Here is a 56,624-nt window from a genome sequence, read left to right as displayed (position 1 = left end):
TCCGCGCGGTACGGCGGCACCGTGGCCTGGTAGGCGTGCGTGTCGCCGATCGTCAGGTCACCGCCGGGGAGTTGGGTGAACATCAGGTTCAAACCGGCGTCGACGAGGCGAGGGTGATCACGTTCGAGCCGGGAACGCACGGCGTCGTGACTCCGGCACGCCGCGAAAGCCGCGTAGCGCAGCATCGATAACCCGGTCAGCACGGCGCAGTCGACGTCCCTGCCGTACGGCTCGGCCACCCGCAGCATGTGCAGCGAGCACCGCTGGACGGCACGCTGCGCGGCCAGTCCGGGGAAGTGACGGTCGACGTCGTGGCCGACCGCGACGACGACGTGGCTCGCACGCAGCACGCCTCTGCTGGTGCCGACCTCACCGGTCCCGATCGTGTGGGCGGTCGTGGACCAGTGGAAGGTCACGCCCCGGTCGGCGAGCGAGGCGGCCACGGCATGAACGGCCTCCCGCGGGTCGACTCGGATGTCGAGCGGGAAGTGCGCACCCCCGATCGCTCCGGCCACGGGTACGCGGTCCAGGACTGCGCGCTCGTCGAGCAGATCGACCTGGCCGTCCCGGTACTCGGCGAGCTCGGTGAGCAACTCGAGCTCGTCGGCTGCCCTGGCGACGACGACCGTGCCTGCTTCGCCGATGTGGAATCCGGCTTCCTTGGCCAGCCGCAGCCACGTGTCGCGGGCGGCGAGTGCGTAGTCGAGTGCCTGCCCGTCCTGCGCGGTGATGCAGCCGTGCCCGAAGTTGCGCACCGAAGCGCCGCTCGCTCGTTCGTCCCGTTCGACGACGGCGACCGACAAGCCTCGCTCGGTGGCTTCGTACGCGTGCGCGAGCCCGACGATGCCCGCACCGATCACGACGACGTCGGCCGTGCCGAACTCCGAACAACTTGTCATGACAAGCAGCCTGTTCGAGTCGCTGTAATCGCGTCAACAAACGAGGATGTCTGTATTTAGCCTGTTCATCGGCAGTTAACGAGCATCTCGACATGTATAGTCACCGCCATGGAGACGCCCTTGCACGAGCAGATCGCCGCCGACCTGCGTCGCCTGATCTCCTCGGGAGAGCTGCCCGTGGGCACCCCGGTGCCGTCCGAATCGCAGCTGTGCGCAAAGTGGGACGCCTCGCGTGGACCGGTGCGGCAGGCACTCGCGACGCTGCGCACGGAGGGCATGATCGGCGGTGGCCGCGGCAAGCCACCCGTCGTCCGGCGCCAGGTGCTGAGTCAGCCCTTCGAGACGTTCCTGTCGTTCTCCAGCTGGGTGCACGGACTCGGACGCAACCCCGGCCAGCGCACACTGGAGATCGCACGCAGGCCCGCGACGGCGGAGATCGCCGACGAGCTCCTGCTCGACGAGGGTGAGCCCGTCGTCCAGCTACTGCGACTGCGACTCATCGACGACACCCCGACCATGCTCGAGCGCACGACGTTCGTCGAACCCGTCGGCCGGCTGCTGTTCGATCACGACTGCGATTCGGGGTCGATCTACGCGTTCCTCGGCGGCCAGGGCGTCGACATGAGCCTCGCCCGGCATCTCGTCGACGCCGTGGCCGCCGACGAGGCCGACAGCGAACTGCTGGGCGTCGCACCCGGCGCACCTCTCCTCCGGGAACAGCGCAGGGCCACCGGCGTGGACGGCATGCCCGTGGAGTACTCCGACGACCGCTATCGCCCCGAACTCGTCGGCTTCGCCATCGAGAACTCGCAGCAGGCACAACCCACACTCGCCAGGAACTGGAGGTCGGCGTCGTGACCGCACTCGCCGTACTGGACATCGCAGGCACGACTGTCGACGAGCAGGGTGCCGTCTACACGGCTCTCGAAGGCGCCGTCCGCACCGCCGGTGCATCACCATCCACAACGGACATTCAACGCTGGATGGGCGCCGACAAGAAGGAGGCCATCGCAGGACTCCTGGAGAACGGCACGGGCCAGCCACCCCATCCGTCCGTTGTGGAGTCCGGATTCACGGACTTTCACGCGAGACTCGACGCCGCATACCGATCGCGGCCACCACGTCCACTGCCGGGCGTGCCCGAGGCGATCGCCGCGTTGCGAGCCGCGGACATCAAGGTCGCACTGACCACCGGATTCGACAGGTCCGTCGTGGACGGTCTGCTCGACACGATCGGCTGGACCTCCGGCGTGCTCGACGCAGTCGTGTGCGTCGACGACGTCCCCGCGGGCAGGCCCGCCCCATACATGATCTTCCGTGCGATGGAACGCACCGGCGTGCACGCCGTCGCGGACATCGTCGTCGCCGGCGACACGCGCCGCGATCTCGAGGCGGGCCACAACGCCGGGGCCGGCACGATCGTCGGCGTCCTGACCGGCGGGTACGACGTCACCGACCTCGGTGCGGTGCCGCACACCCACTTGTTGCCGAGTGTCGCGGACCTGCCCGGGCTACTGGGAGTGGCCGTACCGGCTCAGGCCGCGACGCCGAGCGCGTCGAGCGCGGAGTAGAACATGCCGAGACCGTCGTCCGACGGTCCCGTGAGCGCGTCGATGGCGTGCTCGGGGTGCGGCATCAGTCCGACGACCCGGCCCCGCTCGTCGGCGACACCCGCGATGTCGCTGCGCGACCCGTTGGGGTTCTCGCCGACGTACCGGAACACCACGCGCCCGTCGCCTTCGAGACGCTCGAGCGTGGGCTTGTCGGCCATGTAGCTGCCCTCGCCGGACTTGAGCGGGATCAGCACCTCGGCGCCGGAGTCGTAGCGCGTGCTCCACGCCGTCGTGTTGTTCTCGACGCGCAGCCACTGGTCGCGGCACACGAAGTGCAGCTTGTCGTTGCGCACGAGCGCACCCGGCAGCAGACCCGCCTCGCACAGGATCTGGAAGCCGTTGCAGATTCCCAACACCGGCATGCCCTTGGCCGCGGCGTCGATCACGGACGTCATCACGGGCGCGAACCTGGCGATCGCACCGCAGCGGAGGTAATCGCCGTAGGAGAACCCGCCGGGCACGACGACCGCGTCGACCCCGTGGAGGTCGGCGTCGGCGTGCCACAGCGAGACGGCCTCGGCACCGGAGTACCGCACCGCGCGGGCGGCGTCGACGTCGTCGAGCGTGCCGGGGAAGGTGATGACGCCGATGCGAGCGGTCACTGCTCCACCCGCCGGATCGTCCAGTCCTCGATCACGGGGTTGGCGAGGAAGCCCTCGGCGATCTTGGCGAGCGTGTCGTCGTCGACCGAGTCGTCGACTTCGAGCTCGAAATGCTTGCCCTGGCGAACCTCGGTCACCCCGTCGAACCCGAGCCGCGGAAGGGCACCGGCGACGGCCTGCCCCTGTGGGTCGAGAATCTCGGGTTTGGGCATGACGTCGACGACTACTCGGGCCACGACAGGCTGCTCCTTAGCGTCAAGAACCGCGTTGCTGGGCTTTTTTGATGCGTTGCAGTGCGTTTCCGCAGGTCGGATAGCCCGTTCAGCGTAACCCAATGACAGCCGGAGCCGGCCTTCGGGGCCGAGAGACCCCCGACGCCCCTCGGCCCCGCCGGTCGGCACCGGCTTCTACGTCGGGAGACGTATGCCTATTCCGTCGGTTGCGTCGGAAGTGCCGGACTCACCGGTTCGGAGGACAACGACAGTTGTCTTGTAACCGAGAGCTATCGAGTCTCCGCGTTCGGTGGGGGAAGGCGGGTTACGACCGGGCGCGGCCGCAACGCAGGCACGGGTTAGGCGGCGGGTGGGATTGACCCGACGTCGAGCGGACGCGGTCGGGCGGACTCAGAAGCCGGCGCCGTAGCCGGGCGGTCCGTAGCCCGGTGGTCCGTAGCCCGGCGGTCCGTAGCCCGGCGGGGCCTGCGGCTGTTTCGGCTTGCCCCCGCGCATCGCGCGACCGGTCGCCGGCAGCACGGCCATGATCGACGCGGCCAGCAGCACGACCGCAACGATCACCGAGAAGATCATGTACTCGAAGGGCACCTCGGTTTCGTACGTTTGCCCTTCCACCGCGATCTCGTAGCCGATCAGCGTGAACTTGATCGGCGCGAACAGGTAGTAGGCGAAGCCGAGAAACCCCAATCCGGCCGCGATCCACCGTGCGAACCCGAGCCGGGCGAACAGCAGGCCCACGAACAGCAGCAGGGTCGACGCATACGAGAAAGTCACCGCGATGATCGCGTCGACGATGTCGGTCGATATGTCCACGAACGCCAGGCCGGTCAACGTCATGCGCATGTACGCGGCGAATTCGCTGCCGAGCGAGGAGTCGGTCGACACCGTCGCCGAGATGTACAGGATCACGACGGCCGGCAGGAACGCGATCGCCGTGACGTAGGCCATCGCGGTACTCGGCTTCCGCGGGGCGAACCCCGCCTGCGGGTATCCGTACCCCGGAGCCCCCGGAGCACCCGGAGCTCCAGGAGCCCCGTACGGCCCGGGCTGGCCGAACTGGCCGGGACCACCCGGCTGCTGCGGATATCCGCCCGGATACGGCTGGTTCATGCGCCATCCCCCTCGCTGCTGTGGCTGCCACTGGCGGCTGCGACCCGGGACTTCTTAACACACGATCCGCCCGAAAAACGCCGTTCCGGGGATGCGCCGCGGCTACCCGACATCCAGGGCACCTGCGGATGGCGGGCCGCGGAAGCCGCACCACCGAAGCGCGCGCCGCGACCTGGCACACCCGACCGCGGCGAGCGGCCACCGCGATCGCGGGAACAACGGGGACGCATGCCGGACCAGCGGCGACGGCGGCCACCCCGCGCCGGCCGAGGGCGCAGATCAGCCCTTGCCGTGCAGCTTCGCGATGAGCCTGCCGACGATCGCCTCGGTTTTCTTCGACCGCGCGAACGAGGTCAGCGCGATCGGGGCGGTGAACCGCTGCCGGGCGATCGCCTTCGGCCGCGCGAACTCCCGCAGCCCCTCCGGCCCGTGGATACGCCCGAACCCGGACTCGCCACGGCCGCCGAACGGGAGCGATGCGATGCCTGCGAACGACAACGGTGCGTTGATGGCCGTCTGACCGGTGCGCAGCCGCCGCGCCAGCTCCATACCGCGTGCCTTCGAGAACACCGTCGAGCCGAGGCCGTAGGCCGAATCGTTGGCCTTGTCGATCGCCTCGTCCATGTCGGCGACCCTGGCGATGGTCACGGTCGGGCCGAACGTCTCCTCGCGGACGGCGGAGCAGTCCTCGGGCACGTCGACGAGCACGGTCGGCTTCACGTACCGGTCGCCCACCGCACCGGCGCCGCCGACCAGCGCCCTGCCACCCGCGGCCAGCGCGTCCTCGATGTGCCTGCGCACGATGTCCAGCTGTGCCGGCATCGTCATGGGGCCGTACTGCTCACCGGCGTCGACGTCCTCCGCCTTGGCGACGACCTTGGCGACGAACTCGTCATAGACGCGCTCGTGGACGTACACGCGCTCGACACCCGCGCACGTCTGCCCGGCGTTCGAGAACGCGCCCCAGGCGGTGGCGTCGGCGGCGGCGTCGAGGTCCGCGTCGGCGTCGACGAGCAGCGGGTCCTTGCCGCCCGCCTCGATGACGACGGGCGTCAGCGTCTCGGCCGCCGACGCCATGACCTTCTTGCCCGTCGCGGCCGACCCGGTGAACGCGATCTTGTCGACGCCCGCCTTCGTCAGCGCGGCTCCCGTGTCACCGAGGCCCGTCACGAGCTGCAGCACCGGGTGTTCCGGCACCGCTTCGGCGAACGACTCGACGAGCCACTTGCCCACGCCCGGCGTGAACTCGGACGGCTTGAAGACCACGGCGTTGCCCGCGGCGAGTGCGTAACTGACCGAACCGAGCGGCGTGTAGACCGGGTAGTTCCACGGTCCGATGACGCCGACGACGCCGAGTGGCTGGTACTCGACGCTGGCCGCCTGGTTCGACAGCAACAGCCCCGGTGAACGGCGCTGCGGACCGAGGACCTTGCGCGCGTGCTTGGCCGCCCACGCCAGGTGCTCGATGGCGAGGACGAGCTCGAGCTGGGCGTCACCGGCCGGTTTGCCCGTCTCCTCGGTGATGATCCTGCCGAGCTCCGGCATGCGTTTGGCCAGCGCGGAGCGCCACGCGGCCAGGCGTTCTGCGCGGCCCGCGAACCCGAGGGAGTCCCACCAGGCGGCGGCCTCGCGCGCCTTCGCCACGGCGGCCTCGACCTGTTCCGCAGTGTGCACCGGGTAGGTGCCGACGGCCTCGCCGGTGGCCGGGTTGAACGATTCGAACGTCTCGCCGGTGAGCACAGTCGTCATGCCCCGAGAGTACGTCCACGCCGCTTTTACTGGCAATGTGCCAACTAGGGATCGTGTGCGTTCCTGCACCTGCGGACCGGACAGGGGCGGATATCGTGGCGATCGCACCAGCCGCCCCGCGGGAGGAGCCATCGATGCGCGTCACCCACTACGGACACGCCTGCGTCCTGCTCGAGACCGACCGAGCACGGATCCTCATCGATCCCGGCGCGTTCTCCTCCGGGTTCGAGGACCTCACCGATCTCGACGCCGTGCTGATCACCCACCAGCACTACGACCACGTCGACACGGAGAAGCTGCCGAGCCTCCTGTCCGCCAACCCCGGCGCACAGCTCGTCACGGACCCGGGATCGCGCGACACCGTCGCCAAGGTCGACCTCGATTCACACACGGTGCAGCCCGGCGACGCGTTCGACGTGGGCGGCGCGGCGGTGAACGTCGTGGGCGGCCAGCACGCGACGATCCACAAGGACATCCCCGTCATCCCCAACGTCGGATTCCTCGTCGACCACGGCGCCTTCTACCACCCCGGCGACTCGTTCTTCGTGCCCGACCAGGAGGTCGACGTCCTCGGCCTGCCGACCGCGGCACCGTGGCTCAAGGCGGGCGAAGCCGTCGACTACCTCCGCGCCGTGGCGCCGCGGCTGGCGGTGCCGATCCACGAGGCCGTGCTCGCCAACCCGGCGATGCACCACGGGCTGTTCACCAACCTCGCGCCGGACGGCACCGAGGTCAGGGTGTTGCCGAAAGCCGAGCAGACCACGGTGTGACGGAACGGCCGCCTCTGTGTCGTGAGGGGAATTCGGGCCCCTCCCGCCGGCGGTCACCGCCCCTCGACGGCACGCCGGCGCGACAGCGAGGGGAAGATTTGGGGCGCCCGCCCGCGGACCCGACCGCCACCCTCACCGACACGCTGACGCGTGGCTGTGTTCAACGCCCTGAAGATGCACTGGGGCGGCTCCCGGCCACTGGGCGCCCCTCGCCGCGACCCCGAGCGACCGCTCAGGCGCCGGCGGGCGACGGCCGCACGCCGGACGTCGACGTTCCCAGCGAGGCGTAGGTCCGCGGGCGGGCGCCGGCCTCGACGGCCGCGTCGACGGCCTCCAGCACGGCTCGCCTGCCGCGAGCCGTCGCGAGATCGAGTGCGTCGGCGGCGAGCCGCACCAGCCCGCCTCGCCGTGCGGCCCGCACCACCGCGGTGACGTCCCCCGACTCGACGGCGGGCCTCGTCACCGACCGGGACGCCCACGACGGCAGCATCGCCGCACCGCGGCGCACCGCCGTCCTGCGCATCCCCGCGGGTTCGGCTCGGCCGACCCGGTGCACGCGCCCGCGTACGAGACCGTCTCGTTGCAGGTCACGCACCACGGCCTCCTCCGCGCACACGGCGAACCCGTGGCGTCGCAGCGCGTCGCGGGCCTCGGGGGTGATCCGCCAGCGCGGCGGGGCGAATACGTCGGTGCGCAGGCCTTCGGCGTCGAGCGCCGCTGTCGCGGCGATGAGCCGCAGCCCCGCCTCGTGACCGCGCAGCGAGGCGAACTCGGCGGGAACGCGGCGGTCGTAGCCGTGCAGCGCCACCGCGTCGCCCCGCGTGGCACGCGCACGCACCCATTCGGCCGCGCGACGGGAGCCACCCGGCGTGTACAGCAGCGTCAACGGCACGCCGCGCGTATCGAGCTCGTCGGCCAGGGCCGCGCAGCCCTCCAGCGTGCGCGAACCCGGCCCGGACAGGGAGACCAGCAGCGAGGCATCCACGAGACCCACGAAACCGGTCACGAATGACCGCGTGAGGGCGCGCGGGTGAGCCCGCGGTGAAACGCCACCGACGAACGGGCACGCCGGGTCACCGCGACGGGTGACGAGCGCCGGCTACGAACGGTCGGTGGCGGGCTGGTCCTGCCGGCGGCTCGTGACGGGCTCCTCGTCGTCGGAGTCGCCCATGTCCTCCCCCGCGAGCGCGTTGATGCGCTTCTCCTCCCGCATCGAACGGATCGACGTCACCAGCGCGGCCACGATGAGCGCCGCCAGACCGACGTAGCAGACCACGATGGCGGAGTGCGGCAGTCCGAGGTTGCTCAGCAGCATCCACGCGTTGGCCAGGATGATGAGCCCACCTGCGGCGGTGCCGAGGACCCGCGGCGGCATGTGGTGCGCCAGCCACGCCCCGATCGGCGCGGCGACCACCCCGCCGATCAGCAGCCCCAGCACGACCAGCCAGTTCATGCCCTCCTGTTTGAGCGCGATCAGGAACGCCAGGCAGGCGGCGACGGTCACGACGAACTCGGCCGCACTGACCGAGCCGACGACCTTCCGCGGTTCGAGACGTCCCGACGACAGCAGCGTCGTGGTGGCCACCGGGCCCCAGCCGCCACCGCCGCTCGCGTCGACGAAACCGGCCACGAACCCGAGCGGGGCCAGGAACTTCGCACCGGGGCGCTTGTCGGTGATGAGCTTGCCGAGCTTGAGGAACGCGAACCGCACCAGCACGTACAGACCGAGCAGGAACAGGAACGCGCTGATCCACGCACCCGCGACCTCGGTCGACATCGCCACCAGCGCGAACGCGCCGATCGCCGCACCGATCGCACCGGGCACGGCGAGGATGCTCACCGTGCGCCAGTCGATGTTGCGGAACTTCCAGTGCGACACACCGGAGGCCAACGACGTGCCGACCTGGGCGAAATGCGCCGACGCCGACGCGATCGCCGGTGCCGTGCCCGCGGCGATCAGCACCGTCGTGGACGTCATGCCGTAGCCCATGCCGAGCGTGCCGGACACGAGTTGTGCCAGGAACCCGGCGATCCCGAAGAACAGGAGCGCTTGCATGCCGACCTCAGACGTGACTGTTGACGGGCGCGGAACGGCCCGGGGATGGGACAGGGACTGGCGTCAGCGGTGACGGCACAGGGCGGAACTCACCCGGAGCAAGTCGATGTGCCTGCGCTGCACCAGCGGCCGTAGCGACGCCGGCGGTATACACGCGCACCCGAGACTGCCCACTCGCTCGATCGTTGCAGAAGGTCACGATCGGGTCTACCCGCTCCCACATCACAGGATTGGCGCCGGTTCGTATTCGACCGCCTCCGGGAATCGCTTCACCACATCCGCCACCCGCACGGAGACAGCTTCGACCTGCGACGACGCCGTGCCGGTGAACGACAACCGGTCGGCGAGGAGATCGTCGAGACTCGCCCGGTCGAGGGGTAGCCGATCGTCGGCCGCGAGCCGGTCGAGCAGGTCGTTGTCGGCCTGGCCCTCCCGCATCGCCAGCGCCACCGCGACCGCGTTCTCCTTGATCGCCTCGTGCGCCGTCTCCCTGCCGACCCCGCCGCGGACCGCGGCCATCAGCACCTTGGTCGTGGCCAGGAACGGCAGGTAGCGGTTCAGCTCGCGGTCGATCACCGCGGGGAACGCGCCGAACTCGCGCAGCACCGTCAGCAGTGTCTCCAGCAGCCCATCGAGCGCGAAGAAGGCGTCCGGCAACGCGACGCGGCGCACCACGGAGTCGGAGACGTCGCCCTCGTTCCACTGGTCGCCCGCCAGCTCCCCGACCATCGACAGGTGTCCGCGCAGCACCACGGCCAGGCCGTTGACGCGCTCGCACGAACGCGTGTTCATCTTGTGCGGCATCGCCGACGAGCCGACCTGCCCCGGCTGGAAGCCCTCGGTGACCAGCTCGTTGCCTGCCATCAACCGGATCGTCTTGGCCAGGCTCGACGGCGGCGCGGCGAGCTGGGTCAGCGCGGAGACGACGTCGAAGTCCAGCGACCGCGGGTACACCTGGCCGACGCTGTCCAGGACGCGGTCGAACCCGAGGTGCCCCGCGACACGCTGCTCGAGGTCGGCCAGCTCGTCGGCGCCGCCCAGCAGGTCGAGCATGTCCTGCGCCGTGCCGACCGGGCCCTTGATGCCGCGCAGCGGGTAGCGCGCGATGAGGTCGTCGAGCCGGTCGAAGGCGACGAGGAGCTCGTCGGCGGCCGTGGCGAACCGCTTGCCCAGCGTCGTGGCCTGCGCGGCGACGTTGTGCGACCGGCCCGCCATGACCAGCTCGGAGTGCTCGGTCGCCAGTTCGGCGAGCCGGGCGAGGACGGCGGCCGTGCGGGTGCGCAGCAGTTCGAGGGACCGGCGGACCTGCAGCTGCTCGACGTTCTCCGTCAGATCGCGCGAGGTCATGCCCTTGTGGACGTGTTCGTGCCCGGCGAGGGCGTTGAACTCCTCGATCCGCGCCTTGACGTCGTGGCGCGTGACGCGTTCCCGCGCGGCGATCGAGTCCAGGTCCACGTCGGGCAGCACCCGCTCGTAGTCGGCGATCACTCCGTCGGGCACGTCGACACCGAGCTGGGCCTGAGCCTTCAGGACGGCGAGCCAGAGCTCACGCTCGAGCCGGACCTTCTGTTCAGGGGACCACAGTGCGACGAGTTCACGGGACGCATAGCGGCCGGCGAGCACGTTCGGGATGGCGGGCTTGTCGGTCACTCCGCCAGGCTAGCCGGAGTCACAGATCACAACCCAATCACGGTGCCTGAAGGGCCGGCTCCGGCCGCCTGGCCGTGCGGTGTCCGCGGCGGCGCGCGGCGAGATGGCGTCGGGCGACTCCGCCGTGCTCGACCGGCGCCGCGGCCGTCGCGCCCGGGAGCAGGGCCGGTCCGCGCCGGTCAGGCCGTGCCGGTTAGGCCGTGCCGGTTAGGCCGGGCCGGTTAGGCCGGGCCGGTCAGGCCGTGTCGGAGGCCAGTGTGTCGCGCAGCATGCGGGCCGCGGCACCGCGCGGGTCCGGGTCGACGGCGATTAGCGCGTTGACCACGGCCCCGTCGACCACCGCGATGATCCGCTCGATGCGGCGTTCGTCGGCGTCGAGACCGGACTTGACGAGGATCTCAGCCAGCAGTTCGCGCAGCTCGCCGGACAGCGTGCGCATCAGCGGCCGCAGGTAGGGGCGCCTGCCCGTGCCGACGAGACGTTCGTAACGCAGCAGCACGGCCTCGTACGCCGGGTCCTCACCGAGCAGCTGGTCCAGCACGAGGTCGACGACGGTGTCGACGCCGCGGTCAGCGGTCGGCAGGTCGGCGAGCCGGGCGCGGCCAGCGGCCAGTTCGGTCCGCCCGTGGTGTTCGGTCGCGGCGGAGACGAGCTCGTCGAGCGAGTCGAAGTAGTAGGTCGTCGAGGCGAGCGGGAGGCCGGCACGTTCGGCGACGGCGCGGTGGCGGATGGCGTCGAACCCGCCTTCGGACAACAGCTCGGCTGCGGCCCTGACCAGGGCGTTACGACGACGTTCACCCTTCGGCGTGCTCGCGGACGTCATAGCGCGCAAGTGTGCCAGCCGCCGGGCGCGCGAATGGGACGTATCCGCCGGAGTCTCCGACGAACGGCGGGAATCGCGCGGTTCCGGGTTCTCGCCGGCCGTGGTTCGCTACAGCTCGCCCGCGACCCGCTTGGCGATCCGGTCGACGTCGGGACCGTCTGTGTCCGCTCGCGTCAGTGGTTCGTTGAGCAGCAGCAACGTCGACCCGCTCGCGGTGTCCTGCTCGGCCGTCTCCGCGTCCGACAGCTCGCCGGGCAGCTGCACCTGCGTGCCTTCCGGCACGAGGACGGCCGTCAGCGCGGAGCCGTTCACTCGGAACGACGCCGACGTCGTGCCCTCGGGGCAGAAACGTCCGGGCGAGGCGTCCGAGGCGGTGACCGGGAGCTCGCCAGCGAGGGCGGTGGCGAGCTCCCGGTCGACCTGATCGCACCGCTGGGTGCGATCCCCGTCCGCCGTGCCGCCCTGCTTCGGCTCGTCGGACGGGAGTCCCTGGATGCCCGGTTGGTCACTCTGGGGACGCGACCCGCCGTCACCGGGTTGCGCGATGCGCGGCTGTGTCCCTCCTGTGGTGGACCTGTCCGACCCGGCGACCACGTTCCCGCCGCCACCGCCGCCGAGCATCGAACCCGCGACCACACCGCCGCCCCCGAGGAGCACGACGGCCGCCGCGGCACCGCCCGCGATCGCGCGTCTGCGCACGGTGATCCGGTGCGAGGCGTGAGCGACGTCGGACTCGTCGAACGACGGCGGCGGCGGCTGCCCGGGCACTGAACGGAACAGTTCGCCCAGTTCCCGTTCATCCATGCGCGTCCACCTCCGTACCGAGCGCCTTGCGCAACGCAGCCAGTCCACGGGCGGTCTGGCTCTTGACGTTGCCCTCGCTGCAACCGAGGACGCCCGCAACGCCGCTGACGTCCAGACCATCGAAGTACCGCAGGACGAGCACGGCTCGCTGCCTCGACGGCACCTGCCGCAGCCCGGCCAGCAGGTCCTCCCGTGTCGCCACCCGGTCGCCCAGCGGGTCGGTCGTGGCCGACGCGCCGGGCGCCGACGGTTCCGGCAGGTCCGAACCATCCTCGGTCTGCCGTTCCCGCCGCCACGGGCGCCGTGACTCGTCGATCGCCGCCCGAACCAGCGTCTTGCGGACGTAGGCGTCGAGGGCCTCCCTGTCACGGACCTTCCGCCAGCGCCGATGCAGCGCCACGAACGCGGTCTGTGCCAGGTCGTCCGCCCGGTGCCAGTCGCCGCAGAGCATGTACGCGGTTCTGCGCACGGAGTCTCGCTTCGCGGCGAAATACGCCGCGAACTCCTGCTCGTCGCGGGGATCCACGCGGTAGGTCTCCGGTTGCTTCCTCAGTTGTTCGTGCCTCGGTAGACGGCACCTGTTCCCTACACGGTTGCACGCCCGCGCGACATTTTTCGTCACGAATCGGTGAGCCCTGCTTCGGGCCACCCACCGACGTGTGATGTGATCGAAACGTGACCTCCGGATCCCCCGCCCCGATCGATCTCCGTTCCGACACGATCACGACGCCCGACGAGGCCATGCGCACGGCCATGGCTGGCGCCGAGGTCGGTGACAACGTCATCGACACCGATCCCACGATCGTGCGCCTCGAGGAGCGCGCCGCGGACATGCTGGGCATGGAGGCCGCCCTGTGGACCCCGAGCGGCACCATGGCGAACCTCATCGCGCTGTCGCTCCAGCTGCAGCGCGGCGACCGGTTCCTCGCGCCGCGCGGCGCGCACGTGCTGGCCAACGAGCTCGGCTCGGCGGCGTGGCTCGCGGGCGGTATGCCCGACCCGGTCGATCACGACGCCGGCCCCGGCAGGCCGACCCCCGCCACCGTTCGCGCGGCCGTGGGCCCGCCGAACGGCCCGTACTACACGTTGCGCACGACGCTGCTGTCACTGGAGAACACCCACAACGCCGCGGGCGGCGCGGTCACCCCGCCCGAGGAGCACGCGCAGCTGGTCGCCACCGCCCGCGACTGTGGTCTGAACGTCCACCTCGACGGTGCCCGGTTGTGGAACGCGGCCGCGGCGCTCGACCTGCCGCCCGCTGCGCTGACGGTCGGCGTCGACTCGGTGTCGGCGTGCCTGTCGAAGGGCCTCGGTGCACCCGTCGGCTCGGTCGTCGCCGGTACCGCCGAGTTCGTGGAACGGGCGCGGCGGATGCGGCAGATGCTGGGCGGTGGCGTCCGCCAGGGCGGTGTGCTGGCGGCCGCGGGCCTGGTGGCGCTGGACCGGGTCGACGACCTCGAGCGGGACCACGCCAACGCCAGGGCGCTCGCCGCCGGGCTGGCCGAGCTCGGCTGGGACGTCGAGGAGCCGCAGACGAACATCCTGCTCGCCGCGGTGCCGGACGTGGCGCTCGCACTGGAACGGCTTCGCGGTTCGGGAATCCTGGCGCTGCCGATGGCCGGGAAGGTGCGGTTCGTGCTGCACCGCGATGTCAGTGACGACGACGTCGAGGAAGCGCTGCGGCGCATCAGGGAGGAACGCGGATGACCGGCTGGGTGGTGTTCGACTACGGCGAGGTGCTGTGCCGCAGGACGACGGCGCTGCCGGAGCTGGCAGGCAGACTCGACGTGCCGCCCGCGACGTTCGAACCCGCCTACTGGGCACACCGCGATCCGTACGACCGCGGCGCCAGCGACGTCGCCTACTGGCAGGCCGTCGCCGACACCGTGGACACGGCGGTCGACGTCCAGGCGGTACATGAGCTGACCGCGATCGACGCGCGCGGCTGGTCGCAGCTCGACCCGGACGCAGAACGGTTGGTGGAAGCGCTGGCCGAGTCGGGAAGGCGACTGGCGGTGCTGTCGAACGCGCCCGCGTCGTTCGCGCGGCACGCCGAGCAGCAGCCGTGGACGCGGCACTTCGAGCAGCTGATCTTCTCCGGCGACGTCGGCATGGCGAAGCCCGACGCGGAGATCTACCGGCTACTGGTGCAGCGACTGGGCTGCGCGCCGGGGGACTGCCTGTTCTTCGACGACCGCCGGCGCAACGTCGACGCCGCCCGCATGGCAGGTCTGCGCGCCGAGGTCTGGCCCGGCGCGGAAATCGCCAAGTCGATGCTGCTGTAGGCGGGCCTCCGGAAGAATCCTCGTGCGGAACGCCGGACACGGCAGCCGATCCGTGCCGCAGTCCACAGGGGACGGTCACGGACGAAGGCGGGCCTGTTCGAAGGGCGACGACCGGCTCTCACCGGGTGATGTGCCCTGCTAGCCTTCCGCGATGAGTGAGGGTCGACTGACACATCCCCACCACAGCCGGCGAATCTCAGTCGACTCCGGCCACGCGCGGATCGACGAGCTCGACGTCCTCCGCGGATTCGCGTTGTGCGGCATCCTCGTCGTCAACATCTACCAGCAAGTCGTCTTCGGCGGCCCCGGCGGGCAAACAGGACCGGCCGCGATGCCGCCGGTCGTGCAGCTGCTGTTCTACGAACGGTTCCTGCCGATCTTCGCCACTCTGTTCGGTGTCGGGTTCGGCATCTTCCTGTCCAGGGCGGCGACCCGTAGCGAACGGCCGAGGTTGGTACTGGCACGCCGCCTGCTGGTGCTCTTCGCGATCGGCGCGGTGCATTTCGTGTTCCACCCCGGTGAGGTGCTCACCGCCTACGCCGCGCTCGGACTGGTCGTGCTGCTCCCGCTCAGTCTGCTGCGAGGGCGTGCGGCCTTGATCGTCGCGATCGTGCTGCTGTTCCTCGGCTCCCAGTTCATCCTCGGCTACGGGCCAATACCCGGCCTGCTCGCACTGGGTTACGCCCTCGCCGTGCTCGGTGCACCCGAGGCCCTGTCCGCCAGGACCGGAAGGATCGCCACCGGATTCGGGGTCTTCGGATGCCTGGCCGGGCTCTACGCCTACCTCGAGCTGACGGGCGCGGACCTGCCGTACGTCAACGTCATCGGCGGTCCCGGCGGCGGTGTGAACCTGTTGCCGGTCGCGGCGGCGATCGCCACGGCGTTCGCGTACTGCTGCGGTCTCCTGCTGTCGCTGCGCACGCCTGCCGGCACGGTCATCTCCGCGGTCTTCGCCCCGATGGGCCGGATGGCGCTGACCAACTACCTCACCCAGACCGCACTGTTTCTCCTGCTGAGCCCGCTGGTCGGCATCGAGAGCGGCGAGGACTGGGCGCAGATCATCGTTCTCACCGTCGCGATCCTGGCCCTGCAGGCGGTGTGGAGCACACTGTGGCTGCGTTCCTTCCGCTACGGCCCGGCCGAATGGCTCTGGCGGTGTCTGACCTGGTGGCAACGCGCCCCGATGCGCCGCTGAACGCGCGGGCGCTGACCGCAGGCACCGGCTACACCCGGAGCCGAGTACGGGCGGCACCGCCTGCAGCGGGTATCGAGTGCGGACGGCTCCGAGCATGGCGGCGCCTGATCCGGACGGTGCCGATTACGGAGGACGCCGAATGCGGACGGCTCCGCGTACGGAGAGCGCTGCCGGGCGAGGACGGTTCAGTCGCGTCCCAGTTCGGTGCAGACGCAGACCCGGTTGCCGTCCGGGTCGGCCAGCACGACGAACGCGGGGGCGTGACTGTCGTCGACCACGCGACCGCCCGCGTCGAGGGCCGCGGCCACCCGCCGGTCGGCATCCTCGGGAGGAACGGTGACATCGAGGTGGAAGCGCTGCCGGCCGGGCGCGGCGTCAATCCGTGGTCGGCCGCGAGGGCACTGATCCGTTCGGCCAGCCGCACATCACGTTCGGTGACTCCGCCGGCGTCATGACTACGGAGCGCGAATCGGACGTGCCCGCCGCGCAGGTCCGCGGCGGGATGGTGACCGGCCTCCTCGGCGCACCGCCCGACAGCCGCGACGAATGCGGCTGCCGCAGCGAACGACTCCGCGGCGAACCAGGACCGCAACGCGCCCAGGAGCAGGCGCCAATCAGCCAGGTCGACCTGCCGCGCGCCGAGGGTGGTCTGCTCCATCCGGCCAGCGTAGGAGCCCACCCCGACAATGTCCGGTCACCGCCGAACCGCCCCGTCGCGGCCCGCGGACGTGTCCGCCGGCCGCCGGTGATCACGAACGGATCTGCTTCTTGTCGCCGCCCTTGAGCGCGCCGTAGGCCGCCGCGCCGAGGAATCCCGCACCGGCGATCAGCGCGATCCAGAACACCGCCTTGACGAGGAAGCCGACGAGCGAACCGATCACCATGAACGCGACCCACGCCAGAAGCAGGCCGCCGACGATCTTCCAGAACATGTGCTTCCTCCACACTCGTGTACTGCCGTGTATGTCCAGGTTGGCACGGCGCGCACCGGAAGTCCCGGCCTCCCGGAAACGTTCAGGGAAAACTCCGGGTTCCCCCGCAGGCAGCGGTCACGCCCCCGACAGCCGGGCAGCTGCGGGTCAGCTGCCGAGCCACGTCCCCATGCGCTCGACGGCCGTGACGATGTCCGCCCGCGCACCCGCGAACGACAACCGCACGAACGACCCGCCCGCGACCGGATCGAAGTCCACGCCCGGCGTGATCGCCACCCCGGTGTCCTCGAGCAGCCTGCGGCACCACGACAACGAGTCGTCGGTGTACTCGGACACGTCGACGTAGGCGTAGAAGGCACCGTCGATCGGGGCGATGCGGGTCAGGCCGATGCCGCGCAGCCCGTCGAGGAGCAGATCGCGGTTGGCGCGGTAGTGGTCGACGTGGCCGTCCAGCTCGGCGTGCGACTCCGGCGACAGCGCCGCCACCGCCGCGTGCTGCGACAACGCGGGCGGGCAGATGTTGAAGTTGCCGGTCAGCACGTCGACGCTGCGGTGAAGGCTCCGCGGCGCGAGCATCCACCCGAGCCGCCAGCCCGTCATCGCGAAGTACTTCGAGAACGATCCGAGCACCAGGCTCTCGCGAGACGTCTGCCACGCACACGCGACGTCCCGTTCGTAGGAGATGCCGTGGTAGATCTCGTCGCTGATCAGCCGCACGCCCCGCGCCGTGCACCACTCGGTCAGCACGGCCAGCTCGCCGGGTGACACGATCGTGCCCGTCGGGTTGCTCGGGCTCGCCACGATCAGGCCCTTGATGTCGCCGAGGCCGTCGAGGATCTCCGGCGTCGGCTGGAACCGGGTGCTCTCGTCCGTGGAGAACTCGACGACCTCGCAGCCGAGCGCGCTCAGCAGGTTGCGGTAGGCCGGGTAGCCGGGCCGGGCCATCGCGACCCGGTCGCCCGCCTCGAACGCGGAGAGGAACGCCAACAGGAACCCACCCGAGGAGCCGGTGGTGACGATGACGTCCGCCGGGTCGACGTCGAGTCCGTACGCGCGGTCGTAGTGTCCTGCGATCGCCTCGCGGAGCGGCGGAATGCCCAGCTGCGTCGTGTACCCGAGGTCACCGCCGCGCAACGCCTCGTGCGCCGCCGCCAGCACCGGCTCCGGTGCACCCGCCGTCGGCTGGCCCGCGCACAGGAACACCACGTCACCGCGCTCGGCCTGCCGCGCCTTCGCCGCCGACAACACGTCCATCACGTGGAACGGCGGCACGTCGGCACGCTGTGCTGCGGGCGGGAACGGGGAGGTCACGGAGTCCGTCGTCATGCCCAGCAGGGTAAGGGGCCTGCCACGTCGAACCGCGAGGGCGGCGGGTGGGCGGGAGACCGGCTTGGGCGGGTCGGGAGGCCGGCGGACGCCCGCGCCGGGGGTCGGCTGAGACAGCGGCGTTGTCGATGCCGTGGTCTGTGTGGACGACGTCGCGCATGGCCGCCCGCTCCGCACATGATCTTCCGTGCGATGGAGCTGACCGGTGTGTATGACGTACGGCGTGTGCTGGCCGCGGGGACACCGAACGTGACGCACCGGTGCCAACGCACGTGCGGGAATGGTCGTCGGTGTGCTGACAGGTGGGCAACCGCCATCGATCTCGGCGGTGTGCCACACACCCACCTTCTTGCCAGCGTGGCCGAGATTCCCGAGCTGCTACGAACCCGCTGAAATGGCACCGCTCGCGCCTGGCGTGACCGAGCGCGTCCCGTGGGGCGGCCCTGCGCGCGGGCGGGACACCTCGTAGCCTGAGCAGGTGACAGTCGCGCGACGAGGCGTGGGACGGCGGAACGAGTCGTCGTCCCCGGTGATACGCGAACTCGCGACGTCGCTGCTCTCACGGGTCGATGATCTGGCCATCGTGCTGCGGGACAAGCTGCTGGCCAACGACGATGTGTACGCCTCGACCGACATGATCGCGCCCGATGAGCTGCTGCGGTCCTGTCACGACAACATGATGCGGGTCCTCGAGGTGCTGGCCGGCCGATTGCCGCAGCAGGACGAGGGGCTCGACGCGACGCGCCGCACCGCGCAGTACCGGGCCGACGCCGGCTTCCCGCTGGACTCGCTGCTGCACGCTTTCCGCCTCGGCACCGAAGTGGTCTGGGCAGCGCTACTGGAGGAAGCAAGAACGAACTCGCCGCACCGGCTGGGCGAGCTGATGGACAGTGCCGTGCAGGTCATGCAGCTCATCGACCGCATGTCCCTCGAGGTGGCCACCGTCTACCGGTCCAGGGAGGCCGAGGCAGAGCGGCGGATCAGCGAGCGCAGACAAGCGGTGCTCGACAGTCTGCTCGAGGGCAGGGGTGGCGACCCCGAGGTGGCCGCCGAGGCGGCGCGGGTGCTCCAGCTGCCCGATCAGCCCCGGTTCGCCGTCGTCGTGGTCCGGCATGACACGCCTTCGGCATCGCCTGCACACTCGCCGTCGGATGGACTGGCCGCGTACGGGTTCCAGTCCCAGTGGCGGTTGCGTTCCGACCGGGAGATCGGGCTCGTGCTGCTCGGCAAGGCGCCGGTGGAGCGGATGGTGAGCCTGCTGCGTGGCCTCGTGACCAAATCCGCCGGGGTGTCAACGGTGTTCGACGGACTTGGCGACGTGGCAACGGCGTTCCGGCTCGCCGAACTCGCACTGGAAACCGTGCCGCAGAACGAGCCGCTGGTCGCGCACCTCGACGAGCGCCTGCCGGAGGCGTTGCTCACGGCGAGCCCGCTTGTCACACGGCGGCTCCGTCAGCAGACCATCGGTGGGTTGCTCGCGCTGGAGCCCGACAAGCGGCAGACCCTGTTCGACACGCTGAACAGCTGGTTCCGGCACAGCCGCTCGGCCGCCGAAGTCGGCGAGGAGCTGCACTGCCACCGCAACACGGTGCTGCATCGGCTCAGCAGGGTCGAGTCCCTGTGCGGCCTGTCCCTGTCCGACGACAGGGACGTGCTGCTGCTCCGGCTGGCGTTGCTGACCGAGTAGGCGCCGAGGCGTCCCGGCTCACATCTTCGCGGCTGCGGCTTTGATGGCTTGGCGGATGCGCGGATAGGTGCCGCAGCGGCAGATGTTGCGCAGGGTATCGAGGTCGTCCTCGGTGATCGAGCGGCCTTCCGCTCGGACGCGGCGCACGAGGTCGATGGCGGCCATGATCTGGCCGGGTTGGCAGTAGCCGCACTGCGCGACGTCGTGGTCGATCCAGGCTTGTTGCATCGGGTGCAGCTGGTCGCCGTCGGCGAGCCCTTCGATCGTGGTGATCTCGTCGTTCTCGTCGAGCTGGTCGACGGGCACGGCGCAGGGGTTGAATGCCTTACCGTTGACGTGGCTGGTGCAGGCTTTGCAGACGTTGATGCCGCAGCCGTACTTGGGGCCGCGGATGCCGAGGATGTCGCGGAGTACCCACAGCGTCCGTACGTTGTCCTCGACGTCGACGGTGACGGTTTCGCCGTTGACCTTGAAAGTATGTTTCGGCACGGGGAGGCTCCTTACCGGACGTAGTCGAGGCCGTCGGTCGGCGACTGCGGGACGGGTGGGCTGTAGGGGTAGGGCTCGAAGTGCAGATCCCCGTTGTGGTTGATCGGAAACTCGGTCGGCATCGTGCCTGTCGCCGCCCAGTACGCGTTGGCGACGGCGGCGCTGGCCGCGGGCACACCGAACTCGCCCGCGCCGCCCGGGTCCTCGTCGGCTGACTCCACGATGTGGATCTGCACGTCGAACGGGGTGTTCCACTGGCGTGTGTAGGCGTAGTTGTCCCAGCTCGCTTCGAGGAAGTTGCCGTCCTGGAGGTGCACGCTCGAGGTCAACACGATCGCGATCGCGTCCATGATCCCGCCGATCATCTGGGCTTCGAGGCCCTTCGGGTTGAGCACGAGTCCGACGTCGACGGCGAAGACCACCTTGGTCACCCGGGGACCGGTGACCGCCTGACGCACCTTCCGGTCGACCGTCTCCGGGCTGGCGTCGACCTCGACGAGGCAGGCGCTGTAACCGTGGTACTCGTTGTGCACGCCGAGGCCCTGTCCGTGGTTGGCCGGCATCTTCCTGCCCCAGTCGCCGGCCTCGGCCACCTTGTCCAGCACCGCACGCAGGCGGTCCCTGCGTGCGTGGGCACGGCGGAACTGGTAGGGATCCTGCCCCAGTTTCCGCGCGATCTTGTCCACCGTGACTTCGCGCGCCACGGCTACGTTCGGCGAGTAGATGTTGCGCATCGCCCCGGTGTTAAACCGGCGGTCGGTCAGCTCCTGCAGCAGCGACGTCGTTGGCCCGAAGTTGTAGTGAGCGCCCTGGGTGAGCACGTAGACCCACTGCGAAATGCTGTAGTCGGCAACGGGCAGCTTCGATGCGGCAGCGGAGATGATGTCGCCGTAGCCGTGCCCGAAGTCGGTGCGGGCGCTGGTGTGCCGCTGCTCGTAGGTCAGCACCTTGTCGCCAAGCAGCGTCGTCCGTACCCGCGACGTGGCCATCGGGTGCACCCGGCCCTGCCTGCACGCGTCCGCGCGGTGCCACATCAGCCGTACCGGGGCGCCCATCGCCTGCGAGGCCAGCGCGGCGTCCATCGCGCCGTCGTGGAAAAGCCTGCGGCCGAACGAGCCACCGGCCTGCACCACGTTGACGGTGACGGCGTCAAGCGGCAGCCCGAGCGCCTCGGCGATCTGCTGCTGCGCGACGATCGGTGCCTTGAGGCCGCTCCAGATCTCGGCGGAGTCCGCCCGCACGTCCGCGACCGCGCAGTCGGGATCGAGCGGGGCGTTGCTGGCGAACGCGAAGGTGAAGCCGGTGTCGATGGTCTCCGCCAGCGCCGGTACCTCCGGCACCGCCATCGGAAGCTCGGCGCTCTTGAGTTCGGCGAGCACGTCCTCGTCGGAGTCGCTGCCGACGAGGCCGGGCTCCCAGTCGACGTCGAGCGCGACGACCGCGTCGACGCACTGCCCGAAGGTGCGTGCCCGGACCGCGACCCCGGTCTTGATGGTCTCCACGTGGGTGACGCCCGGCATGTCGCGCACCGCTTCGGCGTTGCGCACCACGCGGACCTTCCCGTTGATGGTGGGCGGTTTGCACACCATGCACGGCATGGCCCCTGCGATGTCGAGGTCAGTGGCGAACTGCTTGCGTCCGGTTACGGCGTTGACGGCGTCGGTGCGGTTGCGTGGCTTGCCGATGACCGTGAACTCCGACGAGCCCTTGAGCTCAGCTTCCTTCCGTGTGGTTTTGTCGACGGCTGCGGCACCGGCGAGGTCGCCATACGGGATGCGCTTGCCGTCGGGGGAGACGACCGCGCCGGCTTCGGTCTCGAGGAGGTTGGGTTTCAGGCCGCCGAGCATGTGCGCTGCCGCGTCCAGCAGGGCTCCGCGCGCGATCGCGGCCGCGGTCCTGATCGGATAGTAGGTCGACATGGTGGTGTTCGAGCCGCCAGTGAACTGGTTCATCGCCAGCTCCGGCCGCGCCTTGGACAGGGTCACCTCGACCTTGTCGACGCTGATGTCCATCTCCTCCGCGATAAGCATCGCGGTTGTGGTGACGATGCCCTGACCGACCTCCATCCGCGGCAGCGCGAAGTGCACCGTGCCGTCCTCGCGGACCTCGAGCCAGATCAGGTGCGCGGTCGGCTTCGCGGCGTAGGTCTGGGTGTCTTCGAGATCGAAGACATCGGCGGGTAGGTCGTTGCTGGGGACGGGGGTCGCCGCGGCCGCCCCTGCCTCGCTCGGCGCGTTGGCGTCGACGCCAAGGCGGACGGCAACGGCGAGAGTCGGGGCCGCCATCAGGTACCCGAGGAACCGGCGGCGCCCGAGTGGCTTGCCTGGCTCGCCATCGGGGCGGGGGCCCTCCGCTGGTCGGGTGGTGCGATGAGGCATTCACGAACTCCTTTGGCAGCTCCGAGCATGGCCGTGGACATTGCTGGCCGTCGATTGCGCGCGGGCAGGGATCCGGGCCACGACGCATCGTCGCCGATTGACCGGATGGCTTGTTATGGGCAGCTGCATCGCAAAACACACCGAACTGTTGGGCAGTCCGACAACAAGGACCCTTTCGTGCCGCCGGATGTGCAGATGCCCAACGGATCAGGTCGAAAGTGTGTGCCGGACTCAGATGTGACGTGGCCACCCGCCGGGAGATGGTGATCGGCCCGTCAGGCCGTCATCCCGAACTGGCTCGCTGCGCTCAGAATTCTCGAAACGGAGGCCGCATGAGGAACCCGCCAGAGTCCGACCGCCGTACCTTTTTGGCCCGGCTCGGCCTTCTCGGTGCGGTCGCTGGTATCAGCGTCACGGTGCCCGGCATCGCCCGCTCCGCGTCCGGTCCCTCGCTGGACGTGATCGGGACCGCGCTCGGCGAGGTCGCAAGAGACACCCTGAATGCGCTCGCCGTGTTCGTGGTCCCTGGTCCAGACGCGTATTCGAAGGCGCAAGGCACGCCTCATCCCGAGCCCGGCGCCCTTGAAGCGAAGGCGCCGGACTTTTTGATCGAGTCACTGGACAGCTTCGTGCCGTTTCCGGACCAGCTGGCCAACCCCATCGGCGCCGCCCTTGCCGGTGGCCTTGCCGACGTGCCGCTCGATCTGCCCGGTGACCTGCCGTCGGTACCGGTTGAGCTGGACAGTGCGGTGCGGACCTTACTGAGCAACGATGAGCACCTGCCGTTGTCACTGGTCATCGCGTTGTTGCTGAACAACTTGGCGACGCAGGTAAATCCCGCGGCTGCCAGCGGCGCCTTCCTGTCCCCGTTCGCGCGGCTGACCTTCAATGAGAAAGCCGATGCATTCCGCCAGCTCGAGGAGCCGAACGCCGAGCTCGTCGCTGCCATCGACCAGCAGGTCAACGAGCCGCTGAAGGGCTCGGTCTCCGGGATGCTGAAGTTCGTCGCCGGCGCGTTGCTCGAGTTCTCCGCGTTCGGCACCTACTGCGAGTGGGCGAAGTTCGATCCAGCGACCCGCTACGTCACCGGTACGCCCGTCGGCTGGGACCTGAGCAAGTACGACCCAGGGGTGATGGACGGCTGGGACGAGTTCAAGGGCTACTACCAGGGCCGGACGAAAGTGAGTGCGAAGTAATGCGCGACGTCATCATCATCGGCGCGGGCGCAGGCGGCGCCGTCGTCGCCAAGGAGCTCGCCGCACACGGGCTGGACGTGCTCGTGCTCGAGGGCGGCCCGCGGCACGCCCACCCCGAGCAGCAGTGGAGCAGGCTGGAGAACGACGCGAACAACCCGCTCAGCGGCTATTTCCGCGTCGGGCCGGAGGACCGCACCAAGCCCGCGTTCTACCGGGAGTTCCCGCAGAACGGGTTGCTGTGGCAGGTCTCAGGGGTCGGCGGCACGACGCAGCACTACTTCGGCAACAATCCGCGCGCGTACCCGGGTGTCTTCGCCGGATACAACGGTCCGGACAGGGGCATGTACGACGTCCGGCACCGCTTCCCGTTCTCCTACGACGACTTCGTGCCTTACTACGAGTGGGTCGAGGCGACGCTGCCGGTGCACACCGCGCCGATGGGCACCAAGGAGGAGGTGTACTTCCGCGGCTGCGAGACGCTGGGCATCCCGGTGCAGACCACGAAGACCACGCTGGGGCCCTCGTATCGCCCGCAGGAGAACGCGATCCTGCCGCCGGGTGGGAAGGCGGGGCTGACCACCGATCCCAAGCAGCTGTCCTACCCGACGTCGACCGGCTGCACGTTCTGCGGCCACTGCTTCCAGGGCTGCGTCAGCCCGGTCAGGGCCCCGCGCAACCTGGTCGCCAAGCGGTCGGCTGACAACAGCTACATCCCGATGGCGCTGACCGCCCACGCGTGGTCGCCCAGCGGCAAGGCGATCACCCTTGTCTCCGACGCAATGGTCACCAAGGTCCGCACCGCCAACGGTGCCGCCCGCGGCGTGACATGGCGGGAGAACGCCACCGGCGACGTGCGGTCGGAGGACGCCAAGGTCGTGGTGATGTGCGGCGGCGCCGTGGAGACGCCCCGCCTGTGGTTCAACTCCGAGCTGCCCAACCCGAACGACTGGGTCGGCCGCGGTTTCACCGACCACTACCTCGACTGGACGTTCGGGCTGTTCGACCACGACGTCGGCAGCTCTCGTGGCCAGGTGTCGGCGGCGAGGACCGACTACCCCGGCTACGGCATGATCATGAACGTCGGCCTGATGCCCGGTATCGAGGCGTTCGCGATGACGTTCTCCGACAGCGGCATCCGCGGCCACTACACGAACGGCCGCGGCATGGAAGGGCCCTGGGACGGACCGACGGGGCGGCTGGTCGGGCCGGAGCTCAAAGCCGCCATGGGGCACGGCATCGACAGGATCCTCAACGTCGTCAGCATCGTCGACGACGACGTCACGCCGGACAACAGGGTCACACTGTCGGCGATGCCCGCCGACGAGCAGGGCGCCGTGCCGAAGGTGCGTTTCCTCAACCGGGGCCGGACCAAGCGCAGCGTCCGCAACCGGGAGTTCCTGGCGCGCAAGGCCACCGAACTGCTGCACGGTGCGGGCGCGAGGAAGGTCCACCGGATGGACTGGCCCGCGTTGCCGCTGCACGTGCACTCCACCATGCGGATGGGCCAGTCGGAGACCGACTCCGTCGTCGACGCGAGCGGCGAGGCGCGGGCGGTCAAACGGCTGTTCATCGCGGACAACTCGGCGCTGCCGAACGCCGTCGGCGGCCCGAATCCGACGATCACCACGCAGGCGCTGGCCACGCGCACATCGGAGCACATCATGCGGCGCTACTTCGGGGGCGACCCGTGGGTGCGCACCGAGGCGCCGGTGGTGTCGACCGACGACCGCATCTCTCACGGGCTCATCGAGCTCGGGCTGTGACGACAAGGAGTCTCATGCTCAACCTCGCCATGTTCCTCGACGACAGTGCACAGCGACACCCCGGCCGCGACGCCGTCGTCCTCGGTGACAACCGGCTCAGCTATGCCCAGATCGACGCGGCCGCGAACCAGGTCGCCAACTTGCTGGCCGACTCGGGTATCCAGCCGGGTGACAGGGTCGCGCTGTCCTGCCCGAACCTCCCGTACTTCCCGATCGCCTACTACGGGATCCTCAAGGCGGGTGCGGTGGTGGTGCCGCTGAACGTGCTGCTCAAGGGCCTTGAGGTGGCCTACCACCTTGCCGACTCCGGCGCGAAGGCGTACCTGTGCTTCGAGGGAACACCGGAACTGCCGATCGGAAAGGAGGGATGGGCAGGGTTCGGCGATGCAGGCACCTGCGAGCACTTCTTCCTGATCACCGCCGATCCTGCCGCCGAGTCGCCGATCGACGGCGCGACCACGCTAGGCTCCGCCCTCGCGGGTCGCTCGACGGAGTTCGAGACCGTGGCGACCGCCGCCGATGACACCGCGGTGATCCTCTACACCAGCGGCACGACCGGGCAGCCGAAGGGCGCCGAGCTGTCGCACTCGAACATGGTGCTCAACGCGATCACCTGCCACCGGATGTTCGGTCTCGTCGATCATGACGTGCACCTGCTGACGCTTCCGCTGTTCCATTCCTTCGGGCAGACCGTTCAGATGAACGCCGGGTTCGGCTCCGGCGCGACCCTTGTGCTGCTGCCGCGCTTCGACCCCGCGGAGGCGCTCGGCCTGATGGAACGGGAGAAGGTCACGTTCTTCGCCGGCGTCCCGACGATGTACTGGGGCCTGCTGTCGATCGATGCCTCCGCGTTCAACCTCCCGGAGATCGCGGGCAACCTGCGGATGGCCGTCTCCGGCGGTGCCGCGCTCGCGGTGGAGATCCTCGAACAGGTGGAGAAGATGTTCGGGCTGCGGGTGCGGGAAGGCTACGGGCTGTCCGAGACCAGCCCGCTCGCCTCGTTCAACTACCCGGACCGCGAGGCCAAGCCCGGTTCGGTCGGCCAGCCGGTGTGGGGCGTGCGGATGAAGCTCATCGACGCCGATTGGAACGAGGTGCCGGACGGTTCTGACGGCGAGATCGCCATCAGGGGACACAACATCATGAAGGGCTACCTCGGACGCCCCGAGGCCACCGCCGAGGTCATGCGGGACGGATGGTTCCGCACCGGTGACATCGGCCGTCGCGATGAGGACGGCTACTACGCCATCGTCGACAGGGCCAAGGACATGGTCGTGCGCGGCGGGTTCAACGTGTACCCGCGCGAGCTGGAGGAGGTCATCATGACCCATCCTGCGGTCAGCCTCGTCGCCGTCATCGGTGTACCGCACGAGACGCATGGCGAGGAGGTCAAGGCGATCGTCATCCGCAAACCGGAGGCGGAGCTGACCGACGACGAGCTCATCGCCTGGTGCAGGGAGAACATGGCGGGATACAAGTACCCGCGCATCGTCGAGTTCCGCGACGATCTCCCGATGACCGCAACCGGCAAGATCCTCAAACGCGAGCTGGAATGACGATTCGTCGTTGGTCAGCCGGTGTCAAGGCCGCGGATCATGCCGGCAACGGTCGCGATGTAGGCCGAGCCGTGCTCGCCGAGGTAGATCGCGACGTAGTGGTTGTTGAACTGCGGGCCGGTGCCGGTGAGCCTTCGATATGCCGTCTTGCCGGTGCGCAGATCGATCGCGCTGAGCTGTCGAACTTCACCCGGTCCGCGGTGGGGACGCCGAGGTAGTGCGCGACGACGAAGCCGGGCATCGGTTTGAATGGCTCGGCCACGACGCCCACCTCGCGCAGCCCGCGAGGCGGTCCAGTAGCTCGGTGACGAAGGCACAAACCGCTGGTTCGATCGAGCCGACGCGGCGCCGGGTGAAGCCACGGCTGATCAGGCGCCGGAACTCGGTGTGCTGCGGCGGACGCCTTGGGGGCGCGCAACGCCCCCAAGGTGCCCCTGGGGCACCCGAGCCCGCTACGGCTTGCGGCCGATGCCGCCGATCATGAGGCGGCGCGCCGGGTCGAGGTTCTCCGGCGGCGGACCCTCCGGCCACCAGTAGGCGAGCGTCTCCAGGCCGGGATCGAGGAGCTCGAGGCCGTCGAAGTAGGCGGCGATCTCCTCGCGTGTGCGGAACCGCCCGGTGCCCATCGGGCTGTGCAGGAACGCGTGCTCGAGCCGCTCGGCGACCGCGGCGGCCTCGGGATCCTCATCACCGGGGTTGAAGAAGTGCGACAGCACGACCTGCGACCCGGACGGCAGCGCGTCGATGTAGGCGCGCATCATGGCCTCGGGGTCGCGCTCGTCGGCGACGTGGTGCAGCGTGCCGACCTGGTACAGCGCCATCGGCCGGTGCCACTCCAGCCTGCCGGCCACGGCGGGGTCGGCGAGCACGGCCTGCGGTTCGGTGAGGTCGCCCTGGACGCAGTGGACGGACTCGTGGTCCTCGACGAGCGCACGGCCGTGGGCGATGACGATCGGGTCGATGTCGACGTACACCACGCACGTATCGCCGTTGAGGCGAAGTGCGACGTCATGCGTGTTCTCGACGGTCGGCAGACCCGATCCGACGTCGACGATCTGGTCGATGCCCGCGGTGCCGACGATGAAGCGCGTCGCGCGGATGAGGAAGTCGCGGTTGTCCCACGCGAGGGTCGTGACCTCCGGCGTCACCTCGCGCAGTTGGCGCGCGACCTCGCGGTCTACCTCGTAGTTGTCCTTGCCGCCCAGGGTCGCGTCGTAGGCGCGGGCGATACTCGGCACGTTCGGGTCGATGACCGTCGGCAGCTGCGCGTCCCGGCTGCCGTTCCGTCCTGGTGTGGAAGTCACTGCGGTTCTCCAGGCTGCGCGCGATCAAGGGACCGCACGCAGCCTATCGAACACGTTCGGGGCTCAGGAGCCGCACTGGAACCGTTCGATGTCCTCGTCGGTGATCTCCAGCGGCCCCTCCGCCGGCTGACTGATGCGGATGTGGTTGCCGAACGGGTCCCGCAGCGCACAGTCGATGCCGTACGGCTGTTCGACCGGTTCCTGGGTGAATTCGACGCCCCGCTCGCGCAGCGTCTCGTACGTCTTGCGGCAGTCGTCGGTGTTCAGGATCGCCGCCGCACCCAGCGCACCCTTCGTGACCAGGTCGCGGACCTGCGCCGCCACCTCCTCGCTGTGCTGCGGCGGCCCCGGCACCTCCAGCAGCAGGTGCGTGTCCGGCTGGGCGGGCAGATGCACCGTGAGCCAGCGCATGAACCCCAGGTCGACGTCGTCCGTGACCTCGAAGCCGAGTTTGCCGCAGTAGAAGTCGAGGGCTTCGTCCTGGTCGAGGACCATGATCGAGGTGATTCCGATTCGTGTGAACATGCCGGTAACGCTACGGCGACACCCCGCGGTAGCGCTTATCCGAAACTGCTCACGTGGGCCGGCCTCACGCCGGGCGTGACCACGTCTTGACGAAGCACACCGGCACGTGCAGCGGAGTCGCCGCCGCGCGGTACTCGGCGGGCGATACGCCGACGATCGACCGGAACGTGCGGCTGAACGTGCCGAGACTGTCGAAACCGACCTCCTCGGCGACCCGCGTGACCGTCGCCGACGGCGACCGCAGCCGTGCCATCGCCCGTTCGATCCGCCTGCGCTGCAGGTATCGGTGCGGGGTCTCGCCGAACGTCGCCCGGAAGGAGCGGGTGAAGTGGCTCGGCGACATCAGCGCGACCCGCGCGAGGGTGGGCACGTCGAAGGGCTTCGCGTAGTCGCGGTCGATCGCATCACGGGCGCGCAGCAACCGGCGGTTCTGGTCCTCGCGCGGGCTCATCGTGGCCACGACGTCGAGAATAGCCCGCACGCGGCGCGCGTGCGGGCTATTCGGTTCCCGGGCCCCTCTCGATCGCCAACGACCTCAGCGGTCGTTCGTACGCTCCGACGTGTGACCACCACGGCCACGTCACTCCAGCGGGAAAGTCACCGGCGACCGAACCGCGCCCGGAACCTCTTCCTGACAATCCGCTGTGGACTGTCCACAGCGGACTGCCTTGGCCCGCGTCGCGAGGCGATCCGCGCGGCGCGGGCGCCGGCGCCAGCGAGGACTGTGTCACTCCGCCCTCATCACTCCGCCCTCATCACTCCGCCCGCGTCACCGCGGGGAGTCAGCGCTGGCCGTGGAGTCGGGGCCGTCAGGGGAGCCGTCGGGTCCGTTCGGCGCGTCGACACCGTCACGATCGGCAGGCGAGTCCGCGGTGCTGCCCGCCTTGTCGTCACCGTCGTTCGGGGAATCGGCCTCATTCGGGGAATTCGCCGTGTCGCTGTCGTTCGCGGTGTCGCTGTCGTTCGCCGTGTCGCTGTCGTTCGGCGAATCGGCGGAGTCGGCCTGCCCGTTGCCTTGCTCGGCCTGCTGCACCTGCGAGGCGGGCTTCGGGTCGTTGACTCCGTCGGCCAGTGCGGTGCCTCCGACGGCGATCGCACCGCCGACACCGACGGCCGCGGCGGCGACGACGAACCAGGGACGCTTGTTGCTTGCCATGATGCGACTTCCTTTCGAAGGATGTGCTCGGGGTGGGTTTCTCGGTCACCTCACGCGACGGGCGCGCGAGGAATCCAGGGGCCGCCGGGCGCTCGAGGCTGCTGCGCTCGAGGCCGGCACTCGAAATCGGCACTCGAAAATCGGAGTTCGGACCCGCAGTGCTCGTTCGCTGCGGCGGCGGTTGTTACGGGGTCAGGCGGTGAGCGGATCGTCGGCGCGGCACCAGTTCCACGCCAGGTCGAGGCGGCGCTCGAGCACCGAGTGCCACCCGCGGCGGCCCGTGCGGTGCGCACCCGGCGCCAGCGACAGCACCACGGCCGCGGCATGCGACCGGAGCGTGACCGGGTCCCAGTGCCGGTCGAACTCCCGCAGGCACCGCGCCGTGAAGCGATCGATCACCGGTGCGCGTTCGGGTTTGACCTGCGACAGCACGGACAGATGACCGAGCAGGCAGGCCGGATCGTCGTGCGGATCGCCCGCGCCCGCGGTGTCGATGTCGAGCAACCCGACCAGGCGCCCACCGGAGACGAGCAACTGCGTCTCGTAGAAGTCGCCGTGCACGGGAACCGGAGCGGCACCGGTCGGTACGGCGACCGCCTCGGCGACCGCGTGTGCCGTCCCGGCCGCGCCGGGGTGCACGCGGGCGATGACGTCGGCGTAGTGGCCTGCCTGTTCTGCCCAGCTCCGCCTGCGGGCGTGGTCGGCGAACGCCTGCGGCAGCCCGTGGAGCGTGGCGACGATGTCGGCGGGGTCGATCCGGTCGAGCTCCATCGTGTTGCCACCGAGCAGCAGCCGCCGCAGTGACGTGCCGCCGACGCCGGCGAGCACGAGCAGGCCGTCATCGGTCCAGCCGAGACTCTCCGGAACCACGCCGCCCTCGGCGGCGCGGTGCAGCCGGTGCAGCTGCTGGACCTTGTCGGGACGCAGCACCTTGACGAACACGGTCGCCCGCGCGGTCCGCACCTCGACGACCGCCCGCCGCAGCGGGCGGTAGGAACGAACCGTCGGCCGCAGATCTTCGGTGGGCAGACCCAGTCCGGCGAGCAGTTCCCGCATGCGGCCGGGGTCGACCGCCCTGGCCAGCCCCGGCAGCGCCGGATCGTGCGGGAACCGCCAGACGCCGAGTTCGCGCACGCCGTCGGACACGCGCATCGCAGCCCGCGCCTTCGCCGAGGTGCTGGCGCAGTAGGTGTCGGTGGCGCGGGAGCCGTCGGGACGGGTCACGTCGACCCGTGCGGCCACCGTGGTCGAGGCGCGCTGGACGTCACGATGGGTGATGCGGCTGCCGAGCGCGGTGTCCCCGCTCGCCCCGGCGACGGCGGACCACAATGCGCTCAGGTCCGCCTCGTCGGGTTGCCACTGCTCTTCGCTCATGACGTCAACGATGCCGCCGCCCCGTGAAACCCCGCTGAGCCGACCGTGAAGGGACTTTCATGTCCGCGCCGTCGTGGCTCCGGGGAGAGGAGTTGCGGTCAGTACGGCTGGTAACCGCCGCCGGAGGAGATCGACTCGAGGCCGGGGTGCTGTTCGAGGCTGCCGTAGCGGTCGAACGTGTAGCGGACGCCGGCGATGATGTTGTCCACCGGATCCCAGATGTCACCGTGCCCCGGCAGGGCGTGGGAGTCGAACGTCGGGTCGATGCACTGCATCAGGCCCTTCGACGGGGTGCCCTTCGCGGCGTTCGAGTCCCAATCGTTGATCGCGCGCGGATCACCACCGGACTCGTGTTCGATGATCGTCCAGATCTGGTCGATGTTCTCCTCGGTGACGGGGATGCCGTTCTCCTTGAGGATCTTGATGGCTTCCTTGATCCACTGCTCGACGTTCCCTGGAGGCGGGCCCGCGGGCGGGCCGCCACTCGACCCGAGACCGCCACCGCCACCGCCACCGCCGACGGCCGTCTCGGCACCGCCGCTGCCGCCACCGCCGCCGGCACCACCACCACCGACGCTCGGCGCACTGCCTGGGTTGCTGATACCGCCGGTGTCGGCCATCTGCGACTGCGCCTGCCCCGGCTTCGGCACCTGCGAATAGCCGCCCGCACCGCCGATCTCCTGCTTCATGAGGCGCTGCGCCTTCTTGATGGCCTGGTTGGCCTGACCCAGCAGGCTCTTGATCCGCTCGGCCGCCTGCGACGCCGTCTGCCGGTTCTGCTCGCGCGCCTGCTCCCGGATCGACTCCGGGTCCTGGCCGCCGCCCTCGCCGTCCGCCGCCTGCGCCGCCTGCTGTGCGCGCTGTTCGGCCTGCTTGTTGCGCTCGTCGATCTCCTGCTTCGCGTTGGCCTTCGTCTCGTTGATCGACTTCTTGAGCTCCGACAGCTTCTGCTGCAGATCGCCCAGCTCGACCGCGGCCTCGTCGAGCTTGTCCTTGACCCGCTGTCCCGCCGAAGCGACCTGGGCGACATAGGAGAAGAACGCATCCGCCGCCGGACCGTTCCAGACGCCGCCCTCGGAAAGCGGCGAAGCCGCGTTCTTCAACTCCGCAGAATGATCGCCCGCGTTCTCCGACGCGGTTTTGAACTCCTGCGCGACGTTTTGAATCCTACTCGGATTGACCTTTTCGACCTTCGCTGCCTGGGATTCGACCTGCTCCCAGTTCTCCGGCATCCCCAGCGACATGTCAGGCCTCGCCCCGCATCGTCAGGTTGCTCGCCGCCTGCTCGTCGGCCTCCGACATCGCGGCGATCGCGTTGCGCAGCGCTCCGCTCGCCTCTGCCATGTGCTGGTGCGCAGCGTCGAATTCCGCCTGCATCCCCGAGGTGAACGAGCCGAGCGCGCCGTCCACCCGATCCGGATCGTCGGCGTCCTCGACCTCACCGAACGGGCTCTCCCCCTCGACACCGCGCAGTTTCGCCTTGTCCTCGGCGATACGGTCGGCGATACCGTCGACCTTCCCTGCCGTGCTCCGCATGGATTCGGCGTCGTAAACCGGCACGGTGGTCATCCCCCTTCACGAAAAACGATCCGCTCGTCGCCGGGTATGACGCATGCGCCCGCACCGGCGGTTCCGCTCAACTCTATCGGCGAAAGCGAGAAACACGCGTACCCCACTTTCGTCGCCCGTGGAGAGGTGAGCTTTCCTCACATCTCGTCGAGCAGTTCCCACACGCGCTGCGCGAGCAGCGTGTTGTCCGCGGGCGCGACGGTCGCCCACTGCCTGCCGTCACTGCCCGGTGCGACCTGCAGCAGATACCGGCCCTTGTCGCTGTCGAAGAACGACACGACCCGCGGCGCACGGCGGACACCCCCGTCACGTCCATACGCCTGCGCACCGAACTGGCCACGGACGACCTGGCCCGCCAGCATCGCCGCGACCTCCTGCGCCTCGCTCAGCGCGATCCCACGGTCGGCCAGCGCCCCCACGAGCACCCGCGCGTCACCGCCCGCCTCGCGGTCGGCGTCGACCAGCACGTCGTGCGGCAGGGTCGCCGACCAGCCGATGCCCGCGGCCGTCTCCCCGGCGACCGACACCGCCGACTCCGGCAACGACGAATCACGCGCCGGGATCAGCCACACCTCGTCACCGTCCACGACACCCATCAGCGCCTGACTGCCCGTGCTCACGGCCACGCCCGAGATCTGCCGATCGGTCCAGACCCACATGTCGATCGCGACCGCGGGCCGCACGAACAGGTTCAGCATGTCCACCAGGTCACTCGTGGCCTGGTGGCCCTTCGCCAGCCTGCGCTGCGCCAGCGACTCCCACGCCTGGTCGACCAGATCGGACCGCTCGCGGTGCGTCACCCCCGCACTCGGCACGTCCAGTGCCGGATGCCGGCGTGGCAGCCGCTCCGCCTCCCACAGCATGTCGAACTCGAGCGTGGACAGCACCACGCTTTGACCGGTGGTCACCGGCGGCTCACCGTTGTTCCGAGTTCGGGTCGCCGATCGTGTCGGGAGCGACCATGCGCTGGTCGGCGAACAGGTCCTTGTCGTCGACGCCGTACCGGCGCACGTGTGTGTCGTCCTCGTCGCCCTCCTGCGGCGCCGCCTTCTGCATCATGCTGCGCCGGTCCTGCTCGGACTTCGACGTCTGGTTCTGCTGCGCCCTGGACTGCTCCTCGGGCAGGTCCCCGATCTGGGACTGGTGCGGCGAACGCGGCGCTCCGCCCCGGCCGCCACTGCGGTCACTGTCGCCGGCCAGCGCGCCCGCGATACCGCCCGCGGCCACCGCTCCCGCGGCACCGCCGAGGTCGTTGGCGCTGAACCCCGGTGACTTCGGCGACGCCGTCGTGCCGCTCGCGCCGGGCGCGGCCGTACCGCCGACGACCGGTGCGACGCCGAACGACTTGCCCTTCTGCAGATCCTGATCACCCGATACAGGGACACCGGCCTTGCCGCCGACCATTCCCGGGGGCGGCACCGCCACTCCGCCTCCACTTCCGGGAGCGGGACCACCGGTGACGGGCCCAGGCGCCGGCGCCACGGGCGAAGCACCGCCCGACGAGGGGAACTTGCCCACGCCGGACTGGCCGCCCGGCTGGCCCGGGTTCGCAGGCGTGCCCGGATTCGCGGGGGTACCGGGATTTGCGGGGGTACCCGGGGCGGCAGGCGTCCCCGGAGCACCGGGCGTGCCCGGCTTCCCGATCGCGCCGGGAGTCCCACCGGCCGTCGGTGCGCCACCCGAGCCGGGCGCGGCGCCCGTCGGGCCACCCGGCTGAGCCGAGCCACCGGACTGCTGCTGCGAACCCGGGTACTGCGGAGAGCCGGGATGGTACGGAGAGCCCGAGTACTGCGGACCTCCCGACCCCGATCCCGTGCCCGGACGCGGCACGTTCACGTAGCCGTAGCCCGCGTTCGGCGACGACGTCACCGGGGCACTCGTCGACGGTGTGGTCGACGACGGCGCCGTGCTCGGGTTCGGCGTCGGCTGGGCCGAACCGGTACCGGGCGGCGGGGCCAGCGGAGCGCTCTGGTTGGCGGGCGGCTGGGCAGGCTGCGGGACGTGGTGGACCGGCGCGGACGCCCCGGGCCCGTCGAAAGGCGCAGGCGGCGCCACACCCGACGACTCGGTGCGGTCGCCCGCGGGCGCATCCGCGGGCACCTCGGTCACGTCCGGCGGTGTCGGCGGACCGCCCGCGTCGACCTCGGTCGGCACATCGGCGGACACCACGGCCGACATCGGCGTGGGGGCGTTCAGCTGCGGCAGGTCCGACAGGTTCTCGCCGGACTCGCTCGCGTAGCCGTTGAGGGCCTCGAGCGCCTGCGCCCGCGCCTCCTGCCCCTGGGCGACACGCTGGGCGTTGTCGGTCTCGAAGCCGATGAGGCTGCCGAGCGAGTCCATGAGGCCGTAACCACCGGAACCCTGCCGGAGGGACTGGGCGTCGGGCAGCTTGTGCACCGTGCGGTTGAACGCCTCACCCTGCGCGAAGATCTTCTTGGCACACGCCTCGACCTTGGTCTGGGCCTCCTCGGAGAAGTCGGCCTGCCCGGTCATCCACCGGAACGCCTGATCGCCGGCGTCACCGCGCCACTCGACACCGAGCTTGCCCAGTTCGGTCCGCAGCGTCCGCTCGGTCTCGTCCAACGCCTTGCCGACCGCCTTCAACGCGGTGACGGCCTCACCGATGCCGCCCGCGCCCGCGCCGCTGCGGAACACCTCGACCTCGTCGGCCAGCATGTTGTTCGTGTAGCCGTCGAACCGGTGGTTGCGGATCTCGTTCGCACGCTGCGAGACATCCATCGCCATGTCGATTTCCCTCTACTTCCGCTTCGACCGCACGGTCGAGAAAACCTGGACAGCGTCGGCGTCCCGAAGTGAGCGCCGGGAGCGGGCCGGACCGGGACTAGCCGGGAAGGCCTCGTCCGCCACCGAGAGCATCCGCCTTCTCCTCGTCGGATTCGGAGTACCTCTCACCCGCCTTGCGCAGCTGGGTCGCCAGGGACCGCAGGTCCTCGACGTACGCGCGCGCGTGCGCGGCGTAGGAGTCCTCGGGGGCGCTGACGACGTCGTTCCACGCCTCGACGGCGTGCTGCGACACGATGTCTTCCGCCGGCGCCTGGATGCGCAGTGAGCTCAGGTGCTCGGAGAGTTTCTTGTCCAGCGCGTCGGCCTGTGCGTCGATGATCCGCGCCACGTCGGCGACCTTGTCGGGCGCGACGTCGATGTCACTGGCGGAAGGGACCGAGGGGAACGCACCGGCCCCGGGGATGACGTCCGAACCACCGAACGGGCCGCCCTGGCCGTTGCCACTCCCGCCGTTCGAACCGGCCGAGTCGCCCGCGAACGCAGTGCTGGCCGCCGCGAACGCGGCCTCCGCGCCCGCCGGCTCGCCGGCCCGCGACTCGCTCACCTCTGACGGCATGCGCACCCCCTGTAACGGCCGGTAGTCATCCGATTCTCACGCAGGCTACCAACCAGAATGTGACAGTGACCTGAACTTTGACGAGCTCACCCGGACGACGGTTCCGTCCGATCGTCGGATTTTCCGCCGCCCGCGGACACCGTCGAACCGGCGGGCCACCGGCACGAGACGGAAGGGTGCGGGAACACACCGCCAGCAGCCGCACCGCACGGTCGGCCCTGCCGCACCGTGCCGTCGGCTCTGCCGCTTCACGCGCCGTCGGCGCAGTCGCACCGTGCCGTCGGCGCTGCGGCTTCACGGACCGTCGGCGCCCGGTCACCGCGCCACGGGTCACCGCGCCATGGGGGTGCGCCGGGTTCAGCGCCCCGGGATCGACACCTCGCCGCGAGCGGCGCGCGCGGCGATGTCGGTGCGGTGATGAGCCCCTGCGAGCCCGACCCCGGCGATGCGCTCGTACGCCTCTGCCCGGGCCTCCTCCAGGTCCGCACCGGTGCCGACGACCGACAGCACCCGGCCGCCGCTGGAGACGACCGCACCGTCGTCCCGCCTGCGCGTGCCCGCGTGGAGCACGCCGTCGGCTTCACCGCCGGTGATCACATCGCCGACCAGCGGTTTGCCGGGGTAACCGTCGGCGGCGACGACCACCGTCACCGCACTGCCGTCGGCCCATTCCAGCTCCGGCTGCTCGGCCAGCGTGCCGGTGGCGGTGGCGTGGAGCAGCCCGGCGATCGGCGTACGCAGCAGCGCCAGCACGGCCTGTGTCTCGGGGTCGCCGAAGCGGCAGTTGAACTCGATGACCTGCGGACCTTCACTCGTCAGCGCCAGCCCCGCGTACAACAGTCCGGTGAACGCCGAATCGCGCGCGGCCATCTCGTCGACCACGGGCTGGATGATCCGCTCGACGACGTCGTCGACGAAGCCGTCGGGAACCCACGACAGCGGGACGTAGGCGCCCATGCCGCCGGTGTTCGGGCCGGAGTCGCCGTCACCGACGCGCTTGAAGTCCTGCGCCGGCAGCAGCGGCACCACGGTGCGCCCGTCGACCAGGCAGAACAGCGACGCCTCCGGCCCGTCGAGGAACGACTCGAGTACCACCGGGTGACCGCCGTCGAGCAACATCAGCGCGTGCTTACGCGCCTGCTCGACGTCGGTCGTGACGACGACGCCCTTGCCGGCCGCGAGACCGTCGTCCTTCACGACCCAGGTCGGGCCGAACCGGGCGAGCGCGGCGTCGAGATGCGCCGGGTTGTCGACGACCTCACTGTGGGCCGTCGGCACCCCTGCGGCGGTCATGACGTCCTTGGCGAACGCCTTGGAGCCTTCGATCCGGGCCGCTGCCGCCGACGGGCCGAAACACGGGATGCCCGCCTTGCGGACGGCGTCGGCCGCACCGGTGACGAGCGGCACCTCGGGGCCGATCACCACGAGGTCGGCCCGCCACTGCTCGGCGAGAGCCGCGATGGCAGCCGGGTCGGTCAGGTCGACACCGAGCGGTTCGGCGAGGGTCGCGGTGCCGGCGTTGCCGGGCGCGCAAGCGATCGCCGTTACCGCCGGGTCCTGCGACGCGGCGAGTACGAGGGCGTGCTCACGGGCTCCGGAGCCGATAACCAGGAAGCGCACGATTCCTCAGCGTAGACATGCCAATATCCGCTCGTTCATCGGCATGTACCTCCGCGGCTGCCACGCTGTCGCCGGGTGGTCGACCGCGGCCGCGAACGTAGGCGAACGTCCCTACCGGATCGAGAGAGGACCAGCGACGACTCATGGCATTCACATCCCGATTCCGTAAGCGCCTCGGAGTGGTGGCGCTCGGCGCGGTGGCCGTGCTCGCCACCACCGGAGCGGTTCCCGGCGCCGCCCAGTCCGGGCCCTCGCGGGCCGAAGCCGGCCAGGCGGACGCCGCTCAGGGCAGCGGCGCACACGCCGACGACCGCATCGTCGTCGGTCACCGCGGTGCGTCCGGCTACCGGCCCGAGCACACGCTGGCCTCGTACGAGCTCGCCGCGCGGATGGGTGCCGACTACATCGAGCCCGACCTCGTCACGACGTCGGACGGTGTGCTGGTCGCGCGGCACGAGCCGGAGATCGGCGGCACCACCGACGTGGCCGACCGGCCCGAGTTCGCCGACCGCAAGACCACCAAGCTCGTCGACGGCGAACCCATGACCGGCTGGTTCGCCGAGGACTTCACACTGGCCGAGCTCAAGACGCTGCGGGCGAAGGAGCGACTGCCGGAGGTCCGGCCGAACAACACGATCTACGACGGCCGCTTCGAGATCCCGACGCTGCAGGAGGTCATCGACCTCTCCCAGCAGCTGAGCCGCGAGCTGCACCGGCCGATCGGCATCTTCCCCGAGACCAAGCACCCGACGTACTTCCAGGAGCAGGGGCTCGCGCTGGAGCCGAAGCTGGTCGAGGCGCTGAACCGCAACCACCTCAACCGCCCGAACGCGAAGGTGCAGGTGCAGTCGTTCGAGGTGACCAACCTCAAGGAGCTCGACGACCAGGTGCGCGTGCCGCTGGTGCAGTTGACCTCGACCTCGGGCGCGCCGTACGACTTCGTCAAGTCCGGTGACCCGCGCACGTACGAGGACATGACCACACCGGAGGGCCTCCGCGAGATCGCCACGTACGCGGACGGGCTCGGGCCGTCGATCGGGCAGATCATCCCGCTCGACGCCGACGGCAACACCACGGAGCCGACGTCGCTCGTCGACGACTCCCACGCCGCCGGGCTGAGCGTCGTGCCGTGGACCTTCCGTGCGGAGAACGAGTTCCTGCCCGCCGACTACGACTCGTCCGACGACCCGGCGGAGTGGGGCGACGCGCTCGGCTGGGCCAAGGCCGTGTGGGACACCGGCGTCGACGGCCTGTTCGCCGACCACCCGGACGTCGTCATCGAGGCGGCCGAGTAACGCGGAGAAGCCCTGTCGCCCCGAAGGGCACCTGATTATGCCCCGAAGGGCACCTCGGGGGCACTCAACGCAGTCACGCGCCAGCGTGCCCTTGAGGGGCGCGGTGGCCGGGGTGGCGGGCCGTTGCCCCACAGGTGCCCTTCGGGGCGCTTCACTTGTCGCAGGGGACGTCGCCGGGGGTGTCCGTGACAGGCCGGGCTTCGGCCTCGTGCGGGCGGCCGCGAACGACCACCGCCGTTCCCGCCGCGCCGACCACGCGGGTCTGCAGCGAACCGCAGGCACAGCGGGTCCAGACGGTCTCTCCTTCGGGGGTCCGGTGCCGGGACAGCACGGCTACGACGTCGCTGTCGGGCCAACCGCAGAACGGGCATGTCGTCATGACTCCACCGTGCGGCCGGAATACGTGAAGGTCCAGGTTCGATTTTTGGACGAAACCGTGAAGAATGGCCTTCATGATGGACCTGCGCCGACTCAACGTGCTGCGCGCCGTGGACCACTACGGCACCGTCACCGCCGCCGCGACCGCCCTCCACCTGACGACCTCGGCCGCGTCCCAGCAGATCCGGCAACTCGGTCGCGAGCTCGACGTCACCCTGCTCGAACCGCTCGGCCGCACCGTTCGCCTCACCGACGCGGCACGCACCCTGCTCGCCCACGCCGACGCCATCGAGGCGCGCTGGCAGCAGGCCAGGGCCGAACTCCACGCCACGCAGGGCGGCCCCACCGGCACCCTCCGGCTCGCCGCGTTCCCCACGGCGATGTGCCGACTTCTCGGCCCGGTCGCGGCAAGCCTGCGGGCACGGCACCCGTCGTTGACGGTGCGCCTGCGTGAGGCCGAGGCGGTGGACTGCTTCGATCTGCTGTTCACGGGCGAGATCGACCTCGCCGTCGTCGAGGCGCTGCCCGCCAACCCGCCCGTCGACGACCCCCGCTTCGAACAGCACACCCTGCTCACGGACCCGTTCGACCTGCTGCTGCCGACCGGACACGAACTGGCGGACCAGCCGACCGTTCGGCTGACCGACGTCGCCGACGAACCGTGGATCGTCGGCCTGCCCGACGACGCCGCGCGCGCCCACGTGCTCGCCGCCTGCACCGCCGCGGGATTCAGCCCCGCGATCGCCCACGAAGCCTGTGACGCGAGCCTCGTCGCGACGCTGGTCCATCTAGGACTGGGCGTCGCGCTCTACCCCCGGCTCTCGCAGCTGCCGCCGGGACTCGACGTGCGACGGGTTCCGACAGGCGGCAACGCGCCCGCCCGCACGTTCCTCACCTGCGTCCGCCGCGGCGGACGCGAGGCACCGGGCGTCGCCGCGGCCCTCACGGCGGTGCACGAGCTGACGGCGGCGACGGCACCGGCCACCGGCGCGTCGGCCACCAGCGCGTCGGCCACGGCCACGGCCACGGCCACGGCCACGGCCACCTGAGCGTCCCGCCACCGAGCCACCCGCGACACCCGGCCGGTCCAGACCGTCACGCGGGACGCGTCAACGGCCGAACGTCGGGCGGGCGCGAACCCGCGCCGAGAAACAGTCATGCGGGCGGGTCAACGGGGGCCGGCGGCAGGGCCCGGAAGGAAAGTCGCTCCGGGTATCGGGTCAGGCGAACTCGTGACGGACGATCGTTTCCTCCCGGCCGGGGCCGACGCCGATCGCCGAGATACGCGTGCCCATCAGCTCTTCGAGCCGCTCGACGTAGGCCTGCGCGTTCTTCGGCAGATCCTCGAACGTGCGGCACTCGCTGATGTCCTCCCACCAACCCGGCAGCTCCTCGTACACCGGCTTCGCGTGGTGCACGTCGGTCTGCGTCATCGGCATGTCCTCGGTGCGCTGCCCGTCGACGTCGTAGGCAACGCACACCGGCACCGTCTCCAGTCCGGACAGCACGTCGAGCTTGGTGAGGAAGTAGTCGGTGATGCCGTTGACGCGGGCGGCGTAGCGGCCGATCACGGCGTCGAACCAGCCGGTGCGCCGCGAACGGCCCGTGGTGACGCCGAACTCGCCACCGGACTTGCGCAGGTTCTCCCCGGCCTCGTCGTCGAGCTCGGTCGGGAACGGACCCGAACCGACCCGCGTCGTGTACGCCTTGAGGATGCCGAGCACGGTCGTGATCCGGCCCGGCCCGATGCCGGAGCCCGCGCTGGCACCGCCGGAGGTCGGACTGGACGAGGTCACGTACGGGTACGTGCCGTGGTCGACGTCGAGCAACGTGCCCTGCGAGCCCTCCAGCAGCACGGTCTCGTCGCGTTCGAGCGCCTTGTTCAGCTCGAGGCGCGTGTCGGCGATGCGGTGCTGGAACCGCTCGGCCTGCTCGAGGACGGTGTCGGTGACCTCGGCTGCGTCGAGCCCCTTGCGGTTGTAGACCTTGACCAGCACCTGGTTCTTGTACTCGAGGGCCGCCTCGACCTTCTGGCGCAGGATCTTCTCGTCGAGCAGGTCCTGCACCCGCACGCCCACGCGCGCGACCTTGTCCTGGTAGCACGGTCCGATGCCGCGGCCGGTGGTGCCGATCTTGCGGCTGCCCAGGTAGCGCTCGGTGACCTTATCGATCGCCACGTGGTAGGGCATGATCAAGTGCGCGTCGGCCGACAGCAGGAGCCTGCTCGTGTCGATGTCACGCGCCTCGAGGCCCTCGAGCTCGTCGAGGAGCACGCCCGGGTCGACGACCACGCCGTTGCCGATGACGTTCGTGACGCCCGGCGTGAGGATGCCGGACGGGATGAGGTGCAGCGCGAAGTCCTGCCCATCGGGAAGGACGACGGTGTGGCCCGCGTTGTTGCCGCCCTGATAGCGCACCACCCAGTCCACCTTGTCGCCGAGCAGGTCGGTGGCCTTGCCCTTGCCTTCGTCGCCCCATTGGGCACCGATGAGCACGATGGCCGGCATGTGAAACTCCAAGGTGTGAGGTGGCTGTGGATGTTGCTGACACTGACCGTCTGTCGGTGTGACTGTCGAAATGCCGGTATACGAGCCTAACCGAGGGGTAATCCGTGCGGGGACTGGTACTGCTCTGCGGAGGCGCTGAGCTGGGGATTCACACGCCGGAGGGGGTCGGGGAGGCGAGCGTGCCGGCGCGGCCGGGCAAGGCCGACGTCGACCCGCTGCTGGAGACGGGCCGGCAGCGGCTCGTGGTGGTCGGCGACGACGCCGACCTGTCCGCGGTGGCGCTGCGGCTGCTGCGGAAGAACCGGCTCGACGAGATCGCCGTTGGATACGTGCCGACCGACCCGTCGTCGCAGGTGGCGGAGTTGTGGGGCGTACCGACCGACCGCAGGAGGGCGTTCGACGTCGCACTGTCCGGCGAGCCACGGGGCGTGCCGCTCGTCCGCGACGACGCGGGCGGCCTGCTGCTGGGACACGGCGTCGTGCGGCGGCCACGCGGCGTCGGCTACTGCGACGACACCGAGGCGCTGCGCGGCGAGGCCGCCCTGCTCGAGGTGCGGCCCGACCCGAAAGCGGGGGACGATACTGCCTCCGGTGGGCTGCGCGTCACCATCACCAGGGGAAAGCTCCTGAAACGACGGCGCACGTTCGCGGGCAGGGCGTTCCAACTGGGCGGCGCAGAGGTCGTGCCCGAATCCGACGGCGTGGCGTACCCGCGGGCCATGTCGCGGTGGACCTGGTACCGGCACACCCACGACTTCCGTCTGGTTCTGCGCCCGACATCGGTCTGAATCCGCCCAGGGTTAACGGGATCGTTACCTCTTTCGGAGACATTCGGAAAGTCCTTCACATCGCTGGACGACCTCATGTTCCCCGCTGAGAGGTGCCTGCCGTGATCCTTCCCCGCAAGTTCCGCAACTCCGCACTCGTCGTCGGTGCCGCGACCGCACTGACGCTGCCGCTGACGGGCACTGCCGCGGCCGAACCGCCCGGCATCCCCACGCCCACCGAGGCCGAGACGCAGCTCGCCGAGCTGACCGTGGCCGAGGACGGCTCCATGGACGGCTACGACCGCGACCTGTTCCCGCACTGGAACAGCCACGAGGACAACTGCAACACCCGTGAACTGGTGCTCGAACGCGACGGCGACGACGTCGAGACGGGCAACGACTGTTATCCGACCGACGGCAGCTGGTACAGCGAGTACGACGGCGAGACCGCGAGCGACCCGTCCGATTTCCACATCGACCACGTGGTGCCGCTCGGCAACGCCTGGGTGTCCGGCGCCGCGGAGTGGACGACCGACGAGCGCGAGGCGTTCGCAAACGACCTGGAATCGCCGCAGCTCATCGCCGTGTCGAGCAGCTCCAACATGTCGAAGAGCGACGACGATCCGGCGGAGTGGCAGCCGTCGGTCGAGGAGTACCACTGCACGTACGCCTCGATGTGGATCACCGTGAAGCACAAGTACGAGCTGACCGTCGACGAGGCCGAACACTCCGCTCTCGAGGACATGCTCGCCACCTGCTGACGTCGAGTTGCCGTGGCCCGGGGGCGCCGCCCCAAGGGCACCTTGGGCATTCAACGCAGTCACGCGCCAGCGTGACCTTGAGGGGCGGTGGTCCGGCTGGCGGGCGGCCGCCCCTCAAGGTGCCTTTGGGGGCACTCCGCTACCCCGAACGAGTGAGTTGCCTACTGACGAGTAGGGAAACCTTGATCTCACATCTCCCCGCGGATAGAACGTTTTTTTGACAACGTCGTCACATCCCAGCTGGGGAGCCTCATGCGATCAGCTCGCAGGGGACGCGTCACCGCGTCCCTCGCCACCATCGCCTTATCCGCCACCGCCGCGTCGATGCTCACCGCCGCCCCTGCCGCGGCGTCACCGGCCAACACATCGCAAACCACCGCATCGCAGGCCACTGCGGCACAGACCACCGCGGCACAGACCACCGCGGCATCACCCGTCACAGCCGCGAGCGACGAGTTCTACACACCCCCGTCACCCCTCCCTGACGGCGAGTCCGGAGACGTCATCCGCAACGAGGAGACGGAGTTCTTCCTCGATCCGCTCAAGCTGACCCGCGCTCCCGCGGACGCGCAACGCGTCATGTACCGCAGCACCGACACCCACGGCGACGCCAACGCCGTCACCGGCACCGTGCTCACGCCACATCGCGAATGGGACGGCCCCGGGCAGCGGCCGATCGTCGGCTATTCCGCGGGCACCCAGGGCATGGGCGACCACTGCGCACCGTCGAAGGCCATGGCCGCGGGGATGGAGTACGAGGGTGTCTTCATCTCGGGCATGCTCGCCAAGGGCTACGCCGTCGCGATCACCGACTACGAAGGCCTGGGCACGCCGGGTGTCCACACGTACGTCAACCGCAAGGCCACCGCACACGCCGTGCTCGACATGGTTCGTGCGGCCCGGCAGCTGCCGGAGGCCGACCTGCCTTCGGACGGCCCCGTGCTCACGGCGGGATATTCGCAGGGCGGCGGCGCGTCGGCGGCCGCGGCCGAGCTGCAGCCGTCCTACGCCCCCGACGTCGATCTCATCGGCTCGTTCGCGGGCGCCCCGCCCGCGGACCTGTCCGCAGTGGCCGAGAAGCTGGACGGGCACTACGCGGCGGCGTTCCTGTTGTTCGCCGTCGCCAGCATGCACGAGGCCTACCCGGAGCTGGGCATCGAGGACATCCTGAACGAGAAGGGCCGCGAGGTCCGCGGGCAGATCGAGGAGCGCTGCACCGCCGACGGGCTGCTCGGCCACCTGTTCACTCGAACCTCGGAGCTGACCGTCGACGGCAGGCCGATCGGCGATTACCTCGACGAGGAGCCGTTCCGCAGCGCGGTCGAGGAACAGCGCATCGGCACCCTGGAGCCGCAGGCGCCCGTGTACGTGGCGCACAGCCGCCTCGACGACATCGTTCCGTACGGCCAGGGCCGTGACATGGCGCGGTCGTGGTGCGAGCAGGGCGCGACGGTGCAGTTCGACACGCTGGCCGTCCCGACCCACGTCGGCGGTTACGTGGGCGCCTACCCGAAGGCGTACGCCTGGCTCGACCAGCGCGTCCACGGCGAGGCCGCCCCGACGAACTGCGGCGAGTTCTGACGGCTGGGAGGGACGCACCCTCGAACGAAACGGGCCGCCGGGGACGTGTCCCCGGCGGCCCGTTCGTGTGCTCGACTCTCGCGAGTCCTGCGACTCAGGCGAGACCCGTGGCCTCGGCGGACGCGGGGTCGGAGTCGACGAGCAGCTGCCTGCAACGCTCGTACTCGTCGGTCTCGCCGAGCCGGCCCGCCGCCTTGGCGAGCGCGGCGACGCAGCGCAGGAAGCCCTGGTTCGGCCGATGCGCCCACGGCACCGGGCCGAAGCCCTTCCAGCCTGAACGGCGAAGCTGGTCGAGGCCGCGGTGATAGCCGGTGCGAGCGTAGGCATAGGCGTCGACGACCTCGTTCTCACCGAGCGCCCGCTCGGCGAGTGCGGCCCAGGCCTCGCTGAAATCGGGATGCTCGGCGGCGACCTCGCTCGGCTCGGTGCCCGCGTCCAGCGCGGCTTCGGCGTCGGGGCGCTCCGGGAGCGTGGTGGGATCCGGTTCGAGCAGGTTGTGCGTCATGCCGCCATTGAACCACCGAGCGAGTGGCCACGGCGCGGCGCAGGGGCGGCAGCGCAGCAGCACCGCCTCAGAGCAGCAGGGTCAGCGAAGAGGCGACGGCCATCAGCACGAGGCAGCCGACCAGAACAATCGCGACGAGACGTTTCGACATCACGCCGCCACTGTGCCCGACCACGAATCGTGCCCAGGCACATCCCCCGAACGTGAATACCCCCAAGGGCACCGTAGGGGCGTTGAACGCCACCAAGGTGCCCTTGGGGGCACGAAAGTCCGGGTTCCGTCAGAGCTTCTTGCCTGCCGACTTCAGGGCCTCGGCGGACTCGACGACGCGCTGGGCCATGGAACCCTCGGCGGCCTTGAGGTAGCTGCGCGGGTCGTAGGTCTTCTTGTTGCCGACCTCGCCGTCGATCTTGAGGACGCCGTCGTAGTTCTTGAAGAAGTGGTCGGCGATGGACCGCGAGAACGCGTACTGGGTGTCCGTGTCGACGTTCATCTTCACGACGCCGTACGACAGCGCCTCGTGGATCTCCTCCAGCAGCGAGCCGGAGCCGCCGTGGAACACCAGCTCGAACGGCTTCGAGCCGGCGGGCAGGCCCAGCTTCTCGGCCGCGACGGCCTGGCCACGCTTGAGTACGTCCGGGCGAAGCTGCACGGCGCCCGGCTTGTACGAGCCGTGGACGTTGCCGAACGTCGCGGCCAGCAGGTAGCGACCCCGCTCGCCCGCGCCGAGCGCGTCGACGGTCTTGGTGAAGTCACCCTCGGCGGTGTACAGCTTCTCGTTGATCTCGTTCGCGACGCCGTCCTCTTCACCGCCGACGACGCCGATCTCGACCTCGAGAATGATCTTGGCCGCAGCCGAGGCATCGAGCAGCTCGGAGGCGATCGAGAGGTTCTCGTCGAGGTCGATGGCCGAGCCGTCCCACATGTGCGACTGGAACAGCGGATTCTGACCTGCGTTCACCCGCTCCCGGGAGATCTCGATCAGCGGGCGGACGAAGCCGTCCAGCTTGTCCTTCGGGCAGTGGTCGGTGTGCAGGGCGACGTTGACGTCGTACTTCTCGGCGACCACGTGAGCGAACTCGGCCAGCGCCTTCGCGCCGACGACCATGTCCTTCACCTGCTGGCCCGACGCGAACTCGGCACCACCGGTGGAGAACTGGATGATCCCGTCGCTCTCGGCTTCCGCGAAACCGCGGATCGCAGCGTTGATGGTCTCCGACGAGGTCACGTTGATCGCCGGATACGCGAATTCACCCTGCTTGGCACGGTCCAGCATCTCGGCGTAGACCTCAGGTGTGGCGATGGGCATCGTTGTCCTCCTCGGGGCGGCGTGGCATACGGCTGTGTCGTCAGCCGCATTCCCGGTCGTCTTCCGGTTGACTCGTGCTCGCGGACGGCGCCGTCACGGGTTTCGGCGCCGGGCTCTGCAGACCCGGATCCTACGAGCCACAGCCTGGCATCACCCGGTGACACGGTGAAGCCCGGTATCGCACCCACGTGGCCTTTTTCGCAACATCGATTCAGGTTTCGATTCAGAAGCCGATCTTCCGTTCCAGGCAGGCACGCCTCGCGGCGGAACTCCCCGGCGTCGTGACGGAACGTCGCAGGCTCGCGGCACCTCGAGCGCCACACCGGGCGAGGCGAAACATGAACCTCGATCCGCAACGACCGCGCCGGGAGGGCGAGTGTCCGGCGCCGGTCGATCGTCGGCGGACCACCGTAGCCGTAGGCAGATAAGCACGGGATGCGACCAAACGGGGAATCGTGGTGGTCGCTGTCATATCGGGACAACCCTGCGCCGGATTAATATTGCTTACGGTAAACAATGAGGGGCAGGTCATGACGTCACGGATGACAGGATCCGATTCGACGACCGCAACCGGCTCGCAGGCCGAACCCACCGGACCGACCGAACCCGCCGAACCGACCGACCCTGCCGACGCCACCTCCACCGCAGTCGGCGCCCGTGAACCGATCTGGTCCCGCGACCTCGCGGTCGTCTGGGTCGTCAACTTCTGCCTCGCGCTGGCCTTCTACGGGCTCGTCACGATCATGGCGGTCTACGCCGTCACGCGGTTCGCCGTCTCCGATTCGACGGGGGGCATGGCGGCGAGCATCTTCGTCGTCGGCGCCACGGTCGCGCGACTGTTCGCGGGCGGGCTCGTCGACCGACTCGGCAGGCGCCGCATGCTATGGGCGGGGTTGGCGTCGTGCGCCGCGGTCGCGGCGCTGTACCTCGTGGCGAGCTCACTGCCGCTGCTGCTCGCGGTGCGCGCGACGCACGGCGTGCTGTTCGCCGTGACGAGCACGGCCGCGATGACGCTCGCACAGGCACGCATCCCGTCGTCCCGGCGGAGCGAGGGCACCGGCTACTTCGCACTGAGCATCACGCTCTCGACGGCGATCGGTCCCTTCATGAGCCTCGAGATCGTCAGCGGCAGCGGTTACGACACGCTGTTCTGGTCGATCTTCGCGACGCACGCGGCGGCCTGCCTGCTGGCACTGCTGATCACCGCGAAGGACGAGCCGCGGCAGCCGCAGCCCGCCCGCGAACGCACCGCGCGCGGCGTGCTCGAGTCGATGGTGCACCCGGCCGTGCTGCCGATCGGACTGTTCATGCTGGTCATCGGCTGCGTCTACTCGACCATCGTCACGTATCTGAACTCCTACACCGCACAGGAGGGTCTCCAGCGGGGCGCGAGCCTGTTCTTCGTCGCCTACGCGACCGTGATGTTCGTGAGCCGGTTCGTCATGGGCAGACTGCAGGACCGGCGCGGCGACAACGTCGTCGTGTACTCGGCGATCGTGGTGTTCGCGGGTGCGCTACTACTGCTCGCAACGGCATCCGCCGACTGGATGATCGTCGCCACGGGCGCGCTCACCGGCTTCGGATTCGGCACCATCAACCCCGCGTGCCAGGCGGCCGCCGTGTCGCGGGTCCCGCAGGAGCAGTTCGGCGTCGCGATCTCGACGTTCTTCCTGATGCTCGACGGCGGGGTCGGCCTCGGACCGGTCGCGTTCGGCCTGGTCGCGGAGCGGGCCGGCTATTCGGCGATGTTCCTCGTCCTCGCGGGCGTGATGCTGCTCAGCGCGCTGCTGTACCTCGCGGTGCACGGCCGCAGGCCCGACGCCCGCCACGGCCGCGCCGCCGCTGCCCGCGCGTAGCCGCCGGCACCTCGGCGGCCGTCCCGCTGGAGTTCGGGATCACGGTGGACGCCCTCGGCCGCCTCACGACTCGGCGGCTGCGAAGAAGTCACGAAGCTGACCGGCGACGACGTCCGGTTGTTCTTCCGGCAGGAAATGGCCGCATTCCGAGATCTCCGCCGCCGTCAGGTGGTCGGCGTACCCGCGCCAGATGTCCGCGCTCGGCAGTGAACCGAGCAGCCCCGCCGATCCCCACATGGCCAGCACGGGCATGGTGAGCCTGTGTCCGGCTTCGGCGTCGGCGTCGTCGTGCTCCGCGTCGTCGGGGAACGAGGCCCGGTAGTCGTCGAATCCCGCCCGCAGCGCACCGGGCGCCGAGAACGCGCGCACGTACTCGTCGACCACCTCCGAAGTGAACACGTCCCTCCGATACGTCCAGCGTTCGAAGAAGTAGCCGAGATACCCGGCGACATCCTGTCCGGCAAGCCGCTCGGGCAGATCGGGCTGCAGGTGGAACAGCCAGTGCCAGTACCCGCGCCCGACGTCGGCGTCGAGCCGTTTCCACATCTCACGCGTCGGGATGATGTCGAGCACCGCGAGCCGCTCGACCTGGTCGGGTCGGTCGAGGGCCCACCGGTGCGCGACGCGCCCGCCGCGGTCGTGTCCGGCCACCGCCACGCGGTCGAAGCCGAGGCCCGAAACGAGCTCGGACACGTCGCCGGCCATGGTGCGCTTGTCGTAGCCACCGAGAGGTTTGTCGGTGCGGCCGTAGCCCCGCAGGTCCGGTGCGATCACCGTGTGCCGTTTCGCCAGCGACTCGATGACGTTGCGCCAGCAGAACCAGGTCTGCGGCCAGCCGTGCAGCAGCACGACAGGTGGCCCGTCACCCGCGCGCCGGTAGTGCATCCGGATGCCGTTCACGGTTGCCATACCTGCTTCCACAGGGATCATCCAACCGCGTGGCGCGGGCGCGCGCACTCCGCCGATCGGCGACGATCCCGGCGCCCGCGACGGCGGCGGGAGCGACTCCGAGCGGTGGCCGAGCCGCTCCCGCCGTCGACGCAGGGCTCAGCCGTTACAGCAGGTGCTCGGCGAGCGCCCGGTAGGTGGGCAGCGGATCGGCTTTCATGGGCAGCGCCTGGATGCTGACGTGGTCCGCACCTGCCTCGATGTGCTTCTTGACGCCCGCCGCGACGGTGGCCGCGTCGCCGTGCAGACCGAGCCGGTCGATGAGCGCGTCACTGCCGCCGTCGTCGATGTCCGATTCGGACCAGCCGAGGCGCTTGAGGTTGTTCCGGTAGTTGACGAGGCCGAGATACGGGTTGTTGATCGGCGGCCGCGCGGTGGCGCGCGCACGCTCGGCGTCGGTGTCGAGCACGACCTTCTGCTCCGGTGCGAGCAGCACGCCACGGCCGAGCTGCTCCCGCGCCTCACGGGTGTGCTCGGGAGTGGTCAGGTAGGGGTGCGCGCCGAGGGCGCGCTGCGCCGACAGCTTCAACACCTTCGGCCCCAGCGCCGCGAGCGCCCTGCCCTCAGCGGGAACGCCGACCTCGTCGAGCTGGTCGAGGTAGGAAACGATCTTGTCGTACGGCTTCTGGTACTCCTGCTGCGCCTCGGGGTGGCCGACTCCGACCCCGAGCAGGAACCGGTCCGGGTGGTTGGCGGCGATCCGCAGGTAGGAGGCGCCCACCGTCGGGGCGTCGTCGGTCCACATGTTGACGATGCCGGTCGCGACCGTGATCGACGACGTCGCGTCGAGCAGCTTCTCGATGTGCGCGAGGTCGCCGGGCGGGTTACCGCCCAGCCAGATCGCGCCGTAGCCGAGCTTCTCGATCTCGACCGCGAGCTCCTCGTCGACGCCGTTCCACCAGCACCAGATTCCGTACTTGCCAAGATTCACTGCCATGTCCGTGGCAACGCTCAACGTCCGGCCGTATGTTCCCCGGTATGCCCACCATCGCTGAACTGAACGTTTTCCCCCTGAACCTCGGAGGTAACACCTTCGGCTGGACGGCCACCGAGGACGAGTCGTTCGACGTGCTCGACGCCTACAACGCGGCGGGCGGCAACTTCATCGACACGGCGGACATGTACATGTTCCGCGCGCCGGGCAACACCGGCGGCGAGTCGGAGACGGTCATCGGGAACTGGATGGCCGCGCGGGGCAACCGGGACGAAATGGTCATCGCCACCAAGGTCGGCAAGTGGGACCGGCGGCCCGGTCTGTCGGCCGAGAACATCAAGGCCGCGGCCGAGGATTCGCTGCGGCGACTGCGGACCGACCACATCGACCTGTACTACACCCACTTCGACGACCCCGAGGTGCCGCTCGCCGAGACGCTCGGTGCACTGGACGCGCTGGTACGCGAGGGGAAGGTGCGGTATCTCGGGGCGTCGAACTATTCCGCACCACGGCTGGCCGAAGCACTGTCCATCGCGGACTCGAACGGATTCGCGCGGTACGTAGCCCTGCAGCCGCACTACAACCTCATGGAGCGCGACTACGAACGCGAGCTCGCGCCGCTCGCCGAACGCGAGAACCTGTCGACCCTGCCGTATTTCGGCCTGGCCAAGGGTTTCCTCACGGGCAAGTATCGCGACGGCGGCGACACTGTGGACAGTCCACGCGCAGCGGGTGCCCGTTCCTATCTGGACGAGCGGGGCAGGCGAGCACTGGCGGTACTGGACGAGGTGGCGGCGGCTCACGGCACGTCGGTCACCGCGGTGTCGCTCGCGTGGCTGGCATCCCGCCCCACCGTCGCCGCGCCCATCGCCAGCGCCCGCAACCGGCGCCAGCTCGACGACCTGCTCGCCTCGACACGCCTGGAGCTGACCGCCGACGAGGTGCGTGCGATCAGCGCCACCACAGCTCCCCCTACCGAGCAGTAGCCTACTACGAGTAAGTTGCGGTACCGTCGGCGACGACGAGCACCGAGGAGGCAACAGTGACGTTCCTGTCCGGCGGCAAGGGCGACAACCTGAAGAACGTGAAGAACAAGGTCGTGCTGATCACGGGCGCGGCCCGCGGCATCGGCGCAGGCCTGGCCGAACGCCTGGCCGCCGACGGCGCCAAGGTCGCGCTCGTCGGACTCGAGGCCGACGAGCAGGCCAAGGTCGCCGAGCGCATCGGGCCGAACGCGCGCTCCTGGGAGGCCGACGTCACCAGTTGGGACGCCCTCGAACGGGCCACGGCCGACATCGTCGAGCACTTCGGCGGCATCGACATCGTGATCGCCAACGCGGGCATCGCCACCACGGGCTTCGCCCGCTCGATCGACCGTGACGCCTACGAGAAGGTCTTCGAGGTCGACCTGCTCGGGGTGTGGCGCACGTTCCGCGTCACGATGCCGCACGTCATCGACCGCAAGGGCTATCTCCTCGCGATCTCGTCGTTCGCAGCCGTCGCGCACGCGCCCGGCCTGTCGAACTACGCCGCGGCCAAGGCGGGCGTCGAGGCGTTCTGCAACAGCCTGCGCGCGGAGCTGCAGCACCTGGGCGTGAGGGTCGGCGTGGCGCACCCGACGTGGATCAAGACCGATCTCGTCGACAGCGCCGACTCGCACCCGGTGTTCGGCAAGCTCCGCACCGGCATGCCCGGCCTGATGGGCAAGACGTACCCGCTCGACCTGGCGCTCGACCAGCTCACCGAGGGAATCCGCAAGCGGGAGCGGGTCATCCACGTGCCCAAGTGGGTCGGAGCGATGAAGCTGATCCGCGCCGTTCTCCCGCCGATCATCGAGTTCGGTTCGCGTTTCCAGGGCGTGGCGAAGGCCGATGAGGCCGCCCTCGAGGACATCGCCAAGCGCGGCTCCCGCGAGTCCGCCCTCAACGGCCACGGAGGCAGGGCCGCCATCAAGTAGCGACGCCGGTGAGTGCCCCCAAGGGCACCTTGGGTGCACTCAACGCGCCGAATCTTCCCCTCGCGCCACGCGGTGAGTGACGTACGCCCCATCACGACGGCTTCATGATCGGGGGAGGATTCGTCGCACTGAACGCCACCAGGGTGCCCCTGGGGGCTCACCAGAACTGCGCCCACAGCTGGAGGCCACCGTTGTCCCGCCGCGATCAGATCCGCATGTCCGACGACGAGGTGCGCGCGTACTTCGCCGAGCAGCGCGTCATCAACGTCGCCACGATGAACCCGAACGGCAGGCCACACCTGGCGCCGCTGTGGTACTTCCCGCGCGACAGCGATTCCGGGGTGCGCGACTCCGGGACGCGCGATTCAGGGGAGAACGACGGGGTGCCCGCGCTCGTGACGTGGACGTACCGCAAGTCGCAGAAGATCGCGAACCTGCAGCGCCTGCCACAGGCCACGGTGCTGATCGAATCGGGCGAGTCCTACGAACAGCTCCGCGGGGTGTCGATGGAGTGCGACGTGGCGTTCGTCGAGGACGCCGGCGAAACCGCGGAGATCGGCACCGCCCTCGCGATGCGCTACGCGGGCCTCGAGGGCGAGCCGCCCGATGAGCTCAAGGCCGGCATCTCACAGCAGGCGCCGAAACGCGTGGGGCTCGTCTTCACGCCCACGAAGATCGTCAGCTGGGACCACACGAAGCTGGGCGGCGCGTACTGAGGGGCGTCTACTGAAGCGCCGCGTACTTAGGCATCACGTATTAGGGCGGCGTGTACTGGGCCGCCGCGGTTCGACGATCGAATACGCTCCCGCACGTCAACGGTGACGAACAGGGGAGTCGGCATGGGCCTCGGCACACGACTGCGACGGATCGGCGCGGTCGCCGCTGCGATCGGCATGGTCGTCGGACTCGGCACGCAGGCGCACGCCTCGGAGCGGGAGCCGACCGGCCCGCCCCAGCCGAACATCCTCACCGCGCTGGCGTACTCGGCGGCCCGGCCCACGGTGATGCCGCCGCACACCAACGACTGGGGTTGCGAGCCGAGTCCCGAACACCCCAATCCGGTGCTGTTGTCCAACGGCACGCTCGTCAACTCGTACGCGGACTGGGCGGGACTGTCCGGCAAGCTGGCCGACGCCGGGTACTGCGTGTTCAGTGCGAACCTCGGCGGCGCGGAGGGCAGTCCGGTCCAGACCGTCGCACCCGTCGCGGAGACGGCCACCGAACTCGCGGAGTTCGGCGACCGCGTGCTCGCCGCGACCGGCGCGGAGCAGCTCGACGTCGTCGGCCATTCCCAAGGTGGGATGAATCCCCGCTACTGGATCAAGAACCTGGGCGGCGAGGCGAAGATCGACCGGCTGATCGGCCTGTCACCGTCGAACTACGGCACCGACCTGTTCGGGCTGCTCACCCTCGTGCAGCAGGTGCCGCCACTGCGCGATCTGGTCGGCGCGGGCTTCCCCGCGTTCAACGACCAGGAGGAGCACTCCGACTTCCTCGCCGAGTTGAACGCCGGCGGCGACACCGTCCCCGGAGTGGAGTACACGGTGATCCAGACGAAGTACGACGAGGTGGTCACCCCGTACCGGAACGCGTTCCTCGAGCCGGCTCCGAACGTGGAGAACATCCTGCTCCAGGACGTCTGCCCGGCCGACAAGACCGACCACCTGGGCATCACCTACGACCCGATCGCGGCCCAGCTGGTGCTGAACGCGCTCGATCCTGCCGACGCGGCCCCGCCCCGCTGCCGGTTCGTACCGCCCGTGGTCTCCTGACCCGGCCGTTGACCCATTCGCGGGGCTGCATCCACCAGCTCCGAGCTGCGATGATGAGCACCGGAACCACTCGACGAGGAGTGCCCGGTGACGCTACGAGCCGAGATCGCCCAATCCTGGCGTCGTGCCGAACTGTCCGGGTTGAAGCCCGACAGTCCGGCCGACCGGCTCGCGGGCGCCGATGTCGCCGACATCGACACCCGCAGTCGCCTGCTGCGCGCCGCCGACCCGGTGCTGACCGAGATCTCGCGGCACCTGCAGGACACGCGACTGTCGGTGCTGCTCGCCGACCGCGACTGTCGCATCGTCGCCCGCCGCTACGGCGACAAGACCCTCGAACGCGCACTCGACGCCGTCAGCGCCGTGCCCGGCTGCCGGTTCTCCGAAGAGATCAGCGGCACGAACTCGCTGGCCACGCCGCACGAGTTGCGGCGCGGGGTGGCCGTCCACGGCGACGAACACTTCCTCGACGCGCTCAAGCCGTTCACCTGCTACGGCCATCCGATCACCAACCCGGCGACCGGCAGGCTCGAGGGCGTCCTCGACATCACGGGCCTGGTCGAGGACGCGAATCCGCTGTTGGCGCCGTTCCTGCTGCAGGCCGTGACCGACATCGAACGGCGACTGCTCGACGGGTCGAATCTGGCTCAGCAACGGTTACTGGCGGCGTTCCAGGCGGCGCAGCACCGGTCGTCGGCGGTGCTCGCGCTCGGGGAGGACGTCGTGCTGGCCAACAGCGCGGCGGTGGACCTCGTCGATCCGGCCGACCACCCGATGCTGCGTGAACTGTCACGTACGCGGCGCGGAGTGCGGCGGGTGCGGCTGTCGTCGGGCACCGAGGTCGAGGTGCGCATGGAGGCGGTGTCGGTCAACGCGGGGATGCTGTTCGAACTGGCGCCGCTGCGACCCGCGTACTCGGCGGCGACCCGCAGGCGCTCGCCGGAGAGCGTGGTGCCCGCCGACGTCGAGGACCGTCTCCGCCGCAGCGCCGCGGCCCGGCGCCGGGTGCTGATCACGGGCGAGCCCGGCACCGGTCGGGACGCGGCGACGGCGACGCTGGCCGGGTCGCAGCCGGTCGCGCGCGCCGACGCCGGTGATGTCGCGCCGGTCGGCGAAGCCGAATGGGCGGCGCGGCTCGACCGGCTCGCGGCGACCCACCAGGGGCTCGTCGTGGTGCGGGACGTCCACCTGTTGCCGCCACTGGCCGTGAGCAGGCTGGCCAGGCTGCTCGACACGACGTCCGCGTGGTTCGCGTTCACCGCACGCCAGTGCGACACGGCACGTGCGGGCGGTACCGAAACCGGTGAGGTGGACGCCGAACTGCTCGCGCGCGTGCACCGGCGGGTCGAGCTGCCACCGCTGCGGGCACGCCGCGGCGACATACCGACGTTGGCCAGGGCGATCCTGGCCGGCGTGCACCCCGACGGAACCCCGCGGCTCACGGCCGGTGCGCTGGAGCTCCTCGCGGCGCAACCGTGGCCGGGGAACCTGCGGGAACTGGAGACCGTGCTGACCGACGTCACCGAGGGGCGCTCGGCCGGCGACGTCACGGCGCGCGACCTCGCACCGCTGTGCCCGGTGACGACCACCGCACCCGCACTGTCCGGATGGCAGCAGGCCGAGTACGAGGCGATCACCCGCGCACTCGCCGCCGTCGGAGGCAACAAGGTGAAGGCTGCCCGCGATCTCGGGATCAGCCGTTCCACGCTGTACAACCGCCTCCGCACGCTCCACATCACCACCGCCTGATCGCCCACCCGACGCACGGCCACCTGCTCCGGAACGCCACGTGCCGGAGTACTCGGGCGTGCCGTTTCGCGCCCCGGGTCGCGGCGTCGCGCGCCCTGCTGTGCAAAAGCTGCACACCCGCGCTCGTTGCGACCGGCCGACAATCACTGTCAGGCCGAGATTGCAACGGAGCAATGAGGAGTCACCGTGAAAACGAAGGCAGCGGTTCTGTTCGGTGCCGGTAAACCGTTCGAGATCATGGAACTCGACCTGGACGGCCCAGGCCCCGGCGAAGTGCTGA

General features: G+C 69.9%; 57 protein-coding genes and 1 pseudogene (2 of these 58 only partly in view). 22 read left to right on the top strand and 36 right to left on the bottom strand.

What is annotated here, in order from left to right:
• Nucleotides 1-899, bottom strand: partial view of a TIGR03364 family FAD-dependent oxidoreductase gene (locus FB384_RS09520; protein ID WP_183781647.1) — the 5' portion only. The gene continues 220 nt to the left of window position 1, outside the view; 899 of the gene's 1,119 nt are visible here — the first part of the coding sequence; the start codon lies at nt 897-899; its stop codon lies off the left edge, out of view.
• 108 nt (nt 900-1,007) lie between these two features.
• On the opposite strand from FB384_RS09520, the gene FB384_RS09515 reads away from it, so the two are divergent.
• Nucleotides 1,008-1,757: a GntR family transcriptional regulator gene (locus FB384_RS09515; RefSeq protein WP_183781644.1), complete on the top strand. Its 750-nt coding sequence runs from the start codon at nt 1,008-1,010 to the stop codon at nt 1,755-1,757.
• Nucleotides 1,754-2,470 carry a phosphonatase-like hydrolase gene (locus FB384_RS09510; protein ID WP_183781640.1) on the top strand — a complete coding sequence of 239 codons (717 nt, stop codon included), beginning with the start codon at nt 1,754-1,756 and terminating at the stop codon, nt 2,468-2,470. The genes FB384_RS09515 and FB384_RS09510 overlap by 4 nt, the downstream gene beginning before the upstream one ends.
• On the opposite strand, the gene purQ is transcribed toward FB384_RS09510, so the two are convergent.
• The 4 genes from purQ to FB384_RS09490 form a co-directional block, all read right to left on the bottom strand.
• Nucleotides 2,434-3,114 carry a phosphoribosylformylglycinamidine synthase subunit PurQ gene (purQ, locus tag FB384_RS09505; RefSeq protein ID WP_183781637.1) on the bottom strand — a complete coding sequence of 227 codons (681 nt, stop codon included), beginning with the start codon at nt 3,112-3,114 and terminating at the stop codon, nt 2,434-2,436. The genes FB384_RS09510 and purQ overlap by 37 nt on opposite strands.
• Entirely contained in the window at nt 3,111-3,350 is a 240-nt protein-coding gene (gene purS / locus FB384_RS09500) for a phosphoribosylformylglycinamidine synthase subunit PurS (protein WP_183781634.1), read from the bottom strand. Before purS ends, purQ begins: the two co-directional genes overlap by 4 nt.
• A 387-nt stretch (nt 3,351-3,737) precedes the next feature.
• Nucleotides 3,738-4,457 (bottom strand): hypothetical protein, encoded by a 720-nt coding sequence (locus tag FB384_RS09495; RefSeq protein WP_183781631.1) that lies wholly within the window; start codon nt 4,455-4,457, stop codon nt 3,738-3,740.
• A gap of 279 nt (nt 4,458-4,736) precedes the next feature.
• Complete coding sequence (locus FB384_RS09490) at nt 4,737-6,206, bottom strand: aldehyde dehydrogenase family protein (protein ID WP_183781628.1); 1,470 nt, start codon at nt 6,204-6,206, stop codon at nt 4,737-4,739.
• A gap of 134 nt (nt 6,207-6,340) precedes the next feature.
• On the opposite strand from FB384_RS09490, the gene FB384_RS09485 reads away from it, so the two are divergent.
• The gene (locus FB384_RS09485) at nt 6,341-6,976 is read left to right on the top strand and encodes an MBL fold metallo-hydrolase (protein ID WP_183781625.1); all 636 of its coding nucleotides are present in this window, start codon (nt 6,341-6,343) and stop codon (nt 6,974-6,976) included.
• A 232-nt stretch (nt 6,977-7,208) separates the two neighbouring features.
• On the opposite strand, the gene FB384_RS09480 is transcribed toward FB384_RS09485, so the two are convergent.
• The 7 genes from FB384_RS09480 to FB384_RS09455 form a co-directional block, all read right to left on the bottom strand.
• Nucleotides 7,209-7,982: a DUF2334 domain-containing protein gene (locus tag FB384_RS09480; protein WP_323985181.1), complete on the bottom strand. Its 774-nt coding sequence runs from the start codon at nt 7,980-7,982 to the stop codon at nt 7,209-7,211.
• Nucleotides 7,983-8,075: 93 nt separating this feature from the next.
• Complete coding sequence (locus tag FB384_RS09475) at nt 8,076-9,032, bottom strand: sulfite exporter TauE/SafE family protein (protein ID WP_183781622.1); 957 nt, start codon at nt 9,030-9,032, stop codon at nt 8,076-8,078.
• 63 nt (nt 9,033-9,095) lie between these two features.
• The gene (locus tag FB384_RS27460) at nt 9,096-9,206 is read right to left on the bottom strand and encodes a putative leader peptide (RefSeq protein ID WP_372497739.1); all 111 of its coding nucleotides are present in this window, start codon (nt 9,204-9,206) and stop codon (nt 9,096-9,098) included.
• A 48-nt stretch (nt 9,207-9,254) separates the two neighbouring features.
• Entirely contained in the window at nt 9,255-10,682 is a 1,428-nt protein-coding gene (gene purB, locus FB384_RS09470) for an adenylosuccinate lyase (protein WP_183781619.1), read from the bottom strand.
• A 235-nt stretch (nt 10,683-10,917) separates the two neighbouring features.
• Nucleotides 10,918-11,505 carry a TetR/AcrR family transcriptional regulator gene (locus FB384_RS09465; RefSeq protein WP_183781614.1) on the bottom strand — a complete coding sequence of 196 codons (588 nt, stop codon included), beginning with the start codon at nt 11,503-11,505 and terminating at the stop codon, nt 10,918-10,920.
• Nucleotides 11,506-11,613: 108 nt separating this feature from the next.
• Nucleotides 11,614-12,309 (bottom strand): hypothetical protein, encoded by a 696-nt coding sequence (locus FB384_RS09460; protein WP_183781611.1) that lies wholly within the window; start codon nt 12,307-12,309, stop codon nt 11,614-11,616.
• Nucleotides 12,302-12,835, bottom strand: a complete 534-nt coding sequence (locus tag FB384_RS09455; protein WP_183781610.1) for a SigE family RNA polymerase sigma factor — start codon at nt 12,833-12,835, stop codon at nt 12,302-12,304. The genes FB384_RS09460 and FB384_RS09455 overlap by 8 nt, the downstream gene beginning before the upstream one ends.
• A gap of 215 nt (nt 12,836-13,050) precedes the next feature.
• Here FB384_RS09455 and FB384_RS09450 point away from each other — a divergent pair, with 215 nt between their 5' ends.
• From FB384_RS09450 to FB384_RS09440, 3 genes are all read left to right on the top strand, one after another.
• Nucleotides 13,051-14,016, top strand: a complete 966-nt coding sequence (locus FB384_RS09450) for a threonine aldolase family protein (protein WP_221213135.1) — start codon at nt 13,051-13,053, stop codon at nt 14,014-14,016.
• A complete protein-coding gene (locus tag FB384_RS09445; protein ID WP_183781604.1) occupies nt 14,013-14,594 on the top strand; it encodes an HAD family hydrolase in 582 nt (193 codons plus the stop codon). Before FB384_RS09450 ends, FB384_RS09445 begins: the two co-directional genes overlap by 4 nt.
• Nucleotides 14,595-14,745: 151 nt before the next feature.
• The gene (locus FB384_RS09440; RefSeq protein WP_183781601.1) at nt 14,746-15,789 is read left to right on the top strand and encodes a DUF418 domain-containing protein; all 1,044 of its coding nucleotides are present in this window, start codon (nt 14,746-14,748) and stop codon (nt 15,787-15,789) included.
• A gap of 185 nt (nt 15,790-15,974) precedes the next feature.
• On the opposite strand, the gene FB384_RS26830 is transcribed toward FB384_RS09440, so the two are convergent.
• The 4 genes and pseudogenes from FB384_RS26830 to FB384_RS09425 form a co-directional block, all read right to left on the bottom strand.
• Nucleotides 15,975-16,169: a VOC family protein gene (locus FB384_RS26830; RefSeq protein ID WP_323985292.1), complete on the bottom strand. Its 195-nt coding sequence runs from the start codon at nt 16,167-16,169 to the stop codon at nt 15,975-15,977.
• A gap of 77 nt (nt 16,170-16,246) precedes the next feature.
• Nucleotides 16,247-16,447, bottom strand: a pseudogene (locus tag FB384_RS27455) (4a-hydroxytetrahydrobiopterin dehydratase); the annotation flags it as partial.
• 91 nt (nt 16,448-16,538) lie between these two features.
• The gene (locus FB384_RS09430; RefSeq protein WP_183781598.1) at nt 16,539-16,721 is read right to left on the bottom strand and encodes a hypothetical protein; all 183 of its coding nucleotides are present in this window, start codon (nt 16,719-16,721) and stop codon (nt 16,539-16,541) included.
• Between the two features lie 147 nt (nt 16,722-16,868).
• The gene (locus tag FB384_RS09425) at nt 16,869-18,047 is read right to left on the bottom strand and encodes a pyridoxal phosphate-dependent aminotransferase (RefSeq protein WP_183781596.1); all 1,179 of its coding nucleotides are present in this window, start codon (nt 18,045-18,047) and stop codon (nt 16,869-16,871) included.
• A 478-nt stretch (nt 18,048-18,525) separates the two neighbouring features.
• Here FB384_RS09425 and FB384_RS27295 point away from each other — a divergent pair, with 478 nt between their 5' ends.
• Complete coding sequence (locus FB384_RS27295) at nt 18,526-19,734, top strand: PucR family transcriptional regulator (RefSeq protein WP_183781593.1); 1,209 nt, start codon at nt 18,526-18,528, stop codon at nt 19,732-19,734.
• A gap of 18 nt (nt 19,735-19,752) precedes the next feature.
• On the opposite strand, the gene FB384_RS09415 is transcribed toward FB384_RS27295, so the two are convergent.
• Nucleotides 19,753-20,223 (bottom strand): (2Fe-2S)-binding protein, encoded by a 471-nt coding sequence (locus FB384_RS09415; protein WP_183781591.1) that lies wholly within the window; start codon nt 20,221-20,223, stop codon nt 19,753-19,755.
• Nucleotides 20,224-20,234: 11 nt separating this feature from the next.
• On the bottom strand, nt 20,235-22,601 hold the full coding sequence (locus tag FB384_RS09410; protein WP_183781589.1) for a molybdopterin cofactor-binding domain-containing protein: 2,367 nt from the start codon (nt 22,599-22,601) through the stop codon (nt 20,235-20,237).
• A 332-nt stretch (nt 22,602-22,933) separates the two neighbouring features.
• Between FB384_RS09410 and FB384_RS09405 the strand changes: the two genes are divergently transcribed.
• From FB384_RS09405 to FB384_RS09395, 3 genes are read left to right on the top strand one after another with little or no spacing between them, the layout of a single operon-like run.
• Complete coding sequence (locus FB384_RS09405) at nt 22,934-23,797, top strand: twin-arginine translocation signal domain-containing protein (RefSeq protein ID WP_183781587.1); 864 nt, start codon at nt 22,934-22,936, stop codon at nt 23,795-23,797.
• Nucleotides 23,797-25,560 carry a GMC family oxidoreductase N-terminal domain-containing protein gene (locus tag FB384_RS09400; protein WP_183781585.1) on the top strand — a complete coding sequence of 588 codons (1,764 nt, stop codon included), beginning with the start codon at nt 23,797-23,799 and terminating at the stop codon, nt 25,558-25,560. The genes FB384_RS09405 and FB384_RS09400 overlap by 1 nt, the downstream gene beginning before the upstream one ends.
• Before the next feature lie 14 nt (nt 25,561-25,574).
• Entirely contained in the window at nt 25,575-27,116 is a 1,542-nt protein-coding gene (locus FB384_RS09395; protein ID WP_183781583.1) for a long-chain-fatty-acid--CoA ligase, read from the top strand.
• Nucleotides 27,117-27,568: 452 nt separating this feature from the next.
• Here FB384_RS09395 and FB384_RS09390 read toward each other — a convergent pair whose 3' ends face one another.
• The 11 genes from FB384_RS09390 to purD form a co-directional block, all read right to left on the bottom strand.
• Complete coding sequence (locus FB384_RS09390) at nt 27,569-28,420, bottom strand: SAM-dependent methyltransferase (RefSeq protein WP_258936810.1); 852 nt, start codon at nt 28,418-28,420, stop codon at nt 27,569-27,571.
• Nucleotides 28,421-28,483: 63 nt separating this feature from the next.
• Entirely contained in the window at nt 28,484-28,945 is a 462-nt protein-coding gene (locus FB384_RS09385; protein ID WP_183781581.1) for a VOC family protein, read from the bottom strand.
• A 64-nt stretch (nt 28,946-29,009) separates the two neighbouring features.
• Nucleotides 29,010-29,396 carry a helix-turn-helix domain-containing protein gene (locus tag FB384_RS09380; RefSeq protein WP_183785245.1) on the bottom strand — a complete coding sequence of 129 codons (387 nt, stop codon included), beginning with the start codon at nt 29,394-29,396 and terminating at the stop codon, nt 29,010-29,012.
• Between the two features lie 318 nt (nt 29,397-29,714).
• On the bottom strand, nt 29,715-30,101 hold the full coding sequence (locus tag FB384_RS09375; RefSeq protein WP_183781578.1) for a hypothetical protein: 387 nt from the start codon (nt 30,099-30,101) through the stop codon (nt 29,715-29,717).
• A gap of 192 nt (nt 30,102-30,293) precedes the next feature.
• Nucleotides 30,294-31,475 (bottom strand): phosphotransferase family protein, encoded by a 1,182-nt coding sequence (locus FB384_RS09370; protein ID WP_183781575.1) that lies wholly within the window; start codon nt 31,473-31,475, stop codon nt 30,294-30,296.
• A gap of 98 nt (nt 31,476-31,573) precedes the next feature.
• Entirely contained in the window at nt 31,574-32,719 is a 1,146-nt protein-coding gene (locus FB384_RS09365; protein ID WP_183781572.1) for a transglycosylase SLT domain-containing protein, read from the bottom strand.
• 1 nt (nt 32,720) lies between these two features.
• On the bottom strand, nt 32,721-33,044 hold the full coding sequence (locus tag FB384_RS09360; protein ID WP_221212681.1) for a hypothetical protein: 324 nt from the start codon (nt 33,042-33,044) through the stop codon (nt 32,721-32,723).
• 137 nt (nt 33,045-33,181) lie between these two features.
• Complete coding sequence (locus FB384_RS09355) at nt 33,182-33,952, bottom strand: ESX secretion-associated protein EspG (RefSeq protein ID WP_258936807.1); 771 nt, start codon at nt 33,950-33,952, stop codon at nt 33,182-33,184.
• Between the two features lie 7 nt (nt 33,953-33,959).
• The gene (locus FB384_RS09350) at nt 33,960-35,789 is read right to left on the bottom strand and encodes a magnesium chelatase (RefSeq protein ID WP_183781569.1); all 1,830 of its coding nucleotides are present in this window, start codon (nt 35,787-35,789) and stop codon (nt 33,960-33,962) included.
• A 97-nt stretch (nt 35,790-35,886) separates the two neighbouring features.
• Nucleotides 35,887-36,405 (bottom strand): hypothetical protein, encoded by a 519-nt coding sequence (locus FB384_RS09345; protein ID WP_221212680.1) that lies wholly within the window; start codon nt 36,403-36,405, stop codon nt 35,887-35,889.
• A 357-nt stretch (nt 36,406-36,762) separates the two neighbouring features.
• Nucleotides 36,763-38,025: a phosphoribosylamine--glycine ligase gene (gene purD, locus FB384_RS09340; protein WP_183781566.1), complete on the bottom strand. Its 1,263-nt coding sequence runs from the start codon at nt 38,023-38,025 to the stop codon at nt 36,763-36,765.
• A gap of 143 nt (nt 38,026-38,168) precedes the next feature.
• Here purD and FB384_RS09335 point away from each other — a divergent pair, with 143 nt between their 5' ends.
• Complete coding sequence (locus tag FB384_RS09335; RefSeq protein WP_183781562.1) at nt 38,169-39,320, top strand: glycerophosphodiester phosphodiesterase; 1,152 nt, start codon at nt 38,169-38,171, stop codon at nt 39,318-39,320.
• Between the two features lie 151 nt (nt 39,321-39,471).
• Here FB384_RS09335 and FB384_RS09330 read toward each other — a convergent pair whose 3' ends face one another.
• Nucleotides 39,472-39,699: a hypothetical protein gene (locus FB384_RS09330; protein ID WP_183781558.1), complete on the bottom strand. Its 228-nt coding sequence runs from the start codon at nt 39,697-39,699 to the stop codon at nt 39,472-39,474.
• A gap of 73 nt (nt 39,700-39,772) precedes the next feature.
• Here FB384_RS09330 and FB384_RS09325 point away from each other — a divergent pair, with 73 nt between their 5' ends.
• Nucleotides 39,773-40,747 carry a LysR substrate-binding domain-containing protein gene (locus FB384_RS09325; protein ID WP_183781555.1) on the top strand — a complete coding sequence of 325 codons (975 nt, stop codon included), beginning with the start codon at nt 39,773-39,775 and terminating at the stop codon, nt 40,745-40,747.
• Between the two features lie 171 nt (nt 40,748-40,918).
• On the opposite strand, the gene FB384_RS09320 is transcribed toward FB384_RS09325, so the two are convergent.
• Nucleotides 40,919-42,205, bottom strand: a complete 1,287-nt coding sequence (locus FB384_RS09320) for an adenylosuccinate synthase (RefSeq protein ID WP_183781552.1) — start codon at nt 42,203-42,205, stop codon at nt 40,919-40,921.
• Nucleotides 42,206-42,309: 104 nt separating this feature from the next.
• Between FB384_RS09320 and FB384_RS09315 the strand changes: the two genes are divergently transcribed.
• From FB384_RS09315 to FB384_RS09305, 3 genes are all read left to right on the top strand, one after another.
• On the top strand, nt 42,310-42,993 hold the full coding sequence (locus FB384_RS09315; protein ID WP_372497740.1) for a hypothetical protein: 684 nt from the start codon (nt 42,310-42,312) through the stop codon (nt 42,991-42,993).
• Nucleotides 42,994-43,094: 101 nt separating this feature from the next.
• A complete protein-coding gene (locus tag FB384_RS09310) occupies nt 43,095-43,733 on the top strand; it encodes an HNH endonuclease family protein (RefSeq protein WP_323985180.1) in 639 nt (212 codons plus the stop codon).
• A gap of 324 nt (nt 43,734-44,057) precedes the next feature.
• Nucleotides 44,058-45,314, top strand: a complete 1,257-nt coding sequence (locus FB384_RS09305; protein WP_183785232.1) for a lipase family protein — start codon at nt 44,058-44,060, stop codon at nt 45,312-45,314.
• A 94-nt stretch (nt 45,315-45,408) separates the two neighbouring features.
• Here FB384_RS09305 and FB384_RS09300 read toward each other — a convergent pair whose 3' ends face one another.
• From FB384_RS09300 to fbaA, 3 genes are all read right to left on the bottom strand, one after another.
• The gene (locus FB384_RS09300) at nt 45,409-45,819 is read right to left on the bottom strand and encodes a DUF3151 domain-containing protein (RefSeq protein ID WP_183781549.1); all 411 of its coding nucleotides are present in this window, start codon (nt 45,817-45,819) and stop codon (nt 45,409-45,411) included.
• Between the two features lie 67 nt (nt 45,820-45,886).
• A complete protein-coding gene (locus FB384_RS09295) occupies nt 45,887-46,063 on the bottom strand; it encodes a hypothetical protein (protein WP_183781546.1) in 177 nt (58 codons plus the stop codon).
• Nucleotides 46,064-46,099: 36 nt separating this feature from the next.
• The gene (fbaA, locus tag FB384_RS09290) at nt 46,100-47,128 is read right to left on the bottom strand and encodes a class II fructose-bisphosphate aldolase (RefSeq protein ID WP_183781543.1); all 1,029 of its coding nucleotides are present in this window, start codon (nt 47,126-47,128) and stop codon (nt 46,100-46,102) included.
• Nucleotides 47,129-47,670: 542 nt separating this feature from the next.
• Between fbaA and FB384_RS09285 the strand changes: the two genes are divergently transcribed.
• On the top strand, nt 47,671-48,984 hold the full coding sequence (locus FB384_RS09285; protein WP_183785230.1) for an MFS transporter: 1,314 nt from the start codon (nt 47,671-47,673) through the stop codon (nt 48,982-48,984).
• 63 nt (nt 48,985-49,047) lie between these two features.
• Here FB384_RS09285 and FB384_RS09280 read toward each other — a convergent pair whose 3' ends face one another.
• Entirely contained in the window at nt 49,048-49,893 is an 846-nt protein-coding gene (locus tag FB384_RS09280) for an alpha/beta fold hydrolase (RefSeq protein WP_228725993.1), read from the bottom strand.
• Nucleotides 49,894-50,038: 145 nt separating this feature from the next.
• Complete coding sequence (locus FB384_RS09275) at nt 50,039-50,869, bottom strand: LLM class F420-dependent oxidoreductase (RefSeq protein WP_183781537.1); 831 nt, start codon at nt 50,867-50,869, stop codon at nt 50,039-50,041.
• Between the two features lie 41 nt (nt 50,870-50,910).
• Here FB384_RS09275 and FB384_RS09270 point away from each other — a divergent pair, with 41 nt between their 5' ends.
• From FB384_RS09270 to FB384_RS09245, 6 genes are all read left to right on the top strand, one after another.
• On the top strand, nt 50,911-51,852 hold the full coding sequence (locus FB384_RS09270; RefSeq protein ID WP_183781534.1) for an aldo/keto reductase: 942 nt from the start codon (nt 50,911-50,913) through the stop codon (nt 51,850-51,852).
• Between the two features lie 89 nt (nt 51,853-51,941).
• Nucleotides 51,942-52,823, top strand: coding sequence for a short-chain dehydrogenase/reductase (locus tag FB384_RS09265; RefSeq protein ID WP_183785228.1), 882 nt, complete (start codon nt 51,942-51,944; stop codon nt 52,821-52,823).
• Between the two features lie 191 nt (nt 52,824-53,014).
• Nucleotides 53,015-53,539, top strand: a complete 525-nt coding sequence (locus FB384_RS09260) for a pyridoxamine 5'-phosphate oxidase family protein (RefSeq protein ID WP_183781531.1) — start codon at nt 53,015-53,017, stop codon at nt 53,537-53,539.
• 102 nt (nt 53,540-53,641) lie between these two features.
• Nucleotides 53,642-54,595, top strand: a complete 954-nt coding sequence (locus tag FB384_RS09255; RefSeq protein ID WP_323985179.1) for an esterase/lipase family protein — start codon at nt 53,642-53,644, stop codon at nt 54,593-54,595.
• A gap of 87 nt (nt 54,596-54,682) precedes the next feature.
• Nucleotides 54,683-56,344, top strand: a complete 1,662-nt coding sequence (locus FB384_RS09250) for a sigma-54-dependent Fis family transcriptional regulator (protein WP_183781528.1) — start codon at nt 54,683-54,685, stop codon at nt 56,342-56,344.
• Nucleotides 56,345-56,530: 186 nt separating this feature from the next.
• On the top strand, nt 56,531-56,624 hold the beginning of the coding sequence (locus FB384_RS09245; protein WP_183781525.1) for an NDMA-dependent alcohol dehydrogenase. It continues 1,019 nt past the right edge of the window; the window shows 94 of its 1,113 coding nt (coding positions 1-94); its start codon is at nt 56,531-56,533; the stop codon falls past the right edge of the window.

The organism is Prauserella sediminis (assembly GCF_014195435.1).
Classification (GTDB): domain Bacteria; phylum Actinomycetota; class Actinomycetes; order Mycobacteriales; family Pseudonocardiaceae; genus Prauserella; species Prauserella salsuginis.
This window is presented reverse-complemented; position numbering and strand designations above follow the sequence as displayed.

Excerpts from the sequence above, each read along its gene's own strand:
- FB384_RS09370 (WP_183781575.1), bottom strand. The coding sequence starts at position 31,475 with ATGAGCGAAGAGCAGTGGCAACCCGACGAGGCGGACCTGAGCGCATTG.
- FB384_RS09275 (WP_183781537.1), bottom strand. The coding sequence starts at position 50,869 with ATGGCAGTGAATCTTGGCAAGTACGGAATCTGGTGCTGGTGGAACGGC.
- FB384_RS09330 (WP_183781558.1), bottom strand. The coding sequence starts at position 39,699 with ATGACGACATGCCCGTTCTGCGGTTGGCCCGACAGCGACGTCGTAGCC.
- FB384_RS09400 (WP_183781585.1), top strand. The coding sequence starts at position 23,797 with ATGCGCGACGTCATCATCATCGGCGCGGGCGCAGGCGGCGCCGTCGTC.
- FB384_RS09475 (WP_183781622.1), bottom strand. The coding sequence starts at position 9,032 with ATGCAAGCGCTCCTGTTCTTCGGGATCGCCGGGTTCCTGGCACAACTC.
- FB384_RS09430 (WP_183781598.1), bottom strand. The coding sequence starts at position 16,721 with ATGTTCTGGAAGATCGTCGGCGGCCTGCTTCTGGCGTGGGTCGCGTTC.
- FB384_RS09465 (WP_183781614.1), bottom strand. The coding sequence starts at position 11,505 with ATGACGTCCGCGAGCACGCCGAAGGGTGAACGTCGTCGTAACGCCCTG.
- FB384_RS09320 (WP_183781552.1), bottom strand. The coding sequence starts at position 42,205 with ATGCCGGCCATCGTGCTCATCGGTGCCCAATGGGGCGACGAAGGCAAG.
- FB384_RS09515 (WP_183781644.1), top strand. The coding sequence starts at position 1,008 with ATGGAGACGCCCTTGCACGAGCAGATCGCCGCCGACCTGCGTCGCCTG.
- FB384_RS09305 (WP_183785232.1), top strand. The coding sequence starts at position 44,058 with ATGCTCACCGCCGCCCCTGCCGCGGCGTCACCGGCCAACACATCGCAA.
- FB384_RS09285 (WP_183785230.1), top strand. The coding sequence starts at position 47,671 with ATGACAGGATCCGATTCGACGACCGCAACCGGCTCGCAGGCCGAACCC.
- FB384_RS09395 (WP_183781583.1), top strand. The coding sequence starts at position 25,575 with ATGCTCAACCTCGCCATGTTCCTCGACGACAGTGCACAGCGACACCCC.
- FB384_RS09350 (WP_183781569.1), bottom strand. The coding sequence starts at position 35,789 with ATGGCGATGGATGTCTCGCAGCGTGCGAACGAGATCCGCAACCACCGG.
- FB384_RS09445 (WP_183781604.1), top strand. The coding sequence starts at position 14,013 with ATGACCGGCTGGGTGGTGTTCGACTACGGCGAGGTGCTGTGCCGCAGG.
- FB384_RS09365 (WP_183781572.1), bottom strand. The coding sequence starts at position 32,719 with ATGTCGCTGGGGATGCCGGAGAACTGGGAGCAGGTCGAATCCCAGGCA.
- FB384_RS09335 (WP_183781562.1), top strand. The coding sequence starts at position 38,169 with ATGGCATTCACATCCCGATTCCGTAAGCGCCTCGGAGTGGTGGCGCTC.
- FB384_RS09270 (WP_183781534.1), top strand. The coding sequence starts at position 50,911 with ATGCCCACCATCGCTGAACTGAACGTTTTCCCCCTGAACCTCGGAGGT.
- FB384_RS09405 (WP_183781587.1), top strand. The coding sequence starts at position 22,934 with ATGAGGAACCCGCCAGAGTCCGACCGCCGTACCTTTTTGGCCCGGCTC.
- FB384_RS09485 (WP_183781625.1), top strand. The coding sequence starts at position 6,341 with ATGCGCGTCACCCACTACGGACACGCCTGCGTCCTGCTCGAGACCGAC.
- FB384_RS09280 (WP_228725993.1), bottom strand. The coding sequence starts at position 49,893 with ATGGCAACCGTGAACGGCATCCGGATGCACTACCGGCGCGCGGGTGAC.
- FB384_RS09360 (WP_221212681.1), bottom strand. The coding sequence starts at position 33,044 with ATGACCACCGTGCCGGTTTACGACGCCGAATCCATGCGGAGCACGGCA.
- FB384_RS09385 (WP_183781581.1), bottom strand. The coding sequence starts at position 28,945 with ATGTTCACACGAATCGGAATCACCTCGATCATGGTCCTCGACCAGGAC.
- FB384_RS09380 (WP_183785245.1), bottom strand. The coding sequence starts at position 29,396 with ATGAGCCCGCGCGAGGACCAGAACCGCCGGTTGCTGCGCGCCCGTGAT.
- FB384_RS09410 (WP_183781589.1), bottom strand. The coding sequence starts at position 22,601 with ATGCCTCATCGCACCACCCGACCAGCGGAGGGCCCCCGCCCCGATGGC.
- FB384_RS09425 (WP_183781596.1), bottom strand. The coding sequence starts at position 18,047 with ATGACGACGGACTCCGTGACCTCCCCGTTCCCGCCCGCAGCACAGCGT.
- FB384_RS09495 (WP_183781631.1), bottom strand. The coding sequence starts at position 4,457 with ATGAACCAGCCGTATCCGGGCGGATATCCGCAGCAGCCGGGTGGTCCC.
- FB384_RS09345 (WP_221212680.1), bottom strand. The coding sequence starts at position 36,405 with ATGCCGTCAGAGGTGAGCGAGTCGCGGGCCGGCGAGCCGGCGGGCGCG.
- FB384_RS09325 (WP_183781555.1), top strand. The coding sequence starts at position 39,773 with ATGATGGACCTGCGCCGACTCAACGTGCTGCGCGCCGTGGACCACTAC.
- FB384_RS09460 (WP_183781611.1), bottom strand. The coding sequence starts at position 12,309 with ATGGATGAACGGGAACTGGGCGAACTGTTCCGTTCAGTGCCCGGGCAG.
- FB384_RS09490 (WP_183781628.1), bottom strand. The coding sequence starts at position 6,206 with ATGACGACTGTGCTCACCGGCGAGACGTTCGAATCGTTCAACCCGGCC.
- FB384_RS09300 (WP_183781549.1), bottom strand. The coding sequence starts at position 45,819 with ATGACGCACAACCTGCTCGAACCGGATCCCACCACGCTCCCGGAGCGC.
- fbaA (WP_183781543.1), bottom strand. The coding sequence starts at position 47,128 with ATGCCCATCGCCACACCTGAGGTCTACGCCGAGATGCTGGACCGTGCC.
- FB384_RS09375 (WP_183781578.1), bottom strand. The coding sequence starts at position 30,101 with ATGGCAAGCAACAAGCGTCCCTGGTTCGTCGTCGCCGCCGCGGCCGTC.
- FB384_RS09440 (WP_183781601.1), top strand. The coding sequence starts at position 14,746 with ATGAGTGAGGGTCGACTGACACATCCCCACCACAGCCGGCGAATCTCA.
- FB384_RS09450 (WP_221213135.1), top strand. The coding sequence starts at position 13,051 with ATGCGCACGGCCATGGCTGGCGCCGAGGTCGGTGACAACGTCATCGAC.